The 57671-nt window shown below is 71.6% G+C and carries 48 protein-coding genes, 4 pseudogenes and 1 riboswitch (2 of these 53 cut by a window edge); of the genes and pseudogenes, 38 read left to right on the forward strand and 14 right to left on the reverse strand.

Features of this window, described 5'->3' with window-relative positions:
* The 15 genes from ACWC1K_RS10685 to ACWC1K_RS10755 form a co-directional block, all read left to right on the forward strand.
* Positions 1–211, forward strand: partial view of an NAD(P)-dependent malic enzyme gene (locus ACWC1K_RS10685; protein ID WP_450830194.1) — the 3' end only. It extends 971 nt beyond the left edge of the window; the window shows 211 of its 1182 coding nt (coding positions 972–1182); the start codon falls outside the window, past its left edge; its stop codon occupies positions 209–211.
* A 73-nt stretch (positions 212–284) separates the two neighbouring features.
* Positions 285–1574 (forward strand): adenylosuccinate synthase, encoded by a 1290-nt coding sequence (locus ACWC1K_RS10690; protein WP_450830195.1) that lies wholly within the window; start codon positions 285–287, stop codon positions 1572–1574.
* A 96-nt stretch (positions 1575–1670) separates the two neighbouring features.
* A complete protein-coding gene (locus ACWC1K_RS10695; protein ID WP_450830197.1) occupies positions 1671–3200 on the forward strand; it encodes an FAD/NAD(P)-binding protein in 1530 nt (509 codons plus the stop codon).
* 35 nt (positions 3201–3235) lie between these two features.
* Positions 3236–4153, forward strand: a complete 918-nt coding sequence (locus tag ACWC1K_RS10700) for a formyltransferase family protein (RefSeq protein WP_450830199.1) — start codon at positions 3236–3238, stop codon at positions 4151–4153.
* Positions 4154–4200: 47 nt separating this feature from the next.
* Positions 4201–5280 (forward strand): thioesterase domain-containing protein, encoded by a 1080-nt coding sequence (locus ACWC1K_RS10705; protein WP_450830201.1) that lies wholly within the window; start codon positions 4201–4203, stop codon positions 5278–5280.
* A 46-nt stretch (positions 5281–5326) separates the two neighbouring features.
* Positions 5327–6679, forward strand: coding sequence for an MFS transporter (locus ACWC1K_RS10710; protein ID WP_450830202.1), 1353 nt, complete (start codon positions 5327–5329; stop codon positions 6677–6679).
* 46 nt (positions 6680–6725) lie between these two features.
* The gene (locus ACWC1K_RS10715; protein ID WP_450830204.1) at positions 6726–9872 is read left to right on the forward strand and encodes an amino acid adenylation domain-containing protein; all 3147 of its coding nucleotides are present in this window, start codon (positions 6726–6728) and stop codon (positions 9870–9872) included.
* An 86-nt stretch (positions 9873–9958) separates the two neighbouring features.
* Complete coding sequence (locus ACWC1K_RS10720) at positions 9959–11542, forward strand: amino acid adenylation domain-containing protein (protein ID WP_450830206.1); 1584 nt, start codon at positions 9959–9961, stop codon at positions 11540–11542.
* Positions 11543–12067: 525 nt separating this feature from the next.
* Positions 12068–12466, forward strand: a complete 399-nt coding sequence (locus ACWC1K_RS10725; RefSeq protein ID WP_450830207.1) for a 6-pyruvoyl trahydropterin synthase family protein — start codon at positions 12068–12070, stop codon at positions 12464–12466.
* A 212-nt stretch (positions 12467–12678) separates the two neighbouring features.
* Positions 12679–13287 (forward strand): radical SAM protein, encoded by a 609-nt coding sequence (locus tag ACWC1K_RS10730; protein WP_450830357.1) that lies wholly within the window; start codon positions 12679–12681, stop codon positions 13285–13287.
* Positions 13288–13887 (forward strand): GTP cyclohydrolase I, encoded by a 600-nt coding sequence (gene folE, locus ACWC1K_RS10735; RefSeq protein ID WP_450830209.1) that lies wholly within the window; start codon positions 13288–13290, stop codon positions 13885–13887.
* Between the two features lie 14 nt (positions 13888–13901).
* Complete coding sequence (locus ACWC1K_RS10740) at positions 13902–15059, forward strand: IMP dehydrogenase (RefSeq protein ID WP_450830211.1); 1158 nt, start codon at positions 13902–13904, stop codon at positions 15057–15059.
* Positions 15056–15640: a phosphoribosyltransferase gene (locus ACWC1K_RS10745; RefSeq protein WP_450830213.1), complete on the forward strand. Its 585-nt coding sequence runs from the start codon at positions 15056–15058 to the stop codon at positions 15638–15640. The genes ACWC1K_RS10740 and ACWC1K_RS10745 overlap by 4 nt, the downstream gene beginning before the upstream one ends.
* A complete protein-coding gene (locus ACWC1K_RS10750) occupies positions 15637–16908 on the forward strand; it encodes a UbiD family decarboxylase (protein WP_450830215.1) in 1272 nt (423 codons plus the stop codon). Before ACWC1K_RS10745 ends, ACWC1K_RS10750 begins: the two co-directional genes overlap by 4 nt.
* A gap of 40 nt (positions 16909–16948) precedes the next feature.
* Positions 16949–17455 (forward strand): NUDIX domain-containing protein, encoded by a 507-nt coding sequence (locus ACWC1K_RS10755; RefSeq protein ID WP_450830217.1) that lies wholly within the window; start codon positions 16949–16951, stop codon positions 17453–17455.
* Here the strand turns inward: ACWC1K_RS10755 and ACWC1K_RS10760 are convergent.
* Positions 17403–18344 (reverse strand): carbohydrate kinase family protein, encoded by a 942-nt coding sequence (locus tag ACWC1K_RS10760; RefSeq protein WP_450830219.1) that lies wholly within the window; start codon positions 18342–18344, stop codon positions 17403–17405. The two genes, ACWC1K_RS10755 and ACWC1K_RS10760, sit on opposite strands and share 53 nt — an antisense overlap.
* A 79-nt stretch (positions 18345–18423) precedes the next feature.
* On the opposite strand from ACWC1K_RS10760, the gene ACWC1K_RS10765 reads away from it, so the two are divergent.
* Both ACWC1K_RS10765 and ACWC1K_RS10770 read left to right on the forward strand, forming a co-directional pair.
* Positions 18424–19647 (forward strand): MFS transporter, encoded by a 1224-nt coding sequence (locus ACWC1K_RS10765; RefSeq protein WP_450830359.1) that lies wholly within the window; start codon positions 18424–18426, stop codon positions 19645–19647.
* Between the two features lie 10 nt (positions 19648–19657).
* Positions 19658–20374: an HAD family hydrolase gene (locus ACWC1K_RS10770; protein WP_450830220.1), complete on the forward strand. Its 717-nt coding sequence runs from the start codon at positions 19658–19660 to the stop codon at positions 20372–20374.
* Between the two features lie 566 nt (positions 20375–20940).
* On the opposite strand, the gene ACWC1K_RS10775 is transcribed toward ACWC1K_RS10770, so the two are convergent.
* Together ACWC1K_RS10775 and ACWC1K_RS10780 are read right to left on the reverse strand one after the other, a co-directional pair.
* Positions 20941–21600: an MSMEG_1061 family FMN-dependent PPOX-type flavoprotein gene (locus tag ACWC1K_RS10775; RefSeq protein WP_450830222.1), complete on the reverse strand. Its 660-nt coding sequence runs from the start codon at positions 21598–21600 to the stop codon at positions 20941–20943.
* 717 nt (positions 21601–22317) lie between these two features.
* Positions 22318–22563 (reverse strand): annotated as a pseudogene (locus ACWC1K_RS10780) (RNA-guided endonuclease TnpB family protein); the annotation flags it as partial.
* A 463-nt stretch (positions 22564–23026) separates the two neighbouring features.
* On the opposite strand from ACWC1K_RS10780, the gene ACWC1K_RS10785 reads away from it, so the two are divergent.
* The 4 genes from ACWC1K_RS10785 to ACWC1K_RS10800 all read left to right on the forward strand — a co-directional run bounded on the left by ACWC1K_RS10785 (position 23027) and on the right by ACWC1K_RS10800 (position 27465).
* Positions 23027–23509, forward strand: coding sequence for a helix-turn-helix domain-containing protein (locus ACWC1K_RS10785; RefSeq protein WP_450830224.1), 483 nt, complete (start codon positions 23027–23029; stop codon positions 23507–23509).
* A gap of 348 nt (positions 23510–23857) precedes the next feature.
* Complete coding sequence (locus ACWC1K_RS10790; protein ID WP_450830226.1) at positions 23858–25102, forward strand: DUF2690 domain-containing protein; 1245 nt, start codon at positions 23858–23860, stop codon at positions 25100–25102.
* 333 nt (positions 25103–25435) lie between these two features.
* A complete protein-coding gene (locus ACWC1K_RS10795; protein ID WP_030930180.1) occupies positions 25436–26425 on the forward strand; it encodes a malate dehydrogenase in 990 nt (329 codons plus the stop codon).
* 131 nt (positions 26426–26556) lie between these two features.
* Positions 26557–27465 carry a hypothetical protein gene (locus ACWC1K_RS10800; protein ID WP_450830227.1) on the forward strand — a complete coding sequence of 303 codons (909 nt, stop codon included), beginning with the start codon at positions 26557–26559 and terminating at the stop codon, positions 27463–27465.
* 333 nt (positions 27466–27798) lie between these two features.
* On the opposite strand, the pseudogene ACWC1K_RS10805 reads toward ACWC1K_RS10800, so the two are convergent.
* A pseudogene (locus tag ACWC1K_RS10805) lies at positions 27799–28135 on the reverse strand (MFS transporter); the annotation flags it as partial.
* On the opposite strand from ACWC1K_RS10805, the pseudogene ACWC1K_RS10810 reads away from it, so the two are divergent.
* Positions 28132–28488: pseudogene (locus ACWC1K_RS10810) on the forward strand (LysR family transcriptional regulator); the annotation flags it as partial. The pseudogenes ACWC1K_RS10805 and ACWC1K_RS10810 sit on opposite strands and share 4 nt — an antisense overlap.
* Here the strand turns inward: ACWC1K_RS10810 and ACWC1K_RS10815 are convergent.
* Positions 28440–29360, reverse strand: a complete 921-nt coding sequence (locus ACWC1K_RS10815) for a GNAT family N-acetyltransferase (protein ID WP_450830228.1) — start codon at positions 29358–29360, stop codon at positions 28440–28442. The pseudogene ACWC1K_RS10810 and the gene ACWC1K_RS10815 sit on opposite strands and share 49 nt — an antisense overlap.
* Positions 29361–29517: 157 nt before the next feature.
* On the opposite strand from ACWC1K_RS10815, the gene ACWC1K_RS10820 reads away from it, so the two are divergent.
* From ACWC1K_RS10820 to ACWC1K_RS10855, 8 genes are all read left to right on the forward strand, one after another.
* Positions 29518–31302, forward strand: coding sequence for a hypothetical protein (locus tag ACWC1K_RS10820; RefSeq protein WP_450830229.1), 1785 nt, complete (start codon positions 29518–29520; stop codon positions 31300–31302).
* Positions 31292–31657, forward strand: a complete 366-nt coding sequence (locus ACWC1K_RS10825; protein WP_351462372.1) for a hypothetical protein — start codon at positions 31292–31294, stop codon at positions 31655–31657. The genes ACWC1K_RS10820 and ACWC1K_RS10825 overlap by 11 nt, the downstream gene beginning before the upstream one ends.
* A 10-nt stretch (positions 31658–31667) precedes the next feature.
* Positions 31668–32729 (forward strand): hypothetical protein, encoded by a 1062-nt coding sequence (locus ACWC1K_RS10830; RefSeq protein WP_450830231.1) that lies wholly within the window; start codon positions 31668–31670, stop codon positions 32727–32729.
* Between the two features lie 182 nt (positions 32730–32911).
* Entirely contained in the window at positions 32912–34441 is a 1530-nt protein-coding gene (locus ACWC1K_RS10835) for an aldehyde dehydrogenase family protein (protein ID WP_450830232.1), read from the forward strand.
* Between the two features lie 151 nt (positions 34442–34592).
* Entirely contained in the window at positions 34593–36122 is a 1530-nt protein-coding gene (locus ACWC1K_RS10840) for a GMC family oxidoreductase (protein ID WP_450830234.1), read from the forward strand.
* Entirely contained in the window at positions 36122–37306 is a 1185-nt protein-coding gene (locus ACWC1K_RS10845) for a quaternary amine ABC transporter ATP-binding protein (RefSeq protein ID WP_450830236.1), read from the forward strand. The genes ACWC1K_RS10840 and ACWC1K_RS10845 overlap by 1 nt, the downstream gene beginning before the upstream one ends.
* Positions 37306–39249, forward strand: coding sequence for an ABC transporter permease (locus ACWC1K_RS10850; protein WP_450830238.1), 1944 nt, complete (start codon positions 37306–37308; stop codon positions 39247–39249). Before ACWC1K_RS10845 ends, ACWC1K_RS10850 begins: the two co-directional genes overlap by 1 nt.
* Before the next feature lies 1 nt (position 39250).
* Positions 39251–40222: an ABC transporter substrate-binding protein gene (locus tag ACWC1K_RS10855; protein ID WP_450830239.1), complete on the forward strand. Its 972-nt coding sequence runs from the start codon at positions 39251–39253 to the stop codon at positions 40220–40222.
* 211 nt (positions 40223–40433) lie between these two features.
* On the opposite strand, the gene ACWC1K_RS10860 is transcribed toward ACWC1K_RS10855, so the two are convergent.
* The 3 genes from ACWC1K_RS10860 to rocD form a co-directional block, all read right to left on the reverse strand.
* Positions 40434–41276 carry a hypothetical protein gene (locus ACWC1K_RS10860; RefSeq protein WP_450830361.1) on the reverse strand — a complete coding sequence of 281 codons (843 nt, stop codon included), beginning with the start codon at positions 41274–41276 and terminating at the stop codon, positions 40434–40436.
* 223 nt (positions 41277–41499) lie between these two features.
* Positions 41500–42450 carry an AraC family transcriptional regulator gene (locus tag ACWC1K_RS10865; protein ID WP_450830241.1) on the reverse strand — a complete coding sequence of 317 codons (951 nt, stop codon included), beginning with the start codon at positions 42448–42450 and terminating at the stop codon, positions 41500–41502.
* A 228-nt stretch (positions 42451–42678) separates the two neighbouring features.
* Positions 42679–43884, reverse strand: coding sequence for an ornithine--oxo-acid transaminase (gene rocD, locus ACWC1K_RS10870; protein WP_450830243.1), 1206 nt, complete (start codon positions 43882–43884; stop codon positions 42679–42681).
* A gap of 103 nt (positions 43885–43987) precedes the next feature.
* Positions 43988–44075, forward strand: a riboswitch (ZMP/ZTP riboswitch).
* Between the two features lie 43 nt (positions 44076–44118).
* Between rocD and ACWC1K_RS10875 the strand changes: the two genes are divergently transcribed.
* Entirely contained in the window at positions 44119–45570 is a 1452-nt protein-coding gene (locus ACWC1K_RS10875; protein WP_450830245.1) for a glycine hydroxymethyltransferase, read from the forward strand.
* 89 nt (positions 45571–45659) lie between these two features.
* On the opposite strand, the pseudogene ACWC1K_RS10880 reads toward ACWC1K_RS10875, so the two are convergent.
* A pseudogene (locus ACWC1K_RS10880) lies at positions 45660–45752 on the reverse strand (siderophore-interacting protein); the annotation flags it as partial.
* Positions 45753–45844: 92 nt separating this feature from the next.
* Between ACWC1K_RS10880 and trpS the strand changes: the two are divergent.
* Both trpS and ACWC1K_RS10890 read left to right on the forward strand, forming a co-directional pair.
* Positions 45845–46858, forward strand: coding sequence for a tryptophan--tRNA ligase (gene trpS / locus ACWC1K_RS10885; protein WP_450830247.1), 1014 nt, complete (start codon positions 45845–45847; stop codon positions 46856–46858).
* Between the two features lie 138 nt (positions 46859–46996).
* Positions 46997–47575, forward strand: coding sequence for a 2'-5' RNA ligase family protein (locus ACWC1K_RS10890; RefSeq protein WP_450830249.1), 579 nt, complete (start codon positions 46997–46999; stop codon positions 47573–47575).
* Between the two features lie 3 nt (positions 47576–47578).
* On the opposite strand, the gene ACWC1K_RS10895 is transcribed toward ACWC1K_RS10890, so the two are convergent.
* Positions 47579–48349 carry a decaprenylphospho-beta-D-erythro-pentofuranosid-2-ulose 2-reductase gene (locus ACWC1K_RS10895; protein WP_450830251.1) on the reverse strand — a complete coding sequence of 257 codons (771 nt, stop codon included), beginning with the start codon at positions 48347–48349 and terminating at the stop codon, positions 47579–47581.
* Positions 48350–48514: 165 nt separating this feature from the next.
* A complete protein-coding gene (locus ACWC1K_RS10900) occupies positions 48515–49870 on the reverse strand; it encodes an FAD-binding protein (RefSeq protein ID WP_450830253.1) in 1356 nt (451 codons plus the stop codon).
* Positions 49871–50068: 198 nt separating this feature from the next.
* Here ACWC1K_RS10900 and ACWC1K_RS10905 point away from each other — a divergent pair, with 198 nt between their 5' ends.
* Entirely contained in the window at positions 50069–51043 is a 975-nt protein-coding gene (locus ACWC1K_RS10905) for a YihY/virulence factor BrkB family protein (RefSeq protein ID WP_450830255.1), read from the forward strand.
* Here the strand turns inward: ACWC1K_RS10905 and ACWC1K_RS10910 are convergent.
* The gene (locus ACWC1K_RS10910; RefSeq protein ID WP_450830256.1) at positions 50988–52268 is read right to left on the reverse strand and encodes a D-alanyl-D-alanine carboxypeptidase family protein; all 1281 of its coding nucleotides are present in this window, start codon (positions 52266–52268) and stop codon (positions 50988–50990) included. The genes ACWC1K_RS10905 and ACWC1K_RS10910 overlap by 56 nt on opposite strands.
* A gap of 91 nt (positions 52269–52359) precedes the next feature.
* On the opposite strand from ACWC1K_RS10910, the gene ACWC1K_RS10915 reads away from it, so the two are divergent.
* The 4 genes from ACWC1K_RS10915 (at position 52360) to ACWC1K_RS10930 (ending at position 56162) form a co-directional block, all read left to right on the forward strand.
* The gene (locus ACWC1K_RS10915; RefSeq protein ID WP_450830258.1) at positions 52360–52599 is read left to right on the forward strand and encodes an SCO4848 family membrane protein; all 240 of its coding nucleotides are present in this window, start codon (positions 52360–52362) and stop codon (positions 52597–52599) included.
* A 53-nt stretch (positions 52600–52652) separates the two neighbouring features.
* Positions 52653–53894 carry a metallophosphoesterase gene (locus ACWC1K_RS10920; RefSeq protein WP_450830259.1) on the forward strand — a complete coding sequence of 414 codons (1242 nt, stop codon included), beginning with the start codon at positions 52653–52655 and terminating at the stop codon, positions 53892–53894.
* Between the two features lie 214 nt (positions 53895–54108).
* The gene (locus tag ACWC1K_RS10925; protein WP_450830261.1) at positions 54109–55665 is read left to right on the forward strand and encodes an ABC transporter substrate-binding protein; all 1557 of its coding nucleotides are present in this window, start codon (positions 54109–54111) and stop codon (positions 55663–55665) included.
* Between the two features lie 95 nt (positions 55666–55760).
* On the forward strand, positions 55761–56162 hold the full coding sequence (locus ACWC1K_RS10930) for an ATP-binding protein (protein WP_450830263.1): 402 nt from the start codon (positions 55761–55763) through the stop codon (positions 56160–56162).
* A 14-nt stretch (positions 56163–56176) separates the two neighbouring features.
* On the opposite strand, the gene ACWC1K_RS10935 is transcribed toward ACWC1K_RS10930, so the two are convergent.
* Entirely contained in the window at positions 56177–57625 is a 1449-nt protein-coding gene (locus ACWC1K_RS10935) for a sensor histidine kinase (protein ID WP_450830265.1), read from the reverse strand.
* Positions 57622–57671 carry the 3' portion of a response regulator transcription factor gene (locus ACWC1K_RS10940; protein ID WP_115906323.1) on the reverse strand. It continues 640 nt past the right edge of the window, so 50 of the gene's 690 nt are visible here — the last part of the coding sequence; the start codon falls outside the window, past its right edge — the gene reads right to left on this strand; its stop codon occupies positions 57622–57624. The genes ACWC1K_RS10935 and ACWC1K_RS10940 overlap by 4 nt, the downstream gene beginning before the upstream one ends.

Genomic DNA, 57671 nt, shown 5'->3' on the forward strand with positions numbered 1-57671 from the left:
CCCCGGCATCTTCGCCGGCGCCCTGCGCGTGCGTGCTCCGCGCATCACCGAGTCCATGAAACTGGCCGCCGCCAAGGCCCTGGCCGACGTGATCGCCGGTGAGCTCACGCCCGAACGCGTCCTGCCCGACTCCTTCGACCCCCGGGTGGCTCCCGCGGTCACGGAGGCGGTGGCCGCGGCGGCCCGGGCGGAGGGGCTGGCCCGGGTCTGACGAGGGCACGACCGACCGCTCGTCCGACCCGCCACCGCACACGACCGACCAAACGAGGGAACGAGACACCGTCATGACGCTGCACGCCGTCGTCGGCATCAACTGGGGCGACGAGGGGAAGGGCCGGATGATCGACTATCTGGCCCGGGACGCGGACCTCGTGGTCCGCTATCAGGGCGGCAACAACGCCGGCCACACGGTCGTCAACGAGCTCGGCACCTTCAAGCTCCGACTCGTCCCCTCCGGTATCTTCCAGCCCGGCACCGTCAACGTGATCGGCCCCGGTACCGCCGTGGACCCCGAGTCGCTGGACGCGGAACTCACCGAGCTGCGCGAGCGCGACATCGACACCTCGGGACTGAGGGTCTCCGACCGGGCCACCGTCTGCTTCCCCTTCCACCGCGACCAGGACGCCTGGGAGGAGGACCGGCTCGCCGACCGCCCCTTCGGCTCCACCCGGCGCGGCATCGCCCCCGTCTACGGCGACCGCCACCTCAAGCGGGCCATCGCGATCGGCGAGCTCTTCGACGAGGACCTGCTGCGCGACCGCCTCGCCCCGGTCGTCGAGTGGAAGAACCTCGCCCATGCCGGCCTCTACCCGGACCGGCCGCCGATCAGCCTCGACGACATGGTCAAGTGGGGCCTGGAGTACGGCGAGCGGCTGCGGCCGTACGTGCGGGACGTGGTGCCCGAGCTCGCCCGCGCCGAACAGCGGGGCGCCCACATCATGTGCGAGGCCCAGCTCGGCGCCTTGCGCGACGTCCTGTACGGCATCTACCCGTACACCACCTCCGCCAGCACGCTGGCCGGCCACGCCCCCGTCGGCGCGGGCCTGCCCGGCGCCCGGCTCGCCCACGTCACCGGTGTGATGAAGGCCTTCTCCACCTGCGTCGGCGAGGGCCCGTTCGTCACCGAGGAGCACGGCGACTGGGCCGACACCCTGCGCCGCGCCTCCGGCGAGTACGGCGTCAACACCGGCCGCCCGCGCCGCATCGGCCCCTTCGACGCCGTCGCCTCCCGCTACGGCGTCCTTCTCCAGGGCGCCCACGAACTCGCCCTGACCAAGCTGGACAGCCTCAGCGGCCTGCCCGAGCTGCGCATCTGCACGTCGTACGAGATCGACGGCCGGCCGACCGGCGACTTCCCGATGAACCATCTGCTGGAGCGGGCCCGACCCGTCTACGAGACCGTGCCCGGCTGGGACGAGGACCTCACCGGCATCCGCGACTTCGACCGGCTCCCGCCGGCCGCCGCGGCCTACGTCCTGCGCGTCGAGGAGCTCGTCGGCGCACCCGTGCGCTACGTCTCCGTCGGCCCCGAGCGCGACCAGCTCATCGACCGCGGCCCGCGGCACGGCCGTTGACCGGGCCGGCTCTCCGCACCCTCGCAGAGATCCACGGGCCGTCCTCTCCCCACATCGTCCCGCCCCCTTCACGACGAAAGGCTCGACCCAACCACCATGTCAGTCGAACACGGGGTAGTGCGGCCGACCGGCTCAGACCACCGCTACGCGGTCGCCGGCATGGGAGCGACGGGTGTCGGCGTCTTCGTCGCCCTCGTCCGCTCCCTGGTGGCAGGCGGCCGGGCGGCCGGAGCCGAGATCCACATATTCGAGACCAAGGAGCGCCTCGGCGCCGGCGTCGCCTACAGCACGCCCCATGACTGCCACCTGCTGAACATGCGCGCCGCCACCATGAGTGTGCACGCCGACGACCCCGACCACTTCGTGCGCTGGCTGGCCGGCCGCGAGGACGCGTCGGCATCGGACGCGGGGGAGTACGTGCCGCGCCGGCTGTTCGCCGAGTACCTCCAGGAGTTCTTCGGGGAGGCGCTCGCCGAGGCGCGGCAGCGCGGCATCAAGGTCGTCACCCACAAGTCCGTGGTCAGCGACTGCCGTGAGGACGAACGCGGAGTCCATCTCATCGCCGGACTCGACCACTTCGTCTTCGGCCGGGTCTTCCTGTGCCTGGGCGACCTGCCCTCCACGGAGTACCTGGAGTTCACCAAGCTCCCCACCTACGTCCACTCCATGTGGCAGGGCGCAGGCCTGGAGGCCATCGGCCCGGACGCCACCGTCGGCATCCTCGGCACCAGCCTCACCGCCGTCGACGCCCTGCTCCAGCTCCGCGCCGCAGGCCACCGCGGCGCGATCACCTGCTTCTCCCGGCGCCGTTCCCTGCCGAAGGTCCAGGGCCCGCGCGTGCGGCACACCCTGCGGCACGTGACCGAGGCCAACCTGCGGCGGCTGACCGGCGACTTCACCCGGCAGCTGGAGTTCACCGAGGTCGCCGAGCTGTTCCAGCGCGAGCTCGAGGACGGTCTCGGGATCGCCATCGACTGGACGCGGGTGCTGGCCCGCCCGGAGGAAACGTTCACCCACACGCTGGCCAAGGACGTCGAGCTCGCCGAGAAGGGCCAGACCCTCTGGTACTCGATCCTCGACGCCACCTCCGAGATCGTCCCGCTGGTGTGGCGCAGCATGTCACCCGAGGCCCGCGCCTCCTTCATGACCGAGCACCTGTCGATCTGGTCGATGTTCCGGCACTGCATGCCACTGGACAACGCCCGCCGACTGCTCGACATGGCCACCGACGGCGCCTTCGTCGCCGCCAGGGACCTCACCTCCGTGTCGTACGACGAGGACGCGCGGGGCTTCCGTATCGAGGCGGGCGGCGTCGCGCACCACGTCGAGTGGCTCGTCAACGCCACCGGCACCGGCTTCGCCCTCGAATGCTCCGACTCCTCACTCATCCAGAACATGCTGATGCGCGGCGACATCACCCCGCATCCGCTCGGCGGCATCGACGTCGACTTCGACACCCTGCGCGTGGTGCGCCGCGACGGCTCGCTCTCCGCACGCGCCCACTACATCGGCCCCCTCACCAGAGGCGTGCACTTCTACACCAACTCCTTCGAGACGAACCTCGCCAACGCCCACAGCGCGGTGGCGGCGGCCCTTCCCCGTCTCGACAGCCCCGCCGCGGCCTGATCCCGGTCGCCGTACCCACCGTCAGGAGATCCCTCATGCGGGTGGCGTTCCTCGTCGGCAACGACCTCACGTCCCATCTGATCGTCGGGCAGGTGCTCGACGACGTCCTGCGAGCCGGCCACACCCCGTACGTCTGCTACACCCACCAGCGGCCCAACCCCAAGGCCGAACCCGAGCTGCGCGAACTGTTCACCTACGAGCGCACCCTGCTCAACAGTTGTGTCCACCCGTACCTCGACAGCCTCCCGGCCCCGTTGCACGGCGCCCTGCTGCCCCCGGCCGGCATCGCCAAGCTGTACCGCGAGCGTGCGGTCGTCCGGGTCGTCGAGGACGTCAACTCGCCCGCCTTCATCGCCTACCTGGCCGCCGAGAACGTACGCGCCGCGTTCTCCGTGCGCTGCTACCAGAAGTTCCGCGCGCCGCTGATCGACCACTTCCGGCCCGAGCCCGGCGCTCCCGCGCTCTTCGCCAACCTGCACCCCGGCATCCTGCCTCGCTACCGCGGTGTGCTGACCTTCGCCCGGTCCATGCTGCACGGCGAGCGGGAGGCCGGATTCACCCTGCACCGGGTGAACGAGGAGTGGGACGCGGGCGGCGTCATAGCGCTGTCCAGCGCGCCGCTCGACTACGGGGTCTCGGTGCTGGAGAACATGGCCGCCCAGCGCGGACAGGCCGCCGCGCTGCTGCTCGACGCGATCGCCTCGGCCGCCGCCGACGGCAACTGGACCGACCAGCCGCAGGACCCCGACGAGGTCGGCTACTACTCGCACCTGTCCCGCGCCGACCTCGACGAACTGCACCGCAAGGGCATCGAGCTCTTCCGGCCGCGCGCCGTCATCGACCTGCTCACCGGCGCCTACACCCCGCCCGGCTCCCCGCAGCGCCTGGAACTCGGCGGCATTCTCGCCGGGATCACCAGCCGCCGCCCGGAGTTCGCCGGCGTGCCCGCCTGAACCCGACCCCGCACCACCCGTCACCCACTGCTACGAAGGGACGCCCCATGGCGCTGGACCGCGAAGAGATCGTGCAGATCGTCAGCGAGATCTGGGAGGACCTCCTCGACACCGACGTCGAGGAGGACGACGACTTCTTCGACCTCGGCGGCTACTCGCTGCTGATCGTCAACGTCGTCACCGAGGCCCGCAAGCGCGGCCTGGAGATGTCGGCCAACGACGTCTACACCCACAAGACCCCGGCCGCCCTCGCCGACGCCCTGAGCGGACCGGCCGCGGGCACCCCGGCGGACGGCCCCGCCGACCCCGACTTCAGCACCGTCTGGGAGACCGGCCTGAGCCCGCTGCGGACCGAGCCGTCACCGACGCTCGTGCCGCTGGCCGCCGAGGGCACCGGCACGCCCGTCTTCTGCTTCCACTGGGGCACCGGCAACGTGCGCTTCCTGGCGGACCTGGTCGACTCCTTCCGCGGTGAACGGCCCGCGTACGGCCTGGAGATGGTCGGCATGTGGAGCCGGGAGCGGCCCGCGCTGTCCCTGGTCGAGATGGCCTCGCGCTACCTGCGTGAGATCCGCGCGGTCCAGCCCGAGGGCCCGTACCTGTTCGTCGGACCGTGCGCCGGCGGCCGTATCGCCTACGAGATCGCCCGGCAGCTGGAGGAGAGCGGCGAGCAGGTCGCCGTACTCGCCGTCGTCAACACCATGCCGCCCGGCAGCACCGAACTCGACGCCGCCTGGGGCCTTCGCGAGCTGTACGACTTCCGCCTCGCCTCGCTGCGCGAGCGCTTCGAGGTGCCCGACCTGCTCACCGACCAGGAGCGGCTGATGCGCGGCATGGTCGAGATCGCCTGGCTGGACGAGAACGTCGACCCGGCCGACCTGCACTGGCGGCAGGCGGTGTGGGCGGCCGGCATCTTCGCCCAGGAGCACTACGAGCCCCGTCCCTACGGCGGTGAGGTCACCGTCTTCCAGCTGGCCGAGCACGCCGACCGCCCCGAGGCCGACTGGGGCCGGATGGCCGCCACCACCGAGACCCACACCTTCGAGTCGGCGGGCACGCTGCCGCTGCTGCGCGACGCCGCCTTCGCCCGGGTCCTCGCCAAGAAGCTCGCGTCGTACGCGGGCTGAGACCGCTCTCGTACGCCCAACTCCCGTATCCCGAGGTGAATTGACAGTGGCAGGCAACAGGGCCACCACGGTGGTCCGCAGCTGGGCCGCCGACATGGTGCCGGCGCCCGGACCGGCCCGTGGGCTCGCGGTGCTGACCATGGTGCAGTCGGTCGGCTTCGGCCTCTTCCTCAGCTCCAGCGCCATCTTCCTCCGTACGTCCGTCGGCCTGACCGCCGGACAGGTGGGGCTCGGGCTCTCCATCGCGGGTCTGGCCGGACTGCTGTTCACGGTCCCGATCGGCAAGCTCGCCGACCGGCTCGGCGCGCGGCGTCCGCTGCTCGCCGTCTACGCGGCGCTGGCCGCGCTGTTCACCGGGTACAGCGCGGTCGGCGGCTTCGCCGGGTTCGTCGCGCTGGCCTGCGCGATCTCGGTGTGCGAGACCGCCTCCCATCCGCTGCGCATGACCCTCACCCACGAGGTGTTCGAAACCGACGCCCGGGTCAAGGTCAGCGCCCAGATGCGGTCGCTGTTCAACCTCGGTTTCCTGCTGGGCGCGGCGGTGGCGGGCGGCGCGCTCGCGGTCGGCGGGCGGTCCGGGTTCCTCGCGGTGATCCTGCTGACGGCGGCCGCCCACGCGTGCTGCGCCGTGCTGACGGCGAGACTGCCGGGGCGGGGCGGTGCGGCCGCCGCGAAGGAAGCCGCGGATTCCGGGAGGGAGACCGCCGCAGACGAGACCGCTGAGGACGAGGACGCCGTCAAGGCGCTCGACGAGCCGAAGCTGCGGCGGTCCGGGCTGCGGGACATCCGCTTCGTGGCGTTGTCGCTGCTGTGCGGCGTACTGGAGCTGTACCAGCCGATCCTCACGGTGGCGCTGCCGCTGTGGATCATCGGCCGCACGCATGCCCCGGGAGCCGTCAACTCCGTGCTGCTGATGGTGGACACGGTCCTGGTCATCGCGTTCCAGGTCGCCGCGAGCCGTGGGGCGGAGACCGCGCCCGGAGCCGCCCGGCTGCTGCGCCGCTCCGGAGTCCTGCTCGCCGTCTGCTGCCTGCTCTTCGCGCTGACGCAGGACGCCGACGCGTGGGTCGCGGTACCGCTGCTGCTGATCGGCACCGCGGTGCTGGTCCTCGGTGAACTCGGCCAGGCGGCCGGCTCCTGGGGACTCTCCCTGCACCTGCCGCCACCGGGCCGACAGGGTGAGTACCAGGGCGTGTTCGCCCTGGGCCGCGGCCTCCAGCAGACGGCGGGCCCGTACCTGGTCACGGCCCTGGCCGTACACCAGGGCCGCCTGGGCTGGGGCGTCCTGGCCGCGCTCCTGCTGGTGGCGGGCCTGGCCTGCCCGCCGCTGACCCGGGCGGCGGAGAAGACCCGCGAGCCCGCCAAGGACCAGGACCCCGAGCCGGCGCCGAGCCACTGACCCCCAGCCCCCGCCCGGCCGCCCCAACCCCCAAGTGTGAGGACGCATGCAACCCGACCCGCGATGGAACCACACCGCCCGCCCCTATCCGCGGGGCGAGTCCGTGCACGGCATCGTGGCCGCGATCGCGGCCACCACCCCTGACGCGGTGTGTCTCGTCGACGGCGAGCGGAGCATCACCTACGGCCTTCTGGACCGTGCCTCCGCCGCGTACGCCGTCCGGCTCGCCGCCCTCGGGGTACGCCGCGGCGACGTCGTGCCGGTACGGCTGCCGCGCGGCGCGGAGCTGGTCGCCACCGTGCTCGCCGTGCTCAAGCTCGGTGCCGCCTATGCCCTGGTCGACGGCGCCTGGCCGGCCGCCCGCGTGGAGGACGTGCTCGAACAGACCGACGCGCGGGTGCTGGTCGACGCGGTGGACGGGGGCGCCGTGCCCGGTGAGGGAGTCATGCGCTGGACGCCTCCGGCGGGTGGGCTCACCGCTGTCGACGGAGAGGCTGCCGGCGCCGGGTTCCGGGCCGTCGCCGTCGCCGGCGACGATCCCTGCTGCGTGTTCTTCACCTCCGGTACCACCGGCCGGCCCAAGGGCGTCCTCACACCGCACCGGGCGACCGTCCGGCTGTTCCGCCCCGACGGCTTCGCCCGGTTCACCGCGGACACCGCGGTGCCGCAGGCCGCTCCGGTGCCGTGGGACGGCTACTCGCTGGAGCTGTGGTCGGTGCTCCTCAACGGCGGCACCTCCGTCGTCGTACCGGAGCCCTACCTCTCGCCCGGCGCCCTGCGCGCGGGTGTGGCGCGGCACGGCGTCGACACGGTCTGGCTGACCGCGAGCCTCTTCAACATGATCGTCGACGAGGACCCGGACGCGTTCACGGGGGTACGCCAGGTCATGACCGGCGGCGAGCGCCTCTCCGCACCGCACGTTCGCCGCTTCCTCGACCGTCACCCCGGCATCGCCCTGATCAACGGCTACGGCCCGGTGGAGAGCACCGTCTTCGCGACCACGCACCGGATCCGGCCCGAGGACTGCGGGCGGCCGGGCGGCATCCCGATCGGCAGGCCCGTTCCCGACACCCAGGTGCACGTCCTCGACGGCGACCGCGTCTGCGCCGTCGGCGAGATCGGCGAGCTGTGCATCGCCGGCCACGGACTCGCGCTGCGCTACCTCGGCCGCCCCGAGCTGACCGCCGAGAAGTTCACCGAGGTCACCATCGAGGGCGCTCCCGTGCGCGTCTACCGCACCGGCGACCTCGCCGCCTGGGACGGGGACGGTCTGCTGCGCTACCTCGGCCGCGCCGACCGGCAGGTCAAGATCCGCGGGCACCGGGTCGAACCGGCCGAGGTGGAGCGGCAGATCGAGGCCCTGCTGCCCGCCGTGCGCCGCGCCACCGTGCTCGCCCTGCGCGACGAGGCGGGCGCCTGCCGCGGCCTGGCCGCCTTCTGCCTCCCGGCGCGGCCGGGTGACCCGCTCGACGGGGCGCTGGAGACCGTACGCGCGGCCCTGGTCTCCTACCACCGCCCCGACCACCTGCTGAGCGTCGACGACCTGCCGCTGACCGCCAACGCCAAACTCGACGAACGCGCCCTGCTGGACCTGCTACCGGGCGAGGAGAGCACCCCGACCGCAGCCGCCCCCACCGCATCCACTCCGGCGGGCGAACCGTCGTCCCCACCGACGAGCGGCGACCCGCACCTCGACCTCGTCGCCGCCGTCTTCGCCGACGTCCTCGGCCGGACCTCCGTACCCGTCGACGCGGAGTTCACCGCGCTCGGCGGCACCTCGCTGGGCGCCGGACGGGTATGCGCCCGGCTGAGCGCGCGGCTCGGGCGCCCCGTACCGCTGGCCGCGCTCTTCGAACACCCCACGGCCGCCGCCCTCGGCGCCCGGCTGGCGGAACTCACCGGGGAGGAAGACACGCCGACCGCCGACCAGGCACCGGACGAGGTGCCGCTCACGTCCGTGCAGTCGGGGTTCCTGATCCGCCACCTGCTGGAGCCGGACGACCGCGCCGGCCACTGCCTCGCGGCCTGGACGATCGACGGCGACCTGGACCGTACGGCGCTCACCGGTGCCCTGGCCGACGTGCATGCCCGGCACCACGCGCTGCGCTCCGCGTACCGCACCCACAAGGCCCGCGCCTTCGCCGTCCCCGCGGACCAACCGCCCCCGCGGCCCGCCGAGCTGCCGTCAGCGTCCTCGACCGAGGCCGCCCTCACCGCCGTACGGGAAGCACTCGCGGCCCCCCTCGACCCGGCGGAGTCCGTCGTCTGGCGGGTGGTGCTCGCACCGGTCGCGGGCACCCGGACCACCGTCCTCGGGTACGCAGTCCACCACATCGCCTTCGACGGCTGGTCCGAGTCCGTGCTCGCCGCCGACCTGGCCACCGCGTACAACGCCCGCCTGGACCGGTCCGTCCCCGCCTGGGCGCCGGCCCCGACGGCCGCGCAGGCGTGGGCGGTGCGCACCCGCCACGAGCGGGCCGCCGACCAGGCCGCGCAGCGGGAGCGGCTGACAGCCGCGCTCACCGGCGTCCCGGAGCTGCGGCTGCCCGTGCCCCGGGCCCCCGCCGGACCCGAAGTCCTGCGTACCGAGGTCGCGTTGACGGCCACCGAGGCCGCCGGCGTCGACAGGATGGCGTCGGACGCCGGGCTCACCCGGTTCGCGGTGCTGCTCTCGCTGTACGGTCGGGCGCTCGCCGATCTGACCGGGCAGGACGACTTCGGCGTCGGCGTGCCCGTCGCACAGCGTGTGGACCCGCTGCTGGAGACCGCCGTCGGCTGCCACATCGGCATGGTGTGCGTACGGCTGCGGGGCGCGGCCCTCGGCGACGGCGGTGGCGCGGCGCGTGCCGCCGCGGCCGGGCGGTTGGTGCGGGAGGCGTTCGCCTGCCAGAACATCGGCTTCACCGAGGCCGTCCGCCTGGTCAATCCGCCCCGCAGTACCCGCAGTCCGCTCTTCCAGACGGTGTTCGCGCTCCAGGACAACAGCACCGCCGAACTACCCCTGACGGGCCTCACCACCACCTTCCACCGGCTGCCCTACCTGGGCATCCCCGCCGAGATCCAGACCGAGGTCTGGCCCCGGGCCGACGGCGGATTGCGCCTGGTCGTCAACTCCCGTGCCGACGCGCTGGATCCGACCGCGGCGGACGCCCTGACGAAGACGTTCGCGGACCTCGTCCGCACCGCCGCCTGACCCCTGCCCCGACGGACGCGCAGATGTTCGCACATTCCGGCATTCCGGCATTCCGACGTTCCGACACGAAGGGAACGACACCCCACATGACCACGACCCCTGCCATGGCCCGGCTCGACGCCGTGCGCTCGCTGCCCGGCCTCTTCCGGCTGGTGGCCGCCGAACAGCCCGACACGATCGCGGTGATCGACGACGGCCGCACCCTCACCTACGCCGAACTCGACCGCGCCTCCGACCGGCTCGCCGCCCGCCTCGCCCACGCCGGCGTCCGCCCCGGCGACCTGGTCGGCCTGCTCCTGGAGCGCTCGGCCGACATCCCCGTGGGCATCCTCGGCGTCATGAAGGCGGGCGCCGCCTACGTACCGCTGGACCCGTCCTACCCGAGCGAACGGCTTCGGTACATGATCGCCGACGCCGGGGTCACCACTGTCGTGGGCGACAGCGAGCAGGCGGTCGAGCGCGGCCTCGACACGGTCGCCGTCCTGTCGCCGCACGGCGGCGGGGAAGCCGAACTCCCCCTACCCGCTGCCGAGTCGACCGGCGATGAGCCCGCCTACGTCATCTACACCTCCGGCTCCACCGGCAACCCGAAGGGCTGCGTCGTCGGCCACCGCCAGGTCCTCGCCCTGCTGCGGGCCGCGCTGCCGCTGTTCGACGTGACCGCGGAGGACCGGTGGGCGCTGTTCCACTCGTTCAGCTTCGACGTCTCCGTCTGGGAGTTCTGGGCCTCCATGGCCACCGGCGCCACCGCCGTGACCGTCCCCCTGCGCATCGCCCAGTCCCCGGCCGACTTCCTCGCGCTGCTCGGCGCCGAACGGGTCAGCGTCCTCGGCCAGGTGCCGTCCGTCTTCCGCTCCCTCGCCATGGCGTACGAGGAGGCCGGTCGCCCCGAACTCGCCTTGCGCTACCTGGTGTTCGCGGGCGAGGCCATCGACCTCGACGTGGTCGCCGCCTTCCTGAAGGCCTACCCGGGCAGCGCGCCCACGGCCGTCAACATGTACGGCCCCACCGAGACCACCGTCTACGCCACCCACCGCGCCCTGTCCGACGCCGACTTCGACGGTCCGGTGCGCTCGCCGATCGGCGCCGGACTGCCGCATCTGCGCCTGGAGATCCGCGACGCCGACCTTCGGCCCCTGCCCGACGGCGAGAGCGGCGAACTGCTCATCGCGGGCCCGGGCGTCGCCGACGGCTACCTCGGCCGCCCCGAGCTCACCGCCGAGCGCTTCGTCACCCTCGACGGCCCCGACGGCCCTGACCGCTACTACCGCACCGGCGACCTCGCCCGCCGCCTGCCCGACGGCTCCTTCGAGTACCTCGGCCGCAACGACCAGCAGATCAAGCTGCGCGGCTACCGCATCGAACTCGGCGAGGTGGAGGCGGCGCTGCGCGGCCACGACCACGTCAAGGACGCCGCCGTCACGGTGATCACCACCGCGGCCGGGGCCACCTTCTTCGTCGCCTGCGTCGTCGTCGCCGAGAACGCGCCCGCCAAGCCCGCCGCCGAACTGCGCCGGCACGCCCAGACCGTCCTGCCGCGCTACATGGTCCCCGACCGCTACCAGGTCGTGGACGCCCTGCCGCTCACAGGCTCGGGCAAACTCGACCGCAAGGCGCTCACCGAACTGGCCACCACCCGCCCGGCCCGCACCCCGAGGGCGGCCCGATGAGCACCGCCCCGCAGCATGCAGCCGCGCCTGGGCCGAGCCAGCCCCGCGGACATGGCGGAGCTCGCGGCCCGGCTGACGGACCGCCTGAAGGCGCTCGGGGCCGCCCACCCGGATCCGGTGAGGGACTGTCAGGCCCTTCCTCGGCACCGCCCGCCTCGCGCTGACCGGTGACCACGCTCCCGCGCTGCGGCGGCTGTGCCTGTCGGCCGATCCCCGGACCGGTCTCGTCGTCACCTCGACCGAAATGAGCCCGGACGTGATCAGCATCCATCCCTCGCTGGTCATCGCGGACAGCGATCTGGACATCATGACGGATGTCCTCGGCAGGCCACCGCCGCCAACACGGGCTGCGGCGACTGCCTGACCGACCTCGAGGAACTTCTCGAGCGACCGGCAGCGCGATCGGCCCTCCGGTCGCGTCTGGCCACTGGCAGTCATGGCCGTCACCTGCCACCGCCACGTCATGACACCGAACCCTTCGCAGCCTTCAGGATCTGTGCAGGCACTCGACACCATCCGAGCACCATGAAAGAAAGGACCCGGACCGTGCTGTCCATCACCAAGGAGTTCCACTTCTCCGCGAGCCACCAACTGTCCGGCCTTCCACCGGACCACCAGTGCGGCCGACTGCACGGCCACAACTACGTCGTGATACTCGAACTGAGCGGGCACCCCGACCTGTTGGCCGAAGTCGGCTTCGTGCGCGACTACGGCGAACTGGGCATTGTCAAGAAGTGGCTCGACGACACCGTCGATCACCGGCATCTCAACGACCTGCTGCCCGAGGTGAATCCGACGGCCGAGCACCTTGCCATGTGGATCTACCGGACGTGGTCTGCGGACTTCCCGGAGCTGACCGCCGTGCGGGTCTCCGAAACGCCCAAGACCTGGGCGACGTACCGGCCCGCCGGTCCCACCGACTGACCGTGTACCCGACCGGATCACCGGACGAGTTCCCACACGACTACCCGGACGCCGTTCCGGATCGACGAGCCCGGTCGGGCTCAAGGGGGTGGTGAAGATGGCGGTTCCGAAGCTCGTGGTGAACGAGATGTTCGGACCTACCTAGCGCCATACAGGGAGAAGGACCTTCCACCGGAAGGTCGTGTGCGTTCCTCCGTCTCGGCGGTTGCAATCTGACCTGCCGCTGGTGCGACACACCGTATACGTGGGACTGGAAGGGCGAGTCGGACACCGGCATCGCCTACCGTGCGGCGGACGAGCTGCACGCGCTGACCGTCGCCGAGGTCACCGAGCGGCTGCTCGGCTTCGGTGTCGACCTGATCGTCGTCTCGGGCGGTGAACCGCTCAGCCAGCAGGACCGGGTACTGCCCGTGATCCGGGCCCTCCGGGAACACCGGGTGGCGGTCGAGTTCGAGACCAACGGCACCGTGGAGCCGTGCGACGCGCTGGCGGCGGCCGGGGCTCGGTTCAACGTGTCTCCGAAGCTCGCGCACTCGGGGGTCGCCGAGGAGCGGCGCATCGTTCCGCAGGCTCTGCGGCGGTTCACCCAACTGCCGGGGGTCTCCTTCAAGTTCGTCTGCGGCGACACCGCCGATCTGGCGGAGGTCGATGAACTGGTGCGCCGGTTCGATCTCAAGAACGTGTGGGTCATGCCCAGGGGGCAGACCCCGGAGGAAATCGACTCGGGAATGCGCACGCTCGCCGATGAAGTGGCGGCACGTAAGTGGAATCTGTCCGGACGACTGCATGTCAACGTGTGGGGAAGCAAGCGGGGTGTCTGAGTGAGCAGCAGCATCGAAGTGTTGACCGAGGATCTGGCGCTGTTGGAAAGGGAGGACAAGGACCCGTTGGAGTCGATCGCCCGCCAACTGCTGGTGGCGATCGGCGAGGATCCCGACCGTGAGGGGCTCCAGGAGACGCCGGCCCGTTACGCACGCTGGTGGCGCGAGTTCATGGGGTACGACCCCGGGACCGTGGACACCCTCTTCGAGACCACGGCGAGCGGCAGCCTGGTCGCCGTCTCCGGCATCAGCGTGTGGTCGCTGTGCGAGCACCACCTGCTGCCGTTCTCCTGCCGGTTCACCATCGGCTATCTGCCGCGGCAGAAGATGCTGGGCCTCAGCAAGTTCGCCCGGATCGCGCACCAGCACGCCCACAAGCTGCAGTCGCAGGAACAGCTGTCGCAGCAGATCGGCGACGACGTCGAGCGGCTCACCGGCTCCCCCGACGTGGCGGTCGTCGGACGCGGCGAGCACCTGTGCATGGGGATGCGCGGCATCCGGACGCCCGCCACCATGACCACCGCAGTGTGGCGGGGCGCGTTCAAGGACGCGGCGCTGCGCAGCGAGCTCATCACGCTCACCAACGACCGCACCTGCTGAGGAGAGGACACGGCATGCGGATCTCCGAACCCAGGCGGACCGGACTGAGCTTCGACGACGTCCTGTTCGTACCCCGGCGCACCTCGCTGACCAGCAGGCGGCAGGCCGACACCAGCAGCGAGCTGCTGCCCGGGCTGACCCTGAGGGTGCCGGTCGTCTCGGCCAACACACAGTGGTGCACCGGCGACCGGATGGCGGCGGCGATGGCACAGCGGGGCGGCCTCGGCATCCTGCACCGGATGCAGACCGTCGAGCAGCAGGTCGCCCAACTGGACGCGGTCAAGGCCGTACAGGTCGACGGTGAGCAGGGCCAGAGTCCCACGCTCGACGCCGCGGGGCGGCTGCTGGCCGGTGCAGCCGTCGGCGTCACCGGCGACTGGCGCGAGCGCGCGGCCCAACTGGTCGCGCACGGCGCGGACATCCTGCTGGTGGATGTCGCGCACGGACACAGCGACCAGGTCATCGACACCGTCAAGGAACTGCGCTCCACCTACCCCGACACGCCGCTCATCGCGGGCAACGTGGCCACGGCGGAGGGCATACGAGACCTGGCGGCGGCCGGCGCCCAGTCAGTGAAGGTGGGGATCGGGCCGGGCGGTGTGTGCACCACGCGGCTGGTCGCGGGCACCGGCGTGCCGCAGCTCACCGCCGTCATGGACTGTGCCGACGCGGCTGCGGAGGCCGGCGTGACGATCATCGCCGACGGCGGCATCCGGCAGGCCGGTGACATCGCCAAGGCGCTCGCGGCCGGGGCCCACGCGGTGATGCTGGGCTCGGCGCTCGCGGGCGCCGACGAAAGCGCGGCCACCCCGGTGGAACGGGACGGCCGCCACTACCGGGTCAGCAACGGCTTCGTCTCGCTCGGCATGGAGCTCACCCTGCGCAGGGCGGCAGGTGGCACGGTCACCCAGGAGGAGCTGGACGACTACGTCCCGGAGGGGGTCGAGGCGACCTTCCCGGCCTCCGGGCCGCTGTCGCGGACGCTGCGCCAGCTGATCGGTGGCGTGCAGTCCGCGATGAGCTACTCGGGCGCCCGCGACCTGGGCGCCTTCCGTGCGCAGGCCGAGTTCATCCGGGTGACGGCCGCCGGCCGCGCGGAGAACGTTCCGCACGCGCGTGAGCGGTCGGTGCAGATCGACACCGACCACGCCGCGAAGGCGGTGGCGGGATGAGCGGGACGCAGGCCACCGCGCGGGACGTCGTGGCGGGCGAGCGGCCCGGCATGTGGACCCGGCAGGGTCCCTACCTCCTCGACATGGCGACCTTCGGGCAACTGCTGGAGGACATCGCCGAAGAGGTGCGGGCCGCGGGCTTCGTGCCGGACGCCGTGCTCGCCGTGGCCCGCGGCGGGCTCGCCGCGGGCGGATATCTGACCTGCGCGCTGGACGTGCCGGTGATGCACACGGTGCGGGTGCGCCGCACGGCCGACGACAGCCGGTACGCCGCCAAGCAGCGCCCGGTCATCGACGGCCCGGTACCCGTCGGACTGGGCGCCGGCAACAAGGTGCTGGTCGTCGACGACATCGTCGGTACGGGCACGACCGCCGACACGGTCCTGGAGTTCCTGGCCGCCGCCGGGGTCGCCCGGCAGGACATGCGGTTCGCCGCGGTCGTACGCAACCACCGCAGCAGCTACGAGCCGGATCACTGCCCCGCGGTCGTCGACGACTGGATCGTCTTCCCATGGGAGACGGCCCGGGAGACCACGGACGACTGCCGCCCGTTCCCGGCTGCGGCACGGGTGCGCCGGTGAGACGCCGCGGACCGGGCGGCGGCTTCCCGGGCAGCGGACTGGCCCGGTCTGCGGACGCCGCCACGCTCGGGTTGCCCGGCTGCTACGACGCCGTCGACCTGTACACGTACGACCGGCGGATCAGCAGCCGCGTCGAGGTGGCGCAGGCGCTCGCCGGGATCGAGAAGGAGCACGGGGCCCGGCCGACGGTGGTGTTCACGAACATCGCCGAGCGGCCGGGTACCCGGGTGCTGTGCCACCCGTATCCGAGGGAGGTGCTCCTGGCCGCGTTGGGCACGACGGAGGAGAAGCACCTTCCGGAGATCTCTCGGCGGCTCGCCGGGCCCGTCCCGTCACACGGGACCGCCGAGCGGCCTGCCGTGACGCGGCGGGAGTTGCCCGCGCTGCTGGACGATCTGCCGATCCTCCAGCACCGGCCCGCCGACGCGGGGCCGTACATCACGGCCGGGGTCGGCGTCACCACGCGGCCCGACGGCAGCGGCGTCAACCTGGGCTTCTACCGCACCCAGGTGGTCGGCCCCGACAAGGCACGGATCTTCCTGGACCCGCGCACCGACGGGCACCGCAATCTGCTCGCCTGGCTGGAGACCGGTCACCCCATGCCGATCTCGCTGTTCCTCGGCGCCGACCCTGCGGTGACCGTGGTGGCCGCCTCCCGGCTGCCGGCCGAGGGCGACGACTACGACATCGCGGCGCGGCTCCTCGGCCGCTCGCTGGGCGTGGGCGGTTTTCCGCCGGTGCCGGACGACGCCACCCATGTCGTCACCGGGTTCGTCGAGGAGCGGGACGAGGTCGAAGGGCCGTTCGGCGAGTTCAAGGGCTACTACGCCGAAGCGCGGCGCAGCAACGTCCTCACCGTCACCGGAGTGTTCGCCGCGCCGGGCGCGCCGTGGCCGACGATCGTGGCAGGAGCCCGGTCGGGGCTGACCCTGATGAGCTTCCAGAACGAGTACCTGATGTACGCCCATCTGCAGGGCCTCGGGTATCCGATCAGGTCCGTGCACTACTCGGTCAAGGCGCGGGGCGAGTTCGTGGCATACATCGAAACGGACGCGCCGAGTCAGGAACTGGTGCGCGAGGCGATGGCCTTCGACGTACGGTCCAAGGTGGTCATCTGCGGCCCCGACCTCGCCAACCCAGGTCAGGCACTGGCCACTTACGGCTTCACCACCCGGACCGAGCCTTACTACCGCAAGGGCCAGGTGGAGGGGGAACGGATCGGACTGGCCCTGGTGATCCCGCCGGACGGCTGGCCGACCGAGTACTGAACCGCGCACCGACACCGCACCGAGTGAGGACTGCACGACGATGGATCGATTCGCGCGAGCGCTGCCCGCGGCCCTGATGGTGATCCCCGGGCCAGGCGGCACCGTGACCTTCATCCGCCAGCTCAAGGGGCCGTACGCGAACAACTGGCTGCTGCCTGGAGGCGGCATCGAGCCGGGCGAGCCGGCCGAGGCCGCGGCTCTGCGGGAGGCACGCGAGGAGACCGGTATCGCCGTGCGCTCCTGTTCGCTGTTCGCCGTCTACGAGTTCACCGGCACCTGGGAGCAGGGGGGCTATCACCTGCTGATGTTCGCCTTCCTGGCCGACGGCGAGTACGCGCTGCGGCCCGGATTCGCCGGGGACAACGTCGGCGCGATCCAGCAGGCCCGGATCGGCGAGATCGACATGCACTCCACGGATCTGCAGATCCTCACCGATGGCGGACTCGCCTCCTACGACGAGGAGACCATCGCCCGGGCGCTGGCCGCGGACGGTATCACGATGCACGCGCACCGGGTGGCGTCCACCGCCCGGTGCGGTGCTCCGTGAGCGCCGGGTCCGCAGCCAGGGCCCGGCAGGTGCTCTGCCGGCAGCCGATCGTGTGCCGCGCCGCACGCAGCCCCAGAGCCAAGGCCGCCACGGGGCTCGCGCCCCGTACGAGGTGGACGACGAACGCAGACGCCAAGGCGTCGCCGGCCCCGGTGTCGTCGGCGCATGGCCCGACCTCGGCGGGCAGGGTCAGCGGCACCGGCTGCTCGGCAGTGGCGACGGTGGCGCCGGCCGCACCCGCGGTCACCACGACCACGCGGGGCCCGAGCCCGAGCAACCGCAGCGCCTGCTCGGCCGGGGTGGCCCGCTGTCCGGTGAGTGCCTCGGCCTCGCGGACGTTGAGCAGCAGCACGTCGTACAGCGGCAGCAGATGGGCGCGCGGGCCGAAGTCCCGTTGCCGGGTGGGCAGACAGCACATCGGCGTGCCGTTCTTCCTGGCCTCCCGTGACACCCAGGTGAGCAGGTCCTCGTCGAGCCCACCCTCGGCGACCACGGCCTTGGCCACCGCGACGGCCCGGGCGAGGGCGGCTCCGGCGAGGGGCTTCGCGGAGGCCGGGTCGGGCAGCGTTATCCGGGAGGTGATCTGCCGTCCCTCCGCGTCGAGCAGGACGTCCCAGCGGCCCGTCCCGTCGGCGGTGCGCAACACGTGGAGCCCTACGCCGAGGCCGGTGAGGTCCGCTTCGATGTCTGCGGCGTCCTGCCCGAACCCGGACAGGCCGGCGAAGATCACGCGGGCACCGAGCCGGGCCGCGTTGACCCCGATGTTGCGGCCGACGCCGCCGTAGTGCCGCTGCACGCCCCAGAGTTCGACCCCGCCCAGGGTGGTGCTGGCGGCGAAGTACTTGCGGTCCACCACGAGCGAGCCCAGCACGAGCACGTCGCACCCCACAGAATGACTCCCGGAAATCGAAGAGAAAGGAAAGGGATTGATGGCAGAGGAGATCGAAGTCGCCAAGCGGGGCGGGGGAATGCAATCGACCTCGGAAGAACTCGAAAGGCGCGAGACTCGCGCGTTCCGGTGGAAGTTCTGCCTAATTTATCTGGCCGGTGTCTTCGCCGCCACAAGTATGGGGAAAATGACGCCGATATCTGTGGCGCTGCGCGCGGACCTCTCTCTTTCCCTGGCCCAAGTCGCGCTGCTCACCTCGCTGGTGACCGCGGTCGCCGCCGTCCTGGGCCTGTTCGTCAGCTATCTACTCCGGCCGCTGCCGCCGCACCGCATGCTGGTCGCGGGGCTCGTGGTGATGGGTCTCGCCGGACTGCTGTGCGCCCGGGCCGACAGCTTCGGCGCGATGCTGGCCGGCCGGCTGGCGGAGAGCGTGGGGTACGTCGTCGTGGTGATCGTCGCTCCCGTGCTGCTGTTCGCGCTGGGCGACGGCAAGCGGCTGACCGGGGCGCTGGCGATCTGGGGGACGTTCATGCCGGTGGGCCTGGCGCTCGGCTCCTTCGCGGGCGGGGTGCTGTCCGCATGGCTCGACTGGCGCGGGTGGCTGACGGTGGCCGCGGCGGCGACGCTCGTGGTCGCGGCGGGTGCCACCCGGCTGCCGGCGGTGCCGGTGGCGGCGCGGGCAGACGCGACGGGGCCGCGGAGCCAGGACCGGGCGGCGCGGGTGCGGCGGCTCGCGCGTCCTGTCTCGCTGGGCGCCGGGTTCGCGACCATCAGCGGGTCGATCGTCGCCTTCGTCACCCTCTACCCCACCTATCTGCACGAGGAGTTCGGCCTGTCCACCGAGTCGGCCGGCACCCTCACCGGGGTGGTGTCGCTGGCCGGGGTGGCCGGCGGGTTCCTGGCGAGTTGGCTGCTGGTACGGGGCGTCCGGGTGACGTACCTGTTCCTGGTCGCTCTGTTGATGCCGGCCGGGGCGTTGGCCGCCTTCGCCGGGGCGGGGGGACTCGGGCTGTCGGTGGGCAGCGCGCTGATCATCGCGCTCGCCAACGAGCTGGTGGTGGCCACGGTGTTCGCGGCGGTGCCGCTGGCCGTACGCGCCACCTCCGACCTCGGGGCCGCCAACGGCCTGGTGGCCCAGCTGGGAAGTATCGGAGCACTGGCCACACCACCCCTGGTCGGGCTCGCGGTGACGGCGGTCGACGGCTGGTGGGCCGTGGGCCCCTGTCTGCTGGGGGTGTGCGTGGCGGGCCTGGTGCTGTTGCAGATCGCCGTGTGGCAGTCGGCGCACGGCGCACGAGCGTGAAGGAGGCGGCATGGCCGTCGAGTACGTGATCTTCGACTGGGCGGGCACCCTCACCCCCTGGCACACGGTGGACCTGCCGGGCATCTGGCAGGAGACCGCGGCCTCCCTGGACGGGGTCGGCGCGCGGGAGGCCACCGAGGTGGGCGAGAGGCTGCTGCGGGCCGAGGTGGAGCTGATGGCGCGCTGTCGCGAGACGCAGTGCTCGGCCCGGCTCGACGAGGTCTTCGAACACGCCGGGGTGACGCCCACACCACGGGCCCTGTCGGCCTACCGGCAGGCCTGGGAGGCGCACACCCTGATCGACCCGCAGGCCCCGGAGACGCTGGAGGGGCTGCGTGAGCGGGGCCTGGGCATCGGCGTGCTCTCCAACACCCTGTGGCCTGCCGGCTGGCACGACGAGATCTTCGACCGGGACGGGGTGCTCGGCCACGTCGACGCCAGCGTCTATTCCAGCGAGATGGCGTGGACCAAGCCGCACCCGGACATCTTCGCGACGGTGATGGCGAAGCTGGGCGCGGTGTCGGCGTGGGCCTGCGCATTCGTCGGGGACCGGGCCTTCGAGGACGTGTACGGGGCTCAGCAGGCCGGAATGCGAACCATTCTGCTGCCGCACAGCAGCATTCCGGAAAATGAACTGGTCGCGCGGGACGCGGTCCCGGATGCGGTGGTCGGAACGCTGAAGGACGTATTGACCGTGGTGGACGAATGGAACCGGCCGGAGCGGTGAATTCGGAGCTTCTCCGAAACCGATTGATGTCCGTCGCCGGCCGGTACCTCCAACGGTGCCGGCACACCGACCGCGTCCAGCGCGGTGCGCGCGTCGGGGGCCACCCGGATCAAGGCGTGGTCGCGGGCCGAGACGAAGCCCTCGTCGAGCATCCGGTCGAGCAGTGCGACCAACGGGTCGACGGCGCTCCGCCGGAACCGCGCGCGGCGTAGCCCTCCTTGCACCAGCCCAGGTAGTTGACGACGCCGAAGTGCGGCACCAGAACACCCTTGGGCAGCCGGCCCGTTCCACCAACTCGTCCTCATCGAGCAGAAACTGGACGCCCGGGCCCGCCGCTCGGACCACGAGGCCCTGAGGCTGCACCGCTTACGCCGACGACTGTCGGGACCGGACCGATGGTTACTCCTTGAGGAACCTGGAGCGGACTGCACGAGTGCGATCGCAGGGATCCCACAACGACCGCCGCCCGGCGCACCTGCGCTTACGGGCTGACCCGCGATTGATCTTGAGGCGTGCTGGTCCGGGCGTCAGGCGGGCTGGTGGTTCAGCAACCGCTGGTCGGCCTGCTATTCGTACCGGTAGTTCAGCGAATCCGCCTCCGCCTGTTCGATGTCGGCGATCGTCAGCTCCGGCATCCGCAGCTGGGCCAGCGTCACTTCGGCCGAGGTCGGCTGGGCGTCCGCAGGCAGCCACTGCTCCGGCTTCCAGGCCCCGCTGCGCAGAAGCGACTTGGGGCAGTGCGGGTAGACCTCCTCGATCCCCAGCACCAGCGCACTGACTGGCGGCTTGCCCACGGCAGTCAGCTGCGACAGCAGTTCCGGGCGGGTGGAGACGCAGGCCCGGCCGTTCACCCTGAGCGTCGTGGTGCGCCCCGGGATGACGAACAGCAGCCCGGCCCGTCCGGTGGCGACGACGTTCTGCAGGGTGTCCAGACGCTTGTTGCCGGTCGCATCCGGTATCGCTACCGTCCGTGCGTCCAGGACGGCCACGAACCCGGCGGGCCCGCCGCGCGGGGAGACGTCACAGTTGCCCTCGGCGTCCGCGCTGGCGACCAGGACCAGCGACGAGCAGCCGATCAACCGCCGGGTCTGCTCGGTGAGTTCGGTCATCTGCTTGCGCACGGCCGCGTCACCGGGGAGTTCGTAGGCCCTCCGCAGCGCCTCCTGGTCGGGCACGGCGTCGAGGCGGAGCAAGTCGAAGGCACTGCCGGCAAGGGGAGGTGTCATGTCTCGGACCCTAATGGGTCGACCTCGATTGATCTTGGTGGGTGAGTACGGGGACATGGAGACACCCGCGCGAGTTGTCTGGCGTGTGAAGATCAACCAGGCCCGCGCAGTCACGTCCCCTCCAGCCTTCCACGGGCTGTCGCGCCAGCATCTGGGCGAGTTGGTCGCAGAACTCGCCCCGCGTTGGCTGGCACGCTGTGAGTCCGCGCGGTATGCGTGAGGGAGGCGTGGACCTCCCGTTGCCGGGCGCGGGGTGCCTCGCGACGGCGCGTTTCCCGCTCAGCAGTGGTGCGGGGCAGGATGTGGGCCGCCGCGCGCACCACCGGCGTGGCGTCGTAGACGGCGGGACGGTCGCCATCCGGCGCCGCCCGCCGCGTTCCTTGTCGGCCAGCTGGGCCGAGGGCGGCTGCGGGCCGGCCTGCGCCTGGGCTTCGCCGACAGCCCGGGTGGCCTCGCGCAGCCCGGCCGGGATCATGTTCACGCCGGTGGCGTCGCAGCTGAGCACCAGCAGGTCACCACCATCGGCGGCGGGCCTGTGGACGGTGCCGGTGGCCGTAGGGAAGGCATCGATGTCGGCGGCCGCGCGCACGCAGCCCTCCATCAGCTGCCGGGTCCCGATCCTGTGCCCGGTGGTGCGCTCGAGGCCATCGGCGGCGGCGCGCAGGGAGCCGGAGGCCGCCTCGTGGACGACCGCCCGCTGCAACGACTCCGTTGGGAAAGTCGCCCGGTGGCCGTCCAGATCGACATCCGGCGCTGGTCGATCTGCCAGGACAGCATCCGGTCGTCATAAGGCTGTGCGCCCTCTGGGCGGAAGACGATCGGCTTCTCCAACGCGCGGCGGTAGCGTTTCGAGCCCGGCCTGCCCAGGTTCCCGGCCTTCAGGTTGGCCTTCAGCGTGGCGTACGCGTCGCAGGTCTTCTTGATGACGTGCTGGGCGGCCTGCGCCCCCAGTCCCCAGCGAGCCCACCATGTGTTCGCCATGAATCACTCGACCGAGTGAACGTGCCATCCGTGTGGACGCAGCACCGCTCCGCCGTACGCGGAACCCGGCCGCTTCGCAGCCGAGCACCGCTCGAGCGATATCGCTCCGCGCCGCGACCGCGAGGATGTGATTCCTCCCAGGACTGAAGCCGTGGCGTTCCTTGCAAGAGTCTGCTGAAGGACACGCTGCACATCACGGTGAGCAGTTGGTCCCCGTACGGAACCTTTCACGACGACGGGCCGTCCTCTCCCCCGAGCAAGGGCGGGTCGTCGCCGATACCAACCCTCCTGCACGGCGAACGGCCCCTTCAACGCCTGTCAGCGCGCTGTGGCACGGAGGTGACCGTTCCGCAACGCGGGAACCAATGGGCGGTCGGCTTCGTCACCTGCTCAGACCGGGCGACGACGCGACCGGGACTCACCAGGGACGCCGTGGAGGTGCGCGATGGGCGGCTGGCAGCCGCTGCCGGACGATCTGCCGCCGGAGGTGCGGCACTTCGTGGAGCAGCTGCGGCTCCTCAAGGACCGGACGGGGCTCAGCCTCGTCTCGCTCGGCGCCCGCACCGCGTACAGCAAGTCCTCCTGGCACCGCTATCTCAACGCCACCCAGCCGCCGCCCCGGCAGGCGGTCGCCGCCCTCTGCCGGATCGCGGGCCTCGCCGACACGGAGGCCGAGCGGTTCGGGGTGCGCTGGGAACTGGCGGTGCAGGCGTGGCCACGCCCGGCCGCCCTCCCCGCGAAACCCGCCGGCAGCTCCGGGGGAGGCGAAGAGCCGGGCGAGGAGTACGAGGACGACCCCACCCTGCCCTGGTGGGACAGGCCCGAGGAGACGCGTCGGCGGCCGGGCGGGCGGTTGCTGCTGTATGCAGTACTGCTGCTGCTCCTCATGCTGGTGATCGCGGTCGTGGGCGTCCTCGCGCTCGGGTGAGGTGCCCTTGAGCGGGGTGAATACGCCCGTGACGGGCGAGGTTGTCCATGTGTGTCTACCGTGTCGATGTATTGACAAGTTTGCGGATTTGACACGGAGTTGTTCGATGAGGGCCCTAGGGTGGGCGGGTCCGGCCGGGCGGCGGAGGGGGTCGCCGGTGGGACACTGGACCGCGGTCGCGTCGGCGTGCAACGGTGCATTCCGGACCGCCCCAACGCTCCCGTGCGCCCCCATCCCGGGAACTGAGATCCTTACTGGGCGCATCCCTGTGGGTAGCCAGAAACGGGCACCACGCGCGGGGGAACGCGAGGAACACCAGCACCAACCGGGGGGAAGAGGGGGGAAGCAATGCCTCGTTGGAGGGCCTTGCCGGACGAACTGGATCCGCAGGTCAGGGAGTTCGCGAGCCAGCTGCGCCGGCTCGTGGACCGCAGTGGCCTGAGCATCGCGTCGGTGGCCGACCGCACGGGCTACAGCAAGACGTCCTGGGAGCGGTATCTGAACGGCCGGCTGCTCGCGCCCAAGGGCGCGATCGTGGCGCTGGCCGAGGTCACGGGTACCAACCCGATCCATCTGACGACCATGTGGGAGCTCGCCGAGCGTGCCTGGAGCCGTTCGGAGATGCGCCACGACATGACCATGGAGGCCATCCGCATCTCCCAGGCGCGCGCCGCGCTCGGTGAGTTCGGGGCGCCTCCCGCCAATGCCAAGGCAGGCGGCAAGTCGAGCAGCCAGGGCAGTACGACGGCCCGCAGGTCCGGCAGCGCGACGGTGACGCCGGGGATCGCGGGACCGGCGGGCGTGGCGCCGACGGTGCCGCCGCAGCCGGCGGGCCCGGAGGTGCGGGACGCGGCGGACGCGGTACGGGAGCGCGGCGCGTCACCCTCGGTGGATGCGCCGGAGAGCTCCTCCGGCGCCAATTCCTGGGGGCTGGCCGGGTACAAGGGCCCGGCGCCGTCCGGTGGGCGTGCTGCCGGGGCCGCGACTCCGGCGCCGCGGCCGGCGGCCGGCGGTCACGGCTGGACACCGCAGGAGCCGAGTCCGTTCGGTGAGCCGCCGCAGGCTCCGCGGTCCGGTGGGGGCTCCTCCTCGGGCGGTGGCAGGCGGAAGCTGACGATGTTCCTCGCGGGTCTCGTCGGTGTACTGGTCGTGATAGCGGCCGTGTTCTATCTGACCGACAACGGCTCGGGCAAGAAGAACCAGGGCGGTGCCTCGCCGTCCCCGTCCGTCAGCGCCCAAACCGACCTGCCGGCCGGAGTGAAGTGCAGTGGCGCCTCCTGCACCGGCAAGGACGCGGAGGCCATGGGCTGCACCAAGGACGCGGCCTCGGTCACCACCGCCAAGACCGCCGTCGTCGGCACGTCCACGGTCGAGGTGCGCTACAGCAAGACGTGCGGCGCGGCGTGGGGCCGTATCACCCAGGCCACCCAGGGCGATTCCGTCCAGGTGACCGCGGGCGGGGCCAAGGAGAGCGACAGCATCACGGCCGCCGGGGACAACATCGCCTACACGCCGATGGTCGCGGTCAAGGACGCGGGCGAGGCCACGGCCTGCGCGACGCTGGCGTCCGGGCAGAAGGGCTGCGCGAAGTAGGGCGCAAAGCAGGGCAGAAGAAGGGGCGGCCGCCCGTCCGGGAGAGGGGGGACTGGGGCGGCCGCCGTGGGGGGACCGACCGTGCCGGACTCCCGTGGGGGTACGGTTCGCGTGCCCGGGATGGGGGCGACTATTCCTCCCGTCAAGTATTTCTTCTGAGCCGGTTGAGCCGCCGGTTCATTCTGTGGGCCGGGCCACACGGACCCGGCCGTCCGGGATCCCGGATGCGCGATAGCCTGAGCGGTGGATCTCTTGACGCCAAGAGATCGATCATTTGTACGTCCGCACCCCAGGGCAAGGACGCCCACCGCCAGCTGTCATACGGAGAACGCCATGACCCGCACTCCCGTGAACGTCACCGTCACCGGCGCGGCCGGCCAGATCGGTTACGCCCTGCTCTTCCGCATCGCCTCCGGCCAGCTGCTCGGCGCGGACGTGCCGGTCAAGCTGCGCCTGCTGGAGATCACGCCCGCACTGAAGGCCGCCGAGGGCACGGCCATGGAGCTCGACGACTGCGCGTTCCCGCTCCTGCAGGGCATCGACATCACGGACGACCCGAACGTCGCCTTCGACGGCACCAACGTCGCCCTCCTCGTGGGCGCCCGCCCGCGCACCAAGGGCATGGAGCGCGGCGACCTGCTCTCCGCCAACGGCGGCATCTTCAAGCCGCAGGGCAAGGCCATCAACGACAACGCCGCGGACGACATCAAGGTCCTCGTCGTCGGCAACCCGGCCAACACCAACGCGCTCATCGCGCAGGCCGCCGCCCCGGACGTACCGGCCGAGCGCTTCACCGCGATGACCCGCCTCGACCACAACCGCGCGCTGACGCAGCTCGCGAAGAAGACGGGCTCGACGGTCGCCGACATCAAGCGCCTGACGATCTGGGGCAACCACTCCGCCACCCAGTACCCGGACATCTTCCACGCCACGGTCGCCGGCAAGAACGCCGCCGAGACCGTGAACGACGAGAAGTGGCTGGCCGAGGAGTTCATCCCGACCGTCGCCAAGCGCGGCGCGGCGATCATCGAGGCCCGCGGCGCGTCCTCCGCCGCCTCGGCCGCCAACGCCGCCATCGACCACGTGTACACGTGGGTCAACGGCACCGCGGACGGCGACTGGACCTCCATGGGCATCCCCTCGGACGGCTCCTACGGCGTCCCGGAGGGCCTGATCTCCTCCTTCCCGGTCACCACCAAGGACGGCCAGTACGAGATCGTCCAGGGCCTGGACATCAACGAGTTCTCCCGCGCCCGCATCGACGCCTCCGTGAAGGAGCTCGAGGAGGAGCGCGAGGCGGTCCGCGGTCTCGGCCTGATCTGAGCCTCCTCGTCGACGGTTCTGTCACGACCCTGCACGGGCCCCGTTCCGGTTCTTTCCGGAACGGGGCCCGTGGCCGTTTTCGCCGCTACCGTCAGAAGCGGTACCCAATGGGGGGATTCGGGGGGCGTGTCATGAGCGGTTGGGACGGTTACGACGACGGCCGCTCCGGTTCCGGGCCGGAGCGTGAACCGAGCGAGGAGAGAGGCCAGGCGGCCTGGGCCGCCCAGCAGCCGGCGACTCCACCGCCCTGGTCGTCGGCCGAGACGCAGACGGGTCAGGCGCCGCCGCCCTGGGGCTTCGGGCCGACGCCCACGGGCGGTGTCCTGCCGCCGACCTGGGCGCCGCCACCGCCTCCCGCGCAGCCGCGCGGCAGAGCCCGCCGTGTCCTGGCGGTCCTCACGGCCACGCTCGTCCTCGGCGCGGGCGGCGGAGCGGGCGCCTGGTACCTCACCCGCGACCATGCGCGCGGCACCGGGGCCGCGCCCGCGCCGAGCGTGAGCGTCACCGTCACGGCGACCCCGCCGCAGAGTCCCACGCCCACGCCCACCCCCACCGCGTCCGCCTCGCTCCTGACGTCCTCGTCCCCCTCCGTCGGCTACCGCCGCGCCCAGGACCCCGTCGGCTACTCGATCGACGTCCCGAAGGGCTGGACCCGGCGTGAGGAGCAGGGCAAGCTGGCGCGGATCGTCTACTACGACGCCCCCTCCGACGCCCGTCAGCTGCAGATCTTCCTGGTCACCGAGCCCACCCCGTACGACTCCCTGACCCTCGCCGAGACCGACCCCGGCTACGGCTTCGCCAAGCAGCCCGGCTACGAGGTCGTCGAGCGCGACCACGGCGACACCTGGGCGGAGTTGACCTACCGCTACGACGACCAGCACAAGGGCACCCGCCAGGTCATCGACCACCGCTTCCGGGCGGCCGACGGCACCCTCTACGCGATCCGCTCCAGCGGTCCCGTGGCCCTCGCCCCCGAGCGGGTCCGGGAGCCGCTGAGGATGGCGGTCCGCTCCTTCTGCCCGACCGGGGCACAGTGCTGAGCGCTGCGAACGCGGGTCCCGTGCCCCTTCAGATACCGACGGTCAGGAGACGGGCTCCATGGTGCGGGAGGGGTCGGCGGTTTCGCGATAGCCGCCCATGACGCTGCGGTAGCCGCGAGGGCCAGGACGCTTAAGGCGAAGACCGTGCCGGTGCCGGCGACGCCGAGGGCCGCGCCCTTTCACGGCTGATCTCGCGGGCCTGTTCGATGGACTCCGGTGGTCATGCGACGGGCTGCTTGGCGTCGGCGGACGCGGCCGTTGCACGGGAGGGGTCGGCGGTTTGGCGATAGCCGCCCATGACGCTGCGGTTGCCGCGAGGGCCAGGACGCTTAAGGCGAGGACCGTGCCGGTGCCGGCGACGCCGAGGGCCGCGCCGATCTCGCGGGCCCGAGCCGAGGCCCGCCTGGTGGGCGGGGAGCGATGTGACGACGCCGAGGGTGAGGGCCGGCATCGACAGGCCCGCGCCTGCCGAGATGACGAGCAGCCAGCAGGCGTACAGGGCGTCGGGCGGGCCCGCTTCCGCGGTGGACGCGCCGAGCAGGCCGAGGCCGATCAGTGCGAGACCGGCGCCGATGACCGGGCGCGGGCGTGGCGCCCAGCGCGCCGCCGGCTTCGGGACGAGCGCCATGCCGACGACCAGCGGCACGATCGCGACCCCCGGTGCCGGCGGAGCGGTTGGCCTCGGAGGGCGATCACCTGCTCGTGTCGCGGCGGGGCAGGCTGCACGAGCCGGTGGACACGGCCCTCGCCGAACTCGGCCTGAGACGCCGGGTGGTGGGGGCGGTCGCCACCTTCCCGGCCTCGCTGGTCGACTCATGGGCCCTGCCGCCCGCGGCAACCCCCGGCCTGGTCACCTTCGACGTGCCGCTCCGGCTCCCGCCGCTGCGCCTGTGCCTCGCCCGGCACCCGCGGCACGACGCCGACCCGGCACACGCCTGGCTGCGGCGGACGGTCCGGAACTGCTCGCCCGGTGGTCAGCCGGCCTGGCCTGACAGCCGTTTCTCGAACCAGTGGTCGGCGTAGACGTGATCGACGTAGGCGGGGATCTCCGTGTAGCCGCACGCCCGGTACATCGCCTGCGCCTCGGTGAGGCTCGCGTGGGTGTCGAGGCGTACGACGGTGCAGCCGCGCGCGGTGGCCGCCTCCTCCAGTGCGCCGAGGATCCGGCGGGCGAGGCCGAGGCGCCGGGCCTCCGGATGCACCCACACGTGCCGGATCTCGCCGACGCCGGGTTCCAGGCGGCGCAGCGCCCCGCAGCCCACCGGGCGGCCCTCCTCGTACGCGACGAAGAACGCGCCCGCCTCACCGGACACCTCCTCCGGCCCCACCAGGTCGGACTGGTCGAAGCCCTCGGGGAAGCGCGCGTCGATGTCGGCGGCGTAGGCGTCCAGACAGGCGCGGGCGTCCGGGGCGGCGCCGTCGACGAGTTCGACGGTGATGGCGGCCAGGCGCAGCAGGCGCTGCGAGGTGGCCATCGCGTCGATCAGCTGCGTCCGCTGGCCGGGGGCGAGGGTGTCCAGCAGGCCTGCCGCGAGCGCGTTGGCCCGGCGGTTCTGCTCCTTGACCTCGACGTGTCCGGCGGGCGTCGGCCGGGCCATGCGCAGCCGGTTGTCGTCCGGGTGGACGCTGAGCCGGACCAGGCCCTGTGCCTCCAGCGCCTTCGCCATGCGGCTGAGGTAGCCGGCGTCGAGTCCCAGGCGGCTCCTGAGTTCCCGGAGGGAGACCCCGTCCGGGTTCCCGGCGATCTCGAACAGCAGACGGGCCTCACCGAGCGGGCGGTCCTGGCCGAGGTAGTGGTCGTCCAGGGCCCCGATACGGCGGGTGAAGTAGCGGTTGAACCGGCGGAGGGCCGCCACCTGCTCCGTCGACACCGGCTCCGTATGTCCTGGCTCCATTCTTTGACCTTAGTCAAAGAATATCGGGGAGTCCATCCCTGCTCTCCGTGTCCGCCCCTTGGCATTCCGCTTCCACCGGTCCCATCCGCCCCTCTATGCTGATGGTTTGTCAACTGAACGTCTGACAACGGTCTTTCCACGCATCGGGGGAGTTCGCGTGAGCACCGCATATGTGCCACAGCAACCACAGCCGACGACGCCCACCGGGGCGCCACCCACACCACCGGCCACTCCGCCGCACGCCAGCGAGGCGACCCGGCTGCTGTGCGCGGGCACCTATCTGGACTCCGGTTACCGCGACCGAGTGATCGAGGAACTGCACCTCAACGAGCAGCGCATCGTCGCGCCCTCGCTCGGCTTCGACGCCGCCCGCGTCCTCGCGCACGCCCTGCGCGCCCGCCGCCAGGAACTCCTGTGGGCCGGGGCGATCCTCGGGCTGTGGGTGGTCGGCTCGGCCCTCAGCGGTTTTCTGCTGCTCCTCTTCCTCTGGCCGAGCGTGCTGCTCGCCCTCGCACCCTGGGTCAGGGGCCGCGGCGAACAGCCGCCGCTGTACCGCCGGGTCGCCGCGTTCCTCGTCCGCTGGTGGGGCCGTACGTTCTTCGCGACGATACTGGTCCTGACCGTCGTCGCCGGGTTCGGCGGCGGTTCGGACGACACCCCCTCCTACGGTTCGTACGGCTCCGACTACGGCTACGGCTACTCGGACTCGCCGAGCATCAGTGACGCGATCTCGCCGGGCGGCATCGCCGACGCGATCAAGCCGTGGCAGGCCTGGCTCACGCTCGCCGTGTTCGGGCTCATCGCCTGGTGCGTGCACTCCCAGCGCCACCAGTTCAGCCGCGCACTGGCCGCCGAGCTGTCCCCGCAGCGCTTCCCGGACGCCGCCTCCGACCCCGCCGAGCAGGCCGAGAACCCCCGCTTCCAGCGGCTGAAGCAGCGCATCCGCGTCGAGCAGCACGCGCCGCTGGTCATGTACCACGAGGCGCGTCCGTTCTGCGGGGCCGGAGCGGCGTACGACACCTGGGTGCTGGCCGTCGAGCTGAAGCCGGACAAGCTGGAGAAGCAGCAGCCGCTCAGCAACGGCGCGGTCCTGAAGCGGATCCGCCCGCTGCTCGAACAGCTCCGCGTCCCGGCCGAGTACGCGGGCCCGGGTGTGCGGGACCGGCTGCGCTGGCTGGAGATCGACGAGTGCGTGTTCCTGCCCGCGGAGGGCCTGCTCACCCGGGACCAGGCGCCGTACACCCCGCAGGCCTTCGAGGAGCACCGCGCGCGGGCGGTCGAGGAGGGCGCCGAGAAGCGGCGGCACTTCCTGCGCATCCGCGTCGGCGGCTGGGAGGAGGAGCTGGTCGTCACCGTCTTCGTGCGCATCCACACTCAGGGCCGGATGCTGATGCTGGAGATAGCGCCGCATGTGCTGACGCCGGTCCGTGCGGACTTCAAGGACGCCGACCGTACGGCGCACCGGTTCCGCAACAACAACGTGCTGGGCAAGGCGGCCGGCGCCGTGGTCCTGGTGCCCGGGTCGGCGGGGCGCTCCTTGGCCCAGCTCGGCCGCGGCCTGGTGTACGTGTGGCGGCTGCTGACCGGCGGGTACGCGGGCGCGCTGCCCGACGGCCCGGCGCTGTCGGTGCGTGAACTGGGCTCGACGCCCGCCGGCTCGCTCTTCCAGGAGATGGACGTGGCGCGCTATCTGAAGAGCGTGCAGGACCGGGTCGCGAACGGGGTGCGGGCCGCGCTCGCCGAAGCCGGTTACGAGACCGGGGAGTTCATGCAGAAGGTCGTGAACATCAGCAACGGCGACGTACACATCGGCAACATCTCCGGGAGCAACAACTCGATCGCGGCGGGCATGCAGAACTCCGCCTCGTCGTCCCACTCCTCGGGTTCCAACGTCTCGGGCGGCGCGGCGCCGCAGAAGGGGGCCGACAGCAATGGCCAGTGAACAGCCGAGCATCAGCATCGGTGACATCTCGGGCAGCAACAACGCGGTCGCCGCCGGCCACAACGCAAGCGCCGAAAGCCATGTGCACCACGGCACGGGAGCGCAGCCGGACGAGGAGACCCGTCAACTGCTCGCGGCCGTACGGAAGTTGCGGGAGGACCTGGCCCTGGTGAACAGCACCGGGCAGACGGTCGCGCTGGGCGAGGCGCTCGCCGACACGGAGGCCGAGATCACCCGCACCGGCCAGGCGGGGCCCACGCGCCGCCAGCGCCTGCGTGAACTGCTCACCGACTCCCAGGCCCTGGTCACGTTCCTCTCCTCCGCCGGCGCCCTGGCCGGCCTCCTGGGGCGGTGAGAGGGGCACGATGAGCGGGGGACAGCGGTACTGGAACGAGGACACCCAGCGCTGGGAGGACGGCACAGGCGGTAGCCCGGCGGCCGAACCGACGCTGCCGGTGCCGGCGCCTGCGAACGAAGGGGCGCCGGCCACCGGCCCGGCCTACCCGGCGCCCCCGGCCTCGGCTCCCACCGTGGGGACGCAGGCACCCACCGTGGGGCCGGAGAATCCCACCGTGGGCGCACAGGGCTGGCCCGTCGGCGGTGCGGACAGCGCCTGGCACGGTCCCGGGGCCGAGGGGGCCGTGCCGGAGTGGTCCAGCGGTGCCTCCTGGCCGCCCCCGGAGCCGCTCCCCGCACCCGCACCCGCCGCAGGGCTCAACCGGCGGCTCGTCTGGTCCGTGGTCGTCGGTGCCGCCGTGGTCGGGGTCGCCGTGAGCCTCGTACTGACCCTGGTGGTCGGCAAGGACGACGGGGCGGGAAAGAAGCACGTGGCGGCCAGTTCCGCGCCGTCCGCGACGGCCTCCGCGTCGCCGGACGTCTCGCAGTCGCCCTTCGCCGACGACACGGCATCGCCGTCCCCCTCGGCCTCCGCGCCGCCCGCAGGGTACGAGCTGCGTGACGACACGGAGGGGTTCCGGATCGCGATACCCGAGGGGTGGTCGCGCAGCAGCGTCGCCTCGCAGTACGGGATGGCAGTGGTGAACTACCGCAGCTCGGACAAGGAGCACCGGCTGCAGGTGTACCAGGTCGCGGAGTCGTCGCCCGAAGCCTCATTCGAGCTGTACCTGTCCGGCCAGACCAAGAAGCCCGCCGGTTTCAAGAAGCTCGATCTGCAGAAGCTGGACGACGGCGAGTTCATCGGCTCACGGCTGGAATACAAGGCCGACACGATCAAGGGCGAGCCGGACATCGGCACCTGGCACGTCTACGACGAGCGCTTCGTCGCGGCGGACGGCAACATCTACGCCATCGCGTCCTACGGCCCCGACTCCGACAGCCACGAGGACCAACTCGCCCAGCTCACCACGGCGTTGGACTGGTTCTGCCCGCCCTACACGACCTGCGACCCGGATCCGGGCACCGACTGACCCTCTCGCCCTTCTGTTCCGCCCCCTTTCCGCCCCGTTTGCCCGCATTTTCAGTGACGCAGCGCACTTTTCGCCATGGATTGCGCATGCAACCGGAGGCGGGGGGCAGGTGCTCACGGTCCTCGTGAGGGACACACGTGTCACTCAGGGGCACCGAACAGGAACGGAAGGCAATACGGATCATGGCGGAGAGAGCGGAAACCCAGGGGCTGGACGCGCAGGCGACCATCCACGTGGCAGGGGAGTGGCGGGAAGCCGTCTCCGGTGCCACGCGCGAGATCATCGACCCCGCGGACGGTCAGGGCTTCGCTCTGGTCGCGGAGGGCGACGAGAAGGACACGGACCTGGCGGTCGCGGCCGCCCGGCGCGCCTTCGACCACGGCGACTGGCCCCGCACCCCCGTGGCCGAGCGCGCCGCCCTGCTGCGCCGCGTCGCCGACCTCCTCGTGCGTGACCGCGAGCGGCTCGGGCTGCTGGAGAGCCGTGACGCCGGCAAGACCGTCGAAGAGGGCCGGGTCGACATCGACTGCGTCGCCGACGCCTTCCGCTACTTTGCCGACCTGGTGGCCGGCGAGGCTCCGGGCCGGGTCGTCGACGCGGGCTCGCCCGACATCCACAGCGTCGTCGTGCACGAACCGGTCGGGGTCTGCGCACTGATCACCCCCTGGAACTACCCGCTCCTCCAGGCCAGTTGGAAGATCGCCCCGGCTCTCGCGGCGGGCAACACCTTCGTGATCAAGCCGAGCGAGATCACCCCGCTCACCACCATCGCGCTCATCGACCTGCTCTCCGAGGCCGGGCTCCCCACCGGCGTCGCGGGCATCGTCACCGGCCCAGGCCACACGGTCGGCGCCCGGCTCGCCGAGCACCCCGACGTCGACCTGGTCTCCTTCACCGGCGGCCTGGTCAGCGGCACCAAGGTGGCGCAGGCCGCCGCCCCGAGCGTCAAGAAGGTCGCCCTGGAACTCGGCGGCAAGAACCCCAACGTCGTCTTCGCCGACGCCTGCGCGACGGACGAAGGGTTCGACACCGCCGTCGACCAGGCCCTGAACGCGGCCTTCATCCACAGCGGCCAGGTCTGCTCGGCCGGCTCCCGCCTCATCGTCGAGGAGTCCGTACGGGAGCGCTTCGTCGCCGAGCTCGCCCGCCGCGCCGCCCGGATCCGCCTGGGCCGCGGCACCGAGGACGGCGTCGAGTGCGGTCCGCTGGTCTCCGAGCAACAGCGTGCCAAGGTCGAGGGGTACGTCGCCTCCGCGCTCGCGGAGGGTGCGGTGCTGCGGTCCGGCGGCAGGCGTCCCGAGCCCTCACCGGAACGCCCCGAGGGCGGCTACTTCTATGAGCCGACCGTCCTCGACCAGTGCCACCGCGAGATGCGCGTCGTGCGCGAAGAGGTCTTCGGGCCCGTCCTCACGGTGGAGACGTTCCGCACCGAGGACGAGGCCGTTGCTCTCGCCAATGACACGGAGTACGGCCTCGCGGGCGCCGTGTGGACCGCCGACGCGGGGCGGGCCCGGCGGGTGGCGGGTCGGCTGCGGCACGGGACCGTGTGGATCAACGACTTCCACCCCTATCTTCCGCAGGCGGAGTGGGGCGGGTTCGGCAAGAGCGGGGTGGGGCGTGAGCTCGGCCCTGCGGGGCTGGCGGAGTACCGCGAGAGCAAGCACGTCTATCAGAACCTCGCGCCGCGGCCTGTGCGTTGGTTCGCCGGATAGCGCTATCGGGCGACTACGGATGTGCCGCGACGGTCGTCCGTCGTCTGCTGCCTTGTTGTGGCTGGTCGCGCCCCCGCGGCGGAGCCGCTCATGTCACAGCCCCGCGCCCCTATGGGGGCGCTTCTGATCCCCCCTCTGGAGTTGTACCCCCATGTCCGAGAATCCCCACATATACGACTACGTCGTCATCGGCGGCGGGACCGCCGGGTCCGTCATCGCCTCCCGCCTCAGCGAGAACCCGGACGTCACCGTGGCCGTCATCGAGGGCGGGCCCAGTGACGTCGGCCGTGAGGACGTGCTGACGCTGCGCCGCTGGATGGGCCTGCTCGGCGGCGAGCTCGACTACGACTACCCCACCACGGAGCAGCCACGCGGCAACTCGCACATCCGGCACAGCCGGGCCCGGGTGCTCGGCGGCTGTTCCTCGCACAACACGCTGATCGCCTTCAAGCCGCTGCCGTCCGACTGGGACGAGTGGGAGGAGGCCGGCGCCAAGGGCTGGGGCGCGGTGCCGATGGAGGCGTACTACGCCCGGCTGAAGAACAACATCGTCCCGGTCGACGAGAAGGACCGGAACGACATCGCCCACGACTTCGTCGACGCCGCGCAGTACGCGCTCGGCGTCCCCCGGATCGAGGGCTTCAACCGCGCGCCGTTCACCGAGGGGGTGGGCTTCTTCGACCTCGCCTACCACCCCGAGAACAACAAGCGGTCCTCGGCCTCGGTGGCGTATCTGCACCCGGTGATGGACGAGCGCGAGAACCTGACGATCCTCCTGGAGACCTGGGCGTACAAGCTGGAGCTGAACGGCGCCCGGGCCGAAGGCGTGCACGTCCGTACGAAGGACGGCGAGGAGATCCTCGTACGGGCGCGCAGCGAGGTCCTGCTCTGCGCCGGTGCCGTCGACTCGCCGCGGCTGCTGCTGCACTCGGGCATCGGTCCCCGCCGGCAGCTGGAGGCGCTCGGCATACCCGTGGCACTCGACCTGCCGGGGGTCGGCGAGAACCTCCTCGACCATCCCGAGTCGGTGATCGTCTGGGAGACCCACGGCCCCCTTCCGGAGAACTCCGCGATGGACAGCGACGCCGGGCTGTTCGTGCGCCGTGATCCCGAACACCAGGGCCCTGACCTGATGTTCCACTTCTACCAGGTGCCGTTCACGGACAACCCGGAGCGCCTCGGCTACGAACGGCCCAGGTACGGCGTCTCGATGACGCCCAACATCCCGAAGCCGAAGAGCCGCGGCCGGCTGTACCTCACCAGCGCCGACCCCTCGGTCAAGCCCGCCCTCGACTTCCGCTACTTCACGGACGAGGACGACTACGACGGCCGCACCCTGGTCGACGGCATCCGCATCGCCCGCGAGATCGCGCGGACGGAGCCGCTGGCGAGCTGGCTCAAGCGCGAGGTGGCCCCCGGCCCGCACCTCACCGGCGACGAGGAGCTGAGCGAGTACGCGCGCAAGGTCGCGCACACCGTGTACCACCCGGCCGGGACCTGCCGTATGGGGGCGAGCGACGACGAACTGGCGGTCGTCGACCCGCAGTTGAGGATCCGCGGACTGGAGGGGATCCGCATCGCGGATGCCTCCGTGTTCCCGACCATGACCGCCGTGAACCCGATGATCGGAGTGCTGATGGTCGGGGAGAAAGCCGTAGACCTGATCGGAAGTGGTGCGTGATGAACGCGACGAACGTGATGAGCAAACCGGTCTTCTCCGTGGAGGGGCTGTGGAAGGTGTTCGGCCCCAAGGCCGAACGCGTCCCCGCCGACCCCGGACTGACCTCGCTGGAACCCGCGGAACTCCGCGCCCGCACGGGCTGCACCGCCGCCGTCCGTGACGTCTCCTTCGACGTGCGCAAGGGCGAGGTGTTCGTGGTGATGGGCCTGTCCGGCTCCGGCAAGTCCACGCTGGTGCGCTGTCTGACCCGGCTGATCGAGCCGACGGCCGGCACGATCGCCATCGACGGCGAGGACGTCCGCGCCATGGACAGGTCCCGGCTGCGCGAACTGCGCCGCCACCGCGCCGCCATGGTTTTCCAGCACTTCGGCCTCCTGCCGCACCGCACGGTCCTCGACAACGTGGCGTACGGCCTGGAGATCCAGGGCGTGGGCAGGTCCGAGCGGCGCTCCCGCGCCCAGGAGGTCGTCGCCAAGGTCGGCCTGGACGGCATGGAGCAGCGCCGCCCGAGCCAGCTCTCCGGCGGCCAGCGTCAGCGCGTGGGCCTCGCCCGCGCCCTGGCCGTCGACCCCGAGGTCCTGCTCTTCGACGAGCCGTTCAGCGCCCTCGACCCGCTGATCCGGCGGGACATGCAGGAGGAGGTGATCCGCCTGCACCGCGAGGAGGGCCGCACGATGGTCTTCATCACCCACGACCTGAACGAGGCCCTCAAGCTGGGCGACCGGATCGCCCTGATGCGCGACGGCCGGGTCGTCCAGCTGGGCACCCCGGAGGAGATCGTGGGCAGCCCGGCCGACGACTACGTCCGCGAGTTCGTCCGGGACGTGCCGCGCGAGCAGGTGATGACGGTGCGTACGGCCATGCGGGCCGCACCCGCGGGGGAGCCGGGCAACGGACCGGCGCTCGCCCCGGACGCGACGGTCTCGGAGGCCATCGAGGCCGTCGCCCGCGCAGGCGCCCCGGCCCGCGTGATGGCCGACGGCCACTGCGTCGGAACGGTGGACGCGGACACGCTGCTGAACGTGGTGGCCGGCACAGCAGCCGCCGCAACGGGGACAGCCGCCGCGCCCGCCCCAGCCGCGGGCAGTCGTGCCGCTGGCGCGGCACCCCTCCCACAGAAAGCGGCACCGGCCGAGCGCCGGCCGGCGACCCCGCCCCCCACCACCGACCCGGAGGCCGTCTGATGGCAACGGTCACTGCACACGCGCCTCGCATCGCCATACCCGCTGCTCTGAGGCATCGCGCCGTCCAGAAACTCCTCCTCCTCGGCCTGGCCGCAGCCGTACTCGTCCCTCTGGCCAACGCCCAGTGGGCCAGCGGGAGTTGGCCCCAGGCCCTCACCGTCGACCTCTCCAAACCCCTGACCACCGCCAGCAACTGGATCATCGACAACCGGGACAGCAACCCCCTGTTCCTCTACTTCTTCGGCTACATCAGCAACGCGGTCGTCATCTCCGTACACGCCGTCTACCTGGTGCTCCTCGCCGCAGGCTGGCCCGGCGTCACGGCCCTCGCCGCCCTCGTCGCCTGGCGCGTCGCCGGCGTCCGCCTCGCCCTGGGCACGGGTGCCGCGTTCCTGGCCTGCGGTCTGCTCGGCATGTGGGTGCCGACCATGCAGACGCTCGCGCTGATGGTGGTCGCCGTGCTCGTGTCGGTCGCCGTCGGAGTGGCGCTCGGCCTCGCCGCCGGGCTCTCCGACCGCCTCGACCGCGCCCTGCGCCCGGTCCTGGACACCATGCAGGTGCTCCCCGCGTACGCGTATCTGCTGCCCGTCGTCCTGGTCTTCGGCATGGGCGTGCCCGCCGCCGTCCTCGCGACCGTCGTCTACGCCGCCCCGCCGATGGCCCGCCTCACCGCCCTCGGTCTGCAGGGCGCCGACAAGGAGGTACTGGAGGCCGTCGACTCGCTCGGCGCCACCGCACCCCAGCGCCTGCTGACCGCCCGCATCCCGCTGGCCCGCAAGGAGCTCCTCCTCGGCCTCAACCAGACGATCATGATGGCGCTGTCGATGGCCGTCATCGCCTCCGTCATCGGCGCGGGCGGCCTCGGTGACCGCGTCTACCAGGCGCTGGCCTCGGTCGACGTGGGCGCGGCGCTCGCGGCCGGCATCCCGATCGTGCTGCTCGCCGTCGTACTGGACCGGGTGACCGGCGCCGCGGGCGAGCAGGCCGGCGAGGAGCCCGGAAGTCTCCGCCCGTGGCTCTACGCGGCTGCCGCCGCCGTGGCCGTCGCGCTCGCCGGACGGCTGGCGGGCCGCCTCGACTGGCCCGACTCCTGGACGTTCGACATCGCCGAGCCGGTCAACCGCGCCGTCGACTGGATGACCGCGCACCTGTACTCGGGCGTGCCCGTCGTGGGCGGCACCGCCGACTGGGCGGGCCACTTCACCACCTGGGTGCTGAACCCGGTCCGCAGCGGACTGCAGGGGCTGCCCTGGTGGTCGGTCCTGCTCGTCGTCGCCGCTCTCGCGTGGCTGATCGGGACCTGGCGCACCGCGCTCACCGCGGTCCTCGCCATGGCCGCGATCGGCGTGCTCGGTGTGTGGCAGCCCTCCCTCGACACGCTCTCCCAGGTGCTGGCCGCCGTCGCCGTCACCCTGGTCCTGGGCTTCGCGATCGGTATCGCGGCGGCCCGCAGCGACCGTTTCGAACGGGCCCTTCGCCCCGTCCTGGACGTCTTCCAGACGATGCCGCAGTTCGTCTACCTGATCCCGGTGGTCGCGCTGTTCGGCGTGGGCCGCGCGCCCGCCGCGGCGGCCGCCGTCGTCTACGCGCTGCCCGCCGTCGTCCGCATCACCACACAGGGCCTGCGCCAGGTCGACCCGGCCGCCCTGGAGGCGGCCCGCTCGCTCGGCGCGACCCCCGCCCAGCAGCTGCGCCAGGTGCAACTCCCGCTCGCCCGAAGGGCGTTGCTGCTCGCCGTCAACCAGGGCGTGGTCCTCGTCCTCGCCGTCGTCGTCATCGGCGGCCTGGTCGGCGGTGGCGCGCTCGGCTACGACACCGTCTTCGGCCTGGCACAGGGCGACCTGGCGACCGGCCTGGTGGCGGGCGCCGCGATCGTCTGCCTCGGCCTGATGCTCGACCGGGTGACCCAGCCGACCGAACGCCGCACGAAGAAGGGAGCGTGACATGCGACTTCGTACGAGCATGAGGACGACTCCGGGTACGGCCGCCGTGGTGGGCTCCCTGGTGCTGCTCACCGGCTGCGGCGCGGCCGACATGACCAAGCAGGCCTCCCCGTTCGCCAACGCCCAGGGCGCCAAGTCCGTGACCCTGTCGGTCCAGTCCTGGGTGGGTGCGCAGTCCAACGTGGCCGTCGCCCAGTACCTGCTGGAGCACAAGCTGGGCTACCGGGTCGACACCGTCCAGGTGGACGAGGTCCCCGCCTGGGACGCGCTCAGCCAGGGCCGTGTCGACGCCATCCTGGAGGACTGGGGCCACCCCGACCAGGAGAAGCGCTACGTCGACGACAAGAAGACCATCGCGCGCGGCGGCGGGCTCGGGGTGACCGGACACATCGGCTGGTATGTGCCGACGTACCTGGCCAAGCAGCATCCCGACATCACCAACTGGAAGAACCTCAACAAGTACTCGTCGCTGTTCCGCACCGCGGAGAGCGGCGGCAAGGGCCAGCTGATGGACGGCTCACCGTCCTACGTCACCAACGACAAGGCGCTGGTGAAGAACCTGAAGCTGGACTACCAGGTGGTGTTCGCGGGCTCCGAGGCCGCGCAGATCACCCAGATGAAACAGTTCGCCAAGGAGAAGAAGCCCTTCCTGACGTACTGGTACGCGCCGCAGTGGCTGTTCAAGAAGGTCCCGATGACCGAGGTGAAGCTGCCGCCGTACAAGGAGGGTTGCGACACGGACCCGGCGAAGGTCGCCTGCGCCTACCCGCACACCCCGCTCCAGAAGTACCTCAACGCGGACTTCGCGAAGCGGGGCGGCAAGGCGGCGGCCTTCCTGAAGAAGTTCAAGTGGACGACCGAGGACCAGAACGAGGTCTCCCTGATGATCGCCGACCAGAAGCTGACCCCGGAGCAGGCGGCGAAGAAGTGGGTGGACGGCCACACGCCGACATGGAAGGCGTGGCTGTCCTGATCGGCCGGCCCGACGGCTCCTCGACGACCTCGGCCACAACCGTGTGGCTGAGGTCGCCGGCGAGCGACGGGCTGACGTTCAGCGGCCGGTCCAGGGTGACGAAGACGGCTCCGTGGCGGTCGGCGGGCCCGCCGGAACACCGGGCCCGCCGGTTTACCGGCGGATCAGCAGCCGGATCTACCAACGGATCAGCAGCCGGAGGAGGATTCGCTCACGCCGCCGCTTCCGTGGTCGTGGCGTCCGTCGTCGGCGCCTCCCCGAAGCGTGCCAGCGCCAGCGCGCCCGCGACGGCGACCAGGAACCCCAGGACCGCGAGCCAGGCGAGCCCCTCACGTGTGCGGTCCCCGAGCCACACCACGCCCACCGCCGCCGGCCCGATCGTCTCGCCGATCACCAACCCGGCGGTGGCGGTGGTCACCGAGCCGCGCTGCAACGCGGACGTCAGCAGCAGGAAGGCGGCGCCCCCGCCGATGACGAGGGCGTAGGTCGCCGGGTTGGTCAGCAGTTCCGACGGCGCGAGCGAGTCGATCAGCCGCACCGACACCTCGACCACCCCGAACCCGAACCCGGCCCCAAGGCCGAGCACCAGCGCCCGCCCGCGCCCGGACCACCGGCCCCCGAACAGTCCGAGCAGCAGCACCACGACGGCGATCGCGAGCATCGCGTACTTCAGCGCCGTCGACCCCTGACGGTCCCCCTCGGCCCCGGACGCGAGCCCCAGCATGGCGAGCCCGGCGCACACCACCCCGACCGCACCCCACTCCGTCCCGCTCAGCCGCACCTGCAGCAGTCGCGCCGCGACCACCCCGGTCACCGCCAGGCTGGACGCGAGCGCCGCGGCGACCGCGTAGATCGGGATCGACCGCAGGGCGGCGATCTGGAACAGGAACCCCAGCCCGTCCAGCGCCAGCCCGGCCAGATACCGCCACTGCCGCAGGGCCCGCAGCAGCAGCGCCGCCTCCCCGCCCCCACCCGTGGCGGCCGACCGCGCGGCAACCGCCTGCAAAACCGTCGCGGTACCGAAGCAGACCGCCGCGCCCAGCGCGCACACCATCCCAAAGATCACAAAGTGACTGTAGGGGAGACGCACAGGGAGCGGCGATGCCCCGGCGTCCGCTCTCACCGATCTCTGGCTTTGCAGACCTGCGCAAGGTCCCTGTGCGAGGGCCGTTGTCCCTGCCTCTGCTGCCGCCCGGCTCGGCTCCCCCGAACCACCGTCCACGACCCGGGCGGCAGGTTTCCACCATCGCCCCGACGCCCCTCGACCGGCTATCCGGTTACGGCGGAAACCTCACCGCTTTGTGGATAGCGCCGGACTCACCGACAGCGCGGGTCCCCCGCAACGTCTGTGACGGCGTCTCCCCGTACGTCTGCCGGTAGTGCCCGGTGAACCGCCCCAGATGCGCGAACCCCCAGCGCAACGCCACCTCGGTGACCGTCCCCGGCGCCTGTCCGTCGGCGATCGCGAGCAGATCGCGCCGGGCCAGATCCAGTCGTACGCGCCGCAGGTACGCCAGTGGAGTCGTGGCCAGATGGGCCCGGAACCCCTCCCGCAGGCTTCGCAGACTCACCCGCGCCGCCACCGCCATGTCGGCCACCGAGATGGGCTCGTGGGCGTGCTCGGCGCAGAACTCCGCGGCCCGTCGCACCGCACGGGGCAGCACCGCCGGTCCGCGCCCCGCCACCGCGTCGCTGAGCAGGTGCGGCTGCGCGTCCAGCAGGCCGTCGACCAGCAACTGCTCGAAGTGCCCCACCGCCAGCGGCGATCGCGCCGCCAGCTCCGAGTCGGCGAACTCGGCGAACGCCTGCACCACCCGCAACCACGCCCGGACCGCCCCCACCCGCGAATCCAGCACCGGCGCGAAGTGCAGGGGAGCGGAGGGCAGTTCACCGAGGCGCACGGCGAGCGCCCGGTCGACGGTCTGCCGGGGCAGGATCAGCACCCGGTTCAGCGTCTCCCCGCTCCACCGCATCGACAGCCGCTGCCCCGGATTGACGATGCTGAGCACGGACGCCAGGGCGACCCCGTCCGCGGTGACGACACCGTCCCCGGCGAGCGGCACATGGATGTTGTAGAACTCCGGCAACTCGCCCGGCGTGACATCGACCTCCGCGCCGTACCCCAACTCGTACAGCGCCACGGCCCCTTCGTGCACGCACCGGAACCGCCCGTCGACCGGATGTTCGTCCAGCACCGTCAGCCGGTGGGGCGCGAACCGCTCGCTCACCAGCGCGTGCAACTCCTCGACATCACGACCCCGAAAGAGGAGCTCCCGCCCCGCACCCGCCGGCACGGCAGCCGACCCGTTTCCGCCCATGACGGACCTCTCGCCGCGTGTCCTGTACGCCCGTACCGCCCGATTTTCCCGGCCTCCGCGGCCCAGCGTCGAGGGCCGAAGGTCCCGGAAGCCGAAGCCGAAGCCGCACGGGAGCACGCCGGCGCCCCGCCGCGCGGCTCAGATCCCGAGCACCGCCCGCAACTGCGCGAGCCCCCAGTCCAGGTCCTCCTTCCCGATCACCAACGGCGGCGCGATCCGCACCGTCGGCCCGTGCGTGTCCTTCACCAGCACCCCCCGCTCCATCAGCTTCTCGGACACCTCCCTGCCCGTGCCGTAGGGCGGCGCGATGTCGACGCCCGCCCACAGCCCCCGCCCGCGCACCGCCTTCACCCGTCCCGTGCCGGTCAACGCCCGCAGTTCCCGGTGCAGATGACTGCCCAGCTCCGCGGACCGCGCCTGGAACTCGCCCGTCCGCAGCATCGCGATCACCTCCAGCGCCACCGCACACGCCAGCGGATTCCCGCCGAACGTCGAACCGTGCTCACCGGGCCGGAACACTCCGAGCACATCGGCCGACGACACCACCGCCGACACCGGCACGATCCCGCCCCCCAGCGCCTTGCCGAGCACATACACATCGGGCACCACGCCCTCGTGCTCGCACGCGAAGGTCTTTCCGGTCCGGCCAAGCCCCGACTGGATCTCGTCCGCCACGAACAGCACGTTCCGTTCGCGCGTCAGCTCCCGCACCGCGGGCAGATAACCGGCCGGCGGCACCAGCACCCCCGCCTCGCCCTGGATCGGCTCCAGCAGCACGGCCACCGTGTTCTCCGTGACCGCCGACCGCATCGCCGTCAGGTCCCCGTACGGCACGATCTCGAAGCCCGGCGTGTACGGACCGAAGTCCGCCCGTGCCTCCGGGTCGGTGGAGAAGCTGACGAGGGTCGTCGTACGGCCGTGGAAGTTGTTGCCCGCGACCACGATCTTCGCCATCTCCGCGGGCACGCCCTTGACCCGGTAGCCCCACTTCCGGGCCGTCTTCACCGCCGTCTCCACCGCTTCCGCGCCGGTGTTCATCGGCAGCACCAGCTCCATCCCGCACAGCTCGGCGAGCTCGGAGCAGAACGCCGCGAACCGGTCGTGATGGAACGCCCGCGACGTCAGCGTCACCCTCTCCAGCTGCGCCTTCGCCGCCTCCACCAGCCGGCGGTTGCGATGCCCGAAGTTCAGCGCCGAGTAACCGGCCAGCAGGTCCAGATACCGCCTCCCCTCCACATCCGTCATCCACGCCCCGTCCGCGGAGGCGATGACCACGGGCAGGGGGTGGTAGTTGTGCGCGCTGTGCGCCTCGGCGGCGGCGATGAGTGTCTCCGTAGCGGTCACGGAATCTCCCGAAGGTGCCAGATGCTGTGCGGGTGCCCCCTTCTTATCCTCGCCCGCATGGTGGACGCGGGACCTCCGCGTTCCGGCGCGCCCGGTAGGCTGACCAGCGGGCCGTGACTGGCGCGCTGGGATGGGACCGACCATCGGGGAGCGGCCTGAGTGAGTGAGTGCCGTGCGCCTGGGCCAGCCGTGAACCGTGAACGCTTCAAGCCACGCCACCCGGAGGCCGACGACATGTCAGAGCAGCAGCCCCTCTCCACCGAGTCCACCGCCTTCCGCGCCGCCCTCGACGTGATCCGCGCGGTCGAGCCGCGCGTCGCGGACGCCATCGGGCAGGAGGTCGCCGACCAGCGCGAGATGCTCAAGCTGATCGCCTCCGAGAACTACGCCTCCCCGGCCACTCTCCTCGCGATGGGCAACTGGTTCAGCGACAAGTACGCCGAGGGCACCATCGGCCGCCGCTTCTACGCCGGCTGCCGCAACGTCGACACCGTCGAGTCCCTCGCCGCCGAGCACGCCAAGGAGCTCTTCGGCGCCCGCCACGCCTACGTCCAGCCGCACTCCGGCATCGACGCCAACCTCGTCGCCTTCTGGTCCGTCCTCGCCGACCGCGTCGAGGCCCCGTTCCTGGAGAAGACCGGCGCCCGCCAGGTCAACGACCTCACCGACGCCGACTGGGCCGAACTGCGCCAGGCCTTCGGCAACCAGCGCATGCTCGGCATGTCCCTGGACGCCGGCGGCCACCTCACCCACGGCTTCCGCCCGAACATCTCCGGCAAGATGTTCGACCAGCGCTCCTACGGCACGGACCCCGCCACCGGCCTCATCGACTACGAGGCCCTGCGCGTCTCCGCCCGCGAGTTCAAGCCCCTGATCATCGTCGCCGGCTACTCCGCCTACCCGCGGCTGGTGAACTTCCGCATCATGCGGGAGATCGCCGACGAGGTCGGCGCGACCCTGATGGTGGACATGGCGCACTTCGCCGGTCTGGTCGCGGGCAAGGTGCTGACCGGTGACTTCGACCCGGTTCCGCACGCCCAGATCGTCACCACCACCACCCACAAGTCGCTGCGCGGCCCGCGCGGCGGCATGGTCCTGTGCGACGACTCCCTCAAGGACCAGGTCGACCGCGGCTGCCCGATGGTCCTCGGCGGCCCGCTCCCGCACGTCATGGCCGCCAAGGCCGTCGCCCTCGCCGAGGCGCGCCGGCCCTCCTTCCAGGACTATGCCCAGCGCATCGTCGACAACTCCCGCGCACTGGCGGAGGGCCTGATGCGGCGCGGCGCCACTCTCGTCACCGGCGGCACCGACAACCACCTCAACCTCATCGACGTGGCCACCTCCTACGGCCTCACCGGCCGTCAGGCCGAGGCGGCCCTGCTCGACTCGGGCATCGTCACCAACCGCAACGCCATCCCCGCCGACCCCAACGGCGCCTGGTACACCTCCGGCATCCGCATCGGCACCCCCGCCCTGACCACGCGTGGCCTCGGCACCGCCGAGATGGACGAGGTCGCGGGCCTCATCGACCGCGTCCTCACGACCGCCGAGCCGGGCACCACCAAGTCGGGCGCCCCGTCCAAGGCGCAGCACGTCCTCGACCCGAAGATCGCGGACGAGATCTCGCGCCGCGCCACCGACCTCGTGGCCGGCTTCCCGCTGTACCCGGAGATCGACCTGGGCTGACCAGCGCCCTCAGAGATCGATGAGCTCCTGTCGTGGCTCCTCCCGCGGCGGTCCGGCACCCTGCCGGGCCGCCGCGCGGCGTATCAGCAGCGCCCCGCCGGCCCCGACCGCACTGTGTTCCTCGTCTCATTGGCGACGGTCGACAGCGGCCACGGCTTGAAGGCGGCGCCCTCCCGCGCTCTCACTCCCTTGTTGCACCGCGGCAGACCGATCGGTTCCCACCTGTTTCCGACCGGTTCCGGATCGGGTCGACAGACCTGAGAGAATGGTGAACATGGCCTCTGATCGTCCCCGTGTGCTTTCTGGAATCCAGCCCACCGCAGGCTCGTTCCACCTCGGCAACTACCTCGGCGCCGTCCGCCAGTGGGTGGCCCTGCAGGAGTCCCACGACGCGTTCTACATGGTCGTCGACCTGCACGCGATCACGGTTCCGCAGGACCCGGCCGAGCTGCGCGCCAACACCCGGCTCGCCGCCGCCCAGCTGCTCGCCGCCGGACTCGACCCCGAGCGCTGCACGCTCTTCGTCCAGAGCCATGTCCCCGAGCACGCCCAGCTGGCCTGGGTCATGAACTGCCTCACGGGTTTCGGCGAGGCCTCCCGCATGACCCAGTTCAAGGACAAGTCCGCCAGGCAGGGCGCCGACCGCGCCTCCGTGGGCCTCTTCACGTACCCGATCCTGCAGGTCGCCGACATCCTGCTCTACCAGGCCAACGAGGTCCCGGTCGGCGAGGACCAGCGCCAGCACGTCGAGCTGACCCGCGACCTCGCGACGCGCTTCAACGGCCGCTTCGGCGAGACCTTCACCATCCCGAAGCCGTACATCCTCAAGGAGACGGCGAAGATCTACGACCTCCAGGACCCGTCGATCAAGATGAGCAAGTCGGCCTCCACGCCGAAGGGCCTCATCAACCTCCTCGACGACCCCAAGGCCACCGCCAAGAAGGTCAAGAGCGCCGTCACCGACACCGACACCGTCATCCGCTACGACGCCGAGAACAAGCCCGGCGTCAGCAACCTGCTCACCATCTACTCCACCCTCACCGGCAAGACGATCGCCGAGCTGGAGCAGGAGTACGAGGGCAAGATGTACGGCGCGCTCAAGACGGACCTCGCCGAGGTCATGGTCGAGTTCGTGACGCCCTTCAAGGAGCGCACCCAGCAGTACCTGGACGACTCGGAGACGCTGGACTCGATCCTGGCCAAGGGTGCCGAGAAGGCCCGTGCGGTCGCCGCGGAGACCCTCTCGCAGGCGTACGAAAAGGTCGGCTTCCTGCCCGCCAAGCACTGACCGCGCGCCATCGCACAGACGTACCACTGGGCAGAGCGCTGCACATCACTCCGGTTGCGCCTGCCCGCGACCCAGCCGTGGCCGTACAGTCGATAGCCGACGGCTGAGAACAAATCCGTCACGACGACAGGAGACGACGTGGGGACCGTAACGATCGGCGTGTCGATCGCGGTCCCGGAGCCTTACGGCAGCCTGCTCCAACAGCTGCGCGTGGGCTTCGGCGACGCCGCTGCTCACGGCATCCCCACGCATGTCACCCTGCTGCCGCCGACCGAGGTCGACGCCGGCGATCTGCCGGCCGTCGAGGCGCACCTGGCGGAGGTCGCCGCGAGCGGCCGGCCGTTCCCGATGCGGCTGTCCGGCACCGGCACCTTCCGGCCCCTGTCACCCGTCGTCTACGTGCGGATCGCCGAGGGCGCCGAGGCCTGCACCCAGCTGCAGAAGCAGCTCCGCGACCCCTCCGGTCCCGTTCCGCGCGAACTGCAGTTCCCGTACCACCCGCATGTCACGGTGGCGCACGGCATCGACGACGAGGCGATGGACCGCGCCTTCGAGGAACTCGCCGACTACGAGGCCGACTGGCCGTGCACCGGCTTCGCCCTCTACGAGCAGGGCGCGGACGGCGTGTGGCGCAAGCTGCGGGAGTACACCTTCGGCGGCCTGGTGGTGCCGCCGCAGGCCGGGCACGTGGAGCGCGGCTCACTGCCGACCCGGTAAGCGCTACAGGGGCAGTCGGCGGAACAGCCCGCGCGGCACGTGACGCAGCGCCGACATCACCACACGCAGCGTGCCGGGCACCCACACCGTCTCCGAGCGCCGCCGCAGCCCCAGTTCGACGGCCGTCGCGACCGCCTCCGGGGTCGTCGCGAGCGGTGTCTCAGCCAGTGGTGTCTCAGCGAGGCCGGCGGTCTTCTTCGTCCGTACGAACCCGGGGCGTACGACCATCACGTGCACGCCCGTGCCGTACAGCGCGTCGCCCAGGCCCTGCGTGAAGACGTCCAGGCCGGCCTTGCTGGAGCCGTAGATGAAGTCGCTGCGGCGGGCCCGCTCGCCGGCCACCGAGGAGAGCACCACCAGGGAGCCGTGGCCCTGGGTCTGCAGCGCGCGTGCGCCGACCAGGGCCGCCGACACCGCTCCCGTGTAGTTGGTCTGTGCGACGCGCACCGCCCAGGCCGGTTCGCGTTCGTCGCGCGCCTGGTCGCCGAGGATCCCGAAGGCGAGCAGCACCATGTCGACGTCGCTCTCCGCGAAGACCTTGCCGAGGGCGGTCTCGTGGGACTCGGGGTCGAGCGCGTCGAAGGCGACGGTGTGCACATCGGCACCGTGGCCGCGCAGTTGCTCCGCGGCCCGCTCCAGGGCGGGCGAAGGGCGTCCCGCGAGCCACACCGTGCGGGTGCGGCGCGCGATGAGACGGCGGGCCGTGGCGAGCGCGATCTCGGACGTACCGCCGAGGACGAGCAGGGACTGGGGGAGGCCGAAGGCGTCCTTCACGACAGCAGCTCCTAGAGGGCGAGACGGCGGAATGGATCGGACGTGCTGCATCTCCCGGGGCCCGGTCGATGCGGCGCATCGTCACAGGGCGAGGCGGCGGGAGAGGTCGGACGTGCTGCATCTCCCGGGGGCGGCCCCCGGGACCCTGGACGACGCGGCGCTTCGTCACAGGGCGAGACGGCGGGCGAGGTCGGACGTGAACACGCCGCGCGGGTCGAGTTCCTTGCGCAGGGTCCGGAAGTCGTCGAGGCGTGGGTACATCGCGGCGAGGAGTTCGGGGCGCAGCCGGGAGTCCTTGGCGAGGTGGACGCGGCCGCCGGCCGTGGCGACCTCCTCGTCGAGTTCGTCGAGGAAGGCGCCGAGCCCGGGCAGGCCCGCGGGGAGGCCCACGGCGAGCGTCCAGCCGGGCACGGGGAACGAGAGCCACCCCGGGGCGGCCTCCCCGAAGCGCTGGAGGACGGCCGGGAAGGACGGCCATCGCTGTTCGGCGATGCGCCGCACGATCCGGCGCAGGGCGTCCTCCTGGCCGCGCCCGACGGCGAACTGGTACTGCACGAAGCCGCCGCGGCCGTAGACGCGGTTCCAGTGCGGAACGCCGTCCAGGGGGTGGAAGAAGGCGGAGATCCGTTGCAGCCGGCCGGTACGCGCGCGTGGCGCCGTCCGGTACCGGAGTTCGTTGAAGAGACCCATGGCGGTGCGGCTCAGCAGGGCCTCCGGGAGGAAGGCGGGGGCAGGAGGGAACTGCGGGGTGCGGAACGCCAGTGGCGCTCCACGCGCGCGTGCGGGCAGCGCGTCGAGCGGGGCGTGGTCGGCTCGGGTGAGGACCGCGCGTCCGGTCGCCGCGCCGCGGGCCGGCAGGTCGATCCGGGCGACCGAGTAGCGGTGGCGGTGGTCGGTGGCCGTCAGGCGCGCCAGCAGGTCGTCGAGGTCCGCGGCGCGCTCCGTGTCCACCGCCATCAGGGAGGTCTCGACCGGCAGGAGCCGGATGGTGGCGGTGAGGATCACGCCGGTCAGGCCCATCCCGCCGGTGGTGGCGTCGAACAGGGGCGTGCCGCGGCTGACGGTGCGGATCCCGCCGTCGGCGGTGAGGAGTTCCAGCGACAGGACGTGCCGGGAGAAGGAGCCGGAGACGTGGTGGTTCCTGCCGTGGACGTCCGCGCCGATCGCGCCGCCGACCGTCACATGGCGCGTGCCGGGCAGCACCGGCACGAACCAGCCCAGCGGCAGCAGCACCTCGATCAGCCGGTGCAGGGAGACGCCCGCGTCGCACAGCACGGTGCCGCCAACGGCGTCGATGGCGTGGATGCGGTCCAGGCCGGTCATGTCGAGCACCGCGCCGCCGGCGTTCTGCGCCGCGTCGCCGTACGCCCGTCCGAGGCCCCTGGGGATGCTTCCGCGGACCCCGCAGCCCCGGACGGCGGCCACCGCCTCCTCGTACGTCCGTGGACGGATCAGTCGGGCCGCGGTGGGAGCGGTGCGGCCCCAGCCGGTGAGGGTGACCGGAGCGGTGTCGGCAGACATATCGGTGACCGTATAGCCCGCCTATGACCGGTCAGCATTGAAACATGAGGCTTCTACCCGAAATGGGTGATTAATGGGTATCGCTCAATAGGGAAATGGGGCGCCCTCGGAGTGCCCGCGCCGACCCCGGCGCTGCACTGTGCCGGGTTTTCGGGGTACTCGCACATTGGTCTTCCACACCTGGGGGAGAGTCTGATCATGGACTGGCTGAAGAAGCTCCCCGTCGTCGGGCCGCTGCTGGCGCGCCTCATGCTCACGCATGCCTGGCGGTCGTTCGAACGTCTGGACAGGGTGAAGTGGACCCGGCTGGCCGCCGCGATGACCTTCACCAGCTTTGTCGCGCTGTTCCCGCTGCTCACCGTGGCCGCCGCGATCGCCGCGGCCACGCTCAGCGAGAAACAGCAGAGCGACCTGCAGAACAAGCTCGCCGAGCAGGTGCCCGGCATCTCCGACCAGCTCGACATCCAGAACCTGGTCCAGAACGCCGGCACCATCGGCCTCATCGCGGGCGCCGTCCTGATCTTCACCGGCATCGGCTGGGCCGGTTCGATGCGCGAGTGCCTGCGCGCGGTGTGGGAGCTGCCCGACGAGGAGGAGAACCCCTTCCTGCGCAAGGCCAAGGACCTGGGCATCCTCGTCGGTCTCGGCGGCGCCGTCCTCGTCACGCTCGCCACCTCCACCGTCGCCTCCGCGATGGTCGGCTGGATCACCCGGCAGCTCGGCATCGACAACGGCGGCTGGGGCGGGGTCCTGCTCCACATCGCCGCGTTCGCCGTCGCCGTGTTCGCCGACTTCCTGCTGCTCCTGTACGTCCTCACGCTGCTGCCCGGCGTCGAACCGCCGCGCCGCCGCCTGATCGTCTCGGCGCTGACCGGCGCCGTCGGCTTCGAGCTGCTGAAGACGCTGCTGAGCGGCTATATGCAGGGCGTGGCCGCGAAGAGCATGTACGGCGCGTTCGGCGTGCCCGTGGCCCTGCTGTTGTGGATCAACTTCACGGCGAAGCTGGTCCTGTTCTGCGCCGCGTGGACGGCGACGCCGAGCGAGCAGGACAGGCAGGCTCAGGCGGACGGGCAGGACGAGCAGCAGGAGAAGGACGACCAGGACGCCGGGGCGGATCTCACGGGCGGGACGACCGGCGACGTACCAGATCGGGCAGCGGCCAGCGGCGGTTGACCAGGAACGCGGCCGCCGCGAGCAGCACCAGCACCCCACCGCTTATGGCGAGGGCCACCCCCATGCCGCCGGAGCGGCCCGCGGCCGAGGCGCTCGCCACCGGCGAACCGGACGGCTTGCCGGCGGCACCGCCCGCCTGGCCCGCCGACCCGTTCCCGCCGGACTGCCCGCCCGACTGCGCGGCGCTCCTCGGCGCCACCAGCTCACCCACGGGCCGTACCTTCCCCGCCGCCTGGAAGCCCCAGTCGAAGAGCTTGGCGGTCTCCTTGTAGACCTCGTTGTGCTCCCTCTTCTCCGGGTTCATCGCGGTGACGAGGAGCACCCTGCCGTTCCGCTCGGCGACACCGGTGAAGGTCGCGCCCGCGTTCGTCGTGTTGCCGTTCTTGACGCCCGCGATGCCCTGGTAGACGGAGACGTCGGAGTCGCCGGTCAGCAGCCGGTTGGTGTTCTGGATCTCGAAGGACTCGCGGACCGACTTGCCCTTCTTCTCCGTCGTGTCGCCGGGGAAGCTGGCGCGCACCGTCGAGCAGTACTCGCGGAAGTCCTTCTTCTGCAGCCCGGAGCGGGCGAACAGCGTCAGGTCGTACGCGGAGGAGACCTGCCCCGGGGCGTCGTACCCGTCGGGCGTGACCACGTGTGTGTCGAGGGCCTGGAGCTCCTCGGCGTGCTCGTTCATCTCCTCGACGGTGGTCTCGACCCCGCCGTTCATCGCCGACAGCACGTGCACCGCGTCGTTGCCCGAGCGCAGGAAGACACCGAGCCACAGGTCGCGCACGGTGTACGTCTCGCCCTCCTTTATCCCGACCATGCTGGAACCGGCGCCCATGCCGGCCAGGTCGGAGGGCGCCACCTCGTGCTCCTGGGTCTTCGGGAACTTCGGCAGCACCGTGTCCGCGAACAGCATCTTCATCGTGCTCGCCGGGGGCAGCCGCCAGTGCGCGTTGTGCGCGGCGAGCACCTCGCCCGACTCGGCGTCGGCGACGATCCACGAGCGCGCGGTGATGTCCTTGGGGAGCACGGGCGCGCCGCTGCCCAGATCGACCTGTGTGCCCGGCTGCCCGAGACGGGCGCCGCCCACGGACGACATGTCCGCCGGGGGAGTGGCCGTCGGACTCGGCGAGGGCCTCGGAGCCGCGAAGGTGACGGGCGCGGTCAGCGCGATCGAGGACAGGACGGCGGAGGTGACCAGCAGGGATCGCCTGAGGGTCTTCTTGGGAGCGGGCACGGACGAGAAAGTACATGCCACGGGCCGTGAAGTCCCGCCTCCCACCCCACCCCCGACACGGAACGCAAGAGGCGGCGGCGATACTGAACGCATGAAGCTCAGCCGCCCGGTCTCCTGGTTCCTGCTCGCCTTCGGGGTGTGGTCCTGGGTCATCTGGGTCACTTTCGTTAAAAATCTCATCAAGGACGGCAGCGGGCTCGCCTTCGACGACGGTCACCCGACGGCGTACTTCTGGGTGCATCTGACGCTCGCCGTCGTCTCCTTCGTATGGGGGACGGTCATCGGGGTCATCGGGTTGCGCGGACTGCGCGCTGTGCGCCAGACCTCATAAGAGCGGGCAAAACACACGCAAACGGCAGAACCGGCAACGGGGGTCGCGGCACGATGGTCGTCGTCTTCGGGGTGATCGCACTCCTCGCGCTCGGCGTCCTCGTCGCCGGCAGCTGGTACCTGTGGCGCCGTCTGTTCCGCGACACGACCCGGGGTCCGGGCCTCGCGCGCCGCGCGGGTGCGGCCGCGATCGCGGCCGGCTGGTTGCTGGCGGTCGGGGCCGTCGTCGGCGAGCGCGCCGGCGCGCCCTTCTGGCTCCAGCAGGTCCTGGCCTGGCCGGGCTTCCTGTGGCTCGCGCTGTCGATCTATCTGCTGCTGGCCGTGGTGGCGGGCGAGGTCGTACGGCCCCTGCTGCGCCGTCTGTCGGAGCGGCGGGTGCGCGCCACGGCCGCCCTGCCGCAGGCGCAGCCGGTACCGGCGGGATCCCTGCCCCCGAAGGCACCGGAGGCCGGGCCCGAGCCCGCACCGCTCCCGGATCCGTCGCGCCGCCTCTTCGTCTCCCGGATGGTCGCGGGAGCCGCGGCCGCCGCCGCCGTGGGAACGGTCGGCTACGGCACGTACGGCGTCCTGCGCGGCCCCCGTGTGAAGCGCGTCACCGTGCCGCTGGCCAAACTCCCGCGCGCGGCGCACGGTTACCGCATCGCCGTGGTCAGCGACATCCACCTGGGCCCGATCCTGGGCCGGGGCTTCGCGCAGAAGGTCGTCGACACGATCAACGCCACCCGGCCCGACATCGTCGCGGTCGTCGGCGACCTGGTGGACGGCAGCGTGCAGAACCTCGGCCGGGCGGCGGCACCGCTGTCGCAGCTCACGGCGCCCTCCTACTTCGTCACCGGCAACCACGAGTACTACTCCGGCGCGGCGCAGTGGGTGGAGGAGGTACGGCGGCTCGGGCTGCACCCGCTGGAGAACGCCCGCACCGAGCTGCCCTGGTTCGACCTCGCCGGCGTCAACGACCTCGCGGGCGAGAGCGAGGGCCAGGGTCCCGACTTCGCCAAGGCGCTCGGCGACCGCGACACGGCACGCGCGTGCGTGCTCCTCGCCCACCAGCCGGTCCAGATCCACGACGCCGTGAGGCACGGCGTCGACCTCCAGCTCTCCGGCCACACCCACGGCGGCCAGCTCTGGCCCGGCAACTTCATCGCGGCCGCCGCGAACCCGACCGTCGCGGGCCTGGAGCGGTACGGCGACACGCAGCTCTACGTCAGCCGGGGCGCGGGCGCCTGGGGGCCGCCCACGCGTGTGGGCGCGCCCTCGGACATCACCGTGATCGAACTGGCCTCGACGCAGGCCTGAATCGTCCCGCGGGTCCGATGGAAACCGCTGGCCGAAACCCGGTGCCGGTAACCCTGTGGGAACCCTGTGAAATCTGGCGGAAACCCCTTGCGGTAACGTCTTTCTCAACTCGACAGATTCCTCTTCCCCCAGGTGAAAAACCTGTGATTAGGTGAGCCGCGCTACTAGGGGAGTGGCATGTGGGGTGGGCCGTCGGGCCCGGGAAGGGCAACCGATGCGCTCGGTTCGCATGCGGATTCTCGCGACACTGCTGGTACTGGCGGGCGTGGGGGTCGGCGGCTGGCAGCTGCTGCCGTCGCAGGAGAACACCGACAGGACCATCGAGGTCGGCACGACGGACGAGGTCACCTCGCTCGATCCGGCCGGCGCCTACGATGCGGGATCCTGGGCCTTGTTCAGCAACGTTTTCCAGTCGCTGCTGACCTTCGAGCCGGGCGGCGCCTCACCGGTGCCCGACGCGGCCCGCAGCTGCGACTTCGTGGGCAGTCAACTGACCACCTACCGCTGCACCTTGCGCACGGGACTCGCCTTCCCCAGCGGCCGCACGATGACCGCCGAGGACGTGAAGTACTCCTTCGACCGGGTCAAGGCGATCAAGTCCGACGTCGGCCCGTCCTCGCTGCTGAGCACGCTCCGCTCGGTCGACGCGAACGGCCTGAAGGTCACCTTCCATCTGTCCTCGCCGGACGCCACCTTCCCGTTCAAGGTGGCCACCGGGGCGGGCTCGATCGTCGACAGCCACGCGTACCCGAAGAACCACCTGCGCACCGACCCGGGCGTCGACGGCACCGGACCGTACGAGCTGACGGCGTACACCAAGGGCAAGAAGGCGGCCCTCACGCCGAACACGCAGTACAGGGGCGCCGTCCAGAAGACGGGCCGGCCCGTCGACCTGCTCTACTACGTCGACTCGAACGCCCTCGACAAGGCCTGGAACGCGAAGCAGGTCGACGTCGCCACCCGCCAGCTGCCGCCCAAGGTCCTGTCCGGGCTCTCGGCGAGCGACCCGAACCAGCGCCTGTCCGAGTCCGACAGCGCCGAGACCCGCAACCTCTACCTCAACACCCGTGCGAACGCGCCCCTGCACGACAGCAGGATCCGGCAGGCCATGGCGTGGCTGATCGACCGCGAGGAGCTGGCCGCCACGGTGTACGAGGGGACCGTCGACCCGCTGTACTCGCTGATCCCGACGGGCATCACCGGCCACACCACCTCGTTCTTCGACGCCTACCCGAAGCAGGACGTCACGAAGGCGAAGGCCCTGCTCACCCAGGCCGGGGTGACGACACCGGTCCGCTTCACCTACGGCTATGGCAAGGGCCGCGGCTCCGCCGAGCAGGAGGCCGAGACCATCAAGAAGCAACTGGAGTCGAGCGGCCTGTTCAAGGTGACCCTGAAGGGCTACGAGTGGTCCGACTTCCAGAAGCGCTGGGCCACCGGCAAGCTGGACGCGTACGCCGTCGGCTGGGTGGCCGACTACCCGGACCCGGACACCTTCGGCGCCCCGCTCGTCGGCACCAAGGGCACCATGAACACCGGCTACAGCAACAAGGCCGTCGACCAGCTGATCCAGGCCAGCCAGCGGTACGCCGACCGCGGCGACGCCGCCTCCGACTTCGTCACGCTGCAGCAGGACGTCGCCCACGACGTGCCGGTCATCCCGCTGTGGCAGGGCAAGGAGTACGTCCTCAGCACCGAGGACGTCGGCGGCAGCCAGTACCTCGACGACGGCACCGGTGTGTTCCGGCTCTGGAGCCTGGGCTGGATCTGACGCTTCTCGCGGCGTTGACATTCGCCCCGGTGACGTCGGACGCTCACCTGACGCGGGACCGTGTGGCGGAGGTGTGCGCAGGATGAGGGGCAAACGTGTTGAGACGCAACTCCTTCCGGCTGCCCCGGCATCCGGCGTCCGTCGGTCTGGCCCGGCGGCGGGTGCGGGACCATCTGGCCGACTGGGGGCACGGCCCGGACGATCCGGCGCTGGCGGACGCGGTGCTGCTGGTGTCCGAGCTGGCGACCAACGTCGTACGCCACGGACCGCTCCTCGAGCGGGAGTTCGAGGTGGCGGTGACCGCGCTCGCCGACGGCTCCTGTCTCGTGGAGGTCTCGGACGAGGGCCGGATGGAGCCCCGATTACGGCTGGTCGGCGAGTGGGAGGAGAGCGGCCGGGGCCTGCGTGTGGTGGAGACCGTCGCGGCGGCCTGGGGCGTGTGGAGCAGAGGTCGGCACGGCAAGACCGTGTGGGCACTCGTCGCGGTCAACACCTGAGCACCGCCCGGTAGTCACGGCCGTACGGCCGTCCGGGACGGCAGTGTGACCGTCACGGCCAGGCCCTCGCCCGGCGCCGTCTGCACCGTCACCTCACCGCCGTGAGCCTCCACCACCCCCTGCACGATCGCCAGGCCCAGCCCGCTGCCCGCGCCGCCGCCGGCCCGGAAGAAGCGGTCGAAGACCCGCGCCGCGTCCTGTGCGCACAGCCCCGGACCCTCGTCCGCGACACACAGCCGCACCACCCCGTCCTCCCGCTCCACACCCAGTCGCACCGCCACGTCCGCGGGCGTGTGCGTGCGTACGTTGCCCACCAGGTTGCCCAGCACCTGTCTCAGCCCCGACTCGTCGGCGTGCACCAGTACGGCGCCGTCGGCCGCGACCTTGATCGGCCGCTCCGGCTGCTGCACCCGCAGGTCCTCGGCCGCGTCCCGCACCAGACGGCTCACGTCGACGTTCCTGAAGCGCAGCTCGGGCTGCTGGTCGAGGCGTGCCAGGGTGAGCAGTTCGTCGACGAGCCGCCCCATGCGGTCCGTCTCCGCCAGCACCCGCTCCCAGGCCCGCTTGCGCTCGTCCGGGTCGCTGAGCATGCCCTTGTCGTACAGCTGGAGATAGCCGCGTATCGCGGACAGCGGCGTACGCAGTTCGTGCGAGGCGTCGGCGACGAAGCGGCGCAGCTGGGCCGCGCTGTCCTCGCGCGTGCGGTACGCCGACTCCACCTGGTGCAGCATGGAGTTGAGGGCCAGCCGCAGCTGTTCGACCTCCTGCGTCGGATGGTGGCTGGAGGGCACGCGCCGGGTCAGGTCGCCCTCGGCTATCGCCGTCGACGTCTCCACCATGTCCTCCAGCGGCCGCATCCGGCGGCTGACGCTCATCATCGTCAGACAGGCCAGCAGCGCCAGCAGCAGCGAGCCGATGGCGAGGTCCAGCTTGAGCGCCTTGAGCATGCCGTGGTGGAGGGCGTCCGTGGAGGTGGCGAACAGGATGTACGTGCCGTCGGCGAGGCGGGTCGCGGTGGCGCGGTAGCGGGCGCCGTGCACCCTGATGTCGTGCGGGCCGGCGGCCGCGGCGAGGGCACGGGGGTCGTCCACCGCACGCGCGAGGGCGCGCTGGGTGTCCGTCGGGGCGAAACGGGCCAGGGAGACCGGCTTCCCGTGCGCGTCCACGGCGGTGAGGATCGAGTCGGGGCGGGCCTGTTGGTCGTGCTGCGGCATGAACCGGTCGCGGACGATCGCCAGCGCGCCCAGCGCGTCGATCTGCTCCATCGTGAGCGAACCGCCCAGCGACTGCCGGGTCTTGTTCAGTTCGGCGTCGACCTGGTTCAGCAGGTAGTACCGCATGCCCATCAGGCTGACCGCGGTCGCCGCGACGATGCCGAGGGCCAGCAGCGCGACGTTCGCCAGCGTCAGCTTGGCGCGCAGCGAATGGATGCCGCGCTCGCAGTGCGGCCAGCGGATCCTCATGCCAGCCCGTATCCCACACCGCGCCGCGTGGTGATCACCGGCGGGC

Source organism: Streptomyces sp. NPDC001492 (assembly GCF_053597275.1).

Bases quoted from the DNA above. Each gene is read 5' to 3' on its own strand.
- ACWC1K_RS10690 (WP_450830195.1), top strand. From the start codon at position 285: ATGACGCTGCACGCCGTCGTCGGCATCAACTGGGGCGACGAGGGGAAG.
- ACWC1K_RS10695 (WP_450830197.1), top strand. From the start codon at position 1,671: ATGTCAGTCGAACACGGGGTAGTGCGGCCGACCGGCTCAGACCACCGC.
- ACWC1K_RS10700 (WP_450830199.1), top strand. From the start codon at position 3,236: ATGCGGGTGGCGTTCCTCGTCGGCAACGACCTCACGTCCCATCTGATC.
- ACWC1K_RS10705 (WP_450830201.1), top strand. From the start codon at position 4,201: ATGGCGCTGGACCGCGAAGAGATCGTGCAGATCGTCAGCGAGATCTGG.
- ACWC1K_RS10715 (WP_450830204.1), top strand. From the start codon at position 6,726: ATGCAACCCGACCCGCGATGGAACCACACCGCCCGCCCCTATCCGCGG.
- ACWC1K_RS10720 (WP_450830206.1), top strand. From the start codon at position 9,959: ATGACCACGACCCCTGCCATGGCCCGGCTCGACGCCGTGCGCTCGCTG.
- ACWC1K_RS10725 (WP_450830207.1), top strand. From the start codon at position 12,068: ATGAAAGAAAGGACCCGGACCGTGCTGTCCATCACCAAGGAGTTCCAC.
- ACWC1K_RS10740 (WP_450830211.1), top strand. From the start codon at position 13,902: ATGCGGATCTCCGAACCCAGGCGGACCGGACTGAGCTTCGACGACGTC.
- ACWC1K_RS10745 (WP_450830213.1), top strand. From the start codon at position 15,056: ATGAGCGGGACGCAGGCCACCGCGCGGGACGTCGTGGCGGGCGAGCGG.
- ACWC1K_RS10755 (WP_450830217.1), top strand. From the start codon at position 16,949: ATGGATCGATTCGCGCGAGCGCTGCCCGCGGCCCTGATGGTGATCCCC.
- ACWC1K_RS10765 (WP_450830359.1), top strand. From the start codon at position 18,424: ATGCAATCGACCTCGGAAGAACTCGAAAGGCGCGAGACTCGCGCGTTC.
- ACWC1K_RS10770 (WP_450830220.1), top strand. From the start codon at position 19,658: ATGGCCGTCGAGTACGTGATCTTCGACTGGGCGGGCACCCTCACCCCC.
- ACWC1K_RS10775 (WP_450830222.1), bottom strand. From the start codon at position 21,600: ATGACACCTCCCCTTGCCGGCAGTGCCTTCGACTTGCTCCGCCTCGAC.
- ACWC1K_RS10785 (WP_450830224.1), top strand. From the start codon at position 23,027: ATGGGCGGCTGGCAGCCGCTGCCGGACGATCTGCCGCCGGAGGTGCGG.
- ACWC1K_RS10790 (WP_450830226.1), top strand. From the start codon at position 23,858: ATGCCTCGTTGGAGGGCCTTGCCGGACGAACTGGATCCGCAGGTCAGG.
- ACWC1K_RS10795 (WP_030930180.1), top strand. From the start codon at position 25,436: ATGACCCGCACTCCCGTGAACGTCACCGTCACCGGCGCGGCCGGCCAG.
- ACWC1K_RS10800 (WP_450830227.1), top strand. From the start codon at position 26,557: ATGAGCGGTTGGGACGGTTACGACGACGGCCGCTCCGGTTCCGGGCCG.
- ACWC1K_RS10815 (WP_450830228.1), bottom strand. From the start codon at position 29,360: ATGGAGCCAGGACATACGGAGCCGGTGTCGACGGAGCAGGTGGCGGCC.
- ACWC1K_RS10825 (WP_351462372.1), top strand. From the start codon at position 31,292: ATGGCCAGTGAACAGCCGAGCATCAGCATCGGTGACATCTCGGGCAGC.
- ACWC1K_RS10830 (WP_450830231.1), top strand. From the start codon at position 31,668: ATGAGCGGGGGACAGCGGTACTGGAACGAGGACACCCAGCGCTGGGAG.
- ACWC1K_RS10835 (WP_450830232.1), top strand. From the start codon at position 32,912: ATGGCGGAGAGAGCGGAAACCCAGGGGCTGGACGCGCAGGCGACCATC.
- ACWC1K_RS10840 (WP_450830234.1), top strand. From the start codon at position 34,593: ATGTCCGAGAATCCCCACATATACGACTACGTCGTCATCGGCGGCGGG.
- ACWC1K_RS10845 (WP_450830236.1), top strand. From the start codon at position 36,122: ATGAACGCGACGAACGTGATGAGCAAACCGGTCTTCTCCGTGGAGGGG.
- ACWC1K_RS10850 (WP_450830238.1), top strand. From the start codon at position 37,306: ATGGCAACGGTCACTGCACACGCGCCTCGCATCGCCATACCCGCTGCT.
- ACWC1K_RS10855 (WP_450830239.1), top strand. From the start codon at position 39,251: ATGCGACTTCGTACGAGCATGAGGACGACTCCGGGTACGGCCGCCGTG.
- ACWC1K_RS10860 (WP_450830361.1), bottom strand. From the start codon at position 41,276: ATGGTGTGCGCGCTGGGCGCGGCGGTCTGCTTCGGTACCGCGACGGTT.
- ACWC1K_RS10875 (WP_450830245.1), top strand. From the start codon at position 44,119: ATGTCAGAGCAGCAGCCCCTCTCCACCGAGTCCACCGCCTTCCGCGCC.
- trpS (WP_450830247.1), top strand. From the start codon at position 45,845: ATGGCCTCTGATCGTCCCCGTGTGCTTTCTGGAATCCAGCCCACCGCA.
- ACWC1K_RS10900 (WP_450830253.1), bottom strand. From the start codon at position 49,870: ATGTCTGCCGACACCGCTCCGGTCACCCTCACCGGCTGGGGCCGCACC.
- ACWC1K_RS10905 (WP_450830255.1), top strand. From the start codon at position 50,069: ATGGACTGGCTGAAGAAGCTCCCCGTCGTCGGGCCGCTGCTGGCGCGC.
- ACWC1K_RS10915 (WP_450830258.1), top strand. From the start codon at position 52,360: ATGAAGCTCAGCCGCCCGGTCTCCTGGTTCCTGCTCGCCTTCGGGGTG.
- ACWC1K_RS10920 (WP_450830259.1), top strand. From the start codon at position 52,653: ATGGTCGTCGTCTTCGGGGTGATCGCACTCCTCGCGCTCGGCGTCCTC.
- ACWC1K_RS10925 (WP_450830261.1), top strand. From the start codon at position 54,109: ATGCGCTCGGTTCGCATGCGGATTCTCGCGACACTGCTGGTACTGGCG.
- ACWC1K_RS10935 (WP_450830265.1), bottom strand. From the start codon at position 57,625: ATGAGGATCCGCTGGCCGCACTGCGAGCGCGGCATCCATTCGCTGCGC.